Origin of the sequence: Citrobacter sp. wls706 (genome assembly GCF_005281305.1) — a bacterium.
Classification (GTDB): Bacteria; Pseudomonadota; Gammaproteobacteria; order Enterobacterales; family Enterobacteriaceae; genus Citrobacter; species Citrobacter werkmanii.
In genome coordinates, this window is sequence record NZ_SZXG01000005.1 from 1 (window position 1) to 57118 (window position 57118).

Annotated in this window: 54 protein-coding genes and 5 tRNA genes (1 of these 59 cut by a window edge); 44 read left to right on the top strand and 15 right to left on the bottom strand. The window is 53.3% G+C overall.

The window, feature by feature from the left end; genetic code table 11:
• Positions 1–74 precede the first annotated feature (74 nt).
• Positions 75–150: transfer RNA gene (locus FDW92_RS01375), tRNA-Trp, on the top strand.
• Between the two features lie 97 nt (positions 151–247).
• Here the strand turns inward: FDW92_RS01375 and hdfR are convergent.
• Entirely contained in the window at positions 248–1093 is an 846-nt protein-coding gene (gene hdfR, locus FDW92_RS01380) for an HTH-type transcriptional regulator HdfR (RefSeq protein ID WP_094300995.1), read from the bottom strand.
• A gap of 106 nt (positions 1094–1199) precedes the next feature.
• On the opposite strand from hdfR, the gene maoP reads away from it, so the two are divergent.
• Positions 1200–1538, top strand: a complete 339-nt coding sequence (gene maoP, locus FDW92_RS01385) for a macrodomain Ori organization protein MaoP (RefSeq protein WP_003018025.1) — start codon at positions 1200–1202, stop codon at positions 1536–1538.
• Positions 1539–1562: 24 nt separating this feature from the next.
• On the opposite strand, the gene FDW92_RS01390 is transcribed toward maoP, so the two are convergent.
• A complete protein-coding gene (locus FDW92_RS01390; protein ID WP_042314091.1) occupies positions 1563–3083 on the bottom strand; it encodes a YifB family Mg chelatase-like AAA ATPase in 1521 nt (506 codons plus the stop codon).
• Between the two features lie 352 nt (positions 3084–3435).
• Here FDW92_RS01390 and ilvL point away from each other — a divergent pair, with 352 nt between their 5' ends.
• The 6 genes from ilvL to ilvA all read left to right on the top strand — a co-directional run bounded on the left by ilvL (position 3436) and on the right by ilvA (position 10086).
• Positions 3436–3534, top strand: a complete 99-nt coding sequence (gene ilvL / locus FDW92_RS01395) for an ilv operon leader peptide (RefSeq protein WP_001311244.1) — start codon at positions 3436–3438, stop codon at positions 3532–3534.
• A gap of 139 nt (positions 3535–3673) precedes the next feature.
• Entirely contained in the window at positions 3674–5320 is a 1647-nt protein-coding gene (gene ilvG / locus FDW92_RS01400) for an acetolactate synthase 2 catalytic subunit (protein WP_042314090.1), read from the top strand.
• Entirely contained in the window at positions 5317–5580 is a 264-nt protein-coding gene (gene ilvM / locus FDW92_RS01405; RefSeq protein WP_042314087.1) for an acetolactate synthase 2 small subunit, read from the top strand. Before ilvG ends, ilvM begins: the two co-directional genes overlap by 4 nt.
• Positions 5581–5597: 17 nt before the next feature.
• Positions 5598–6527, top strand: coding sequence for a branched-chain amino acid transaminase (locus tag FDW92_RS01410; protein ID WP_003829030.1), 930 nt, complete (start codon positions 5598–5600; stop codon positions 6525–6527).
• Between the two features lie 158 nt (positions 6528–6685).
• The gene (gene ilvD, locus FDW92_RS01415; RefSeq protein ID WP_042314084.1) at positions 6686–8536 is read left to right on the top strand and encodes a dihydroxy-acid dehydratase; all 1851 of its coding nucleotides are present in this window, start codon (positions 6686–6688) and stop codon (positions 8534–8536) included.
• Positions 8537–8541: 5 nt separating this feature from the next.
• The gene (gene ilvA / locus FDW92_RS01420; protein WP_042314101.1) at positions 8542–10086 is read left to right on the top strand and encodes a threonine ammonia-lyase, biosynthetic; all 1545 of its coding nucleotides are present in this window, start codon (positions 8542–8544) and stop codon (positions 10084–10086) included.
• A gap of 62 nt (positions 10087–10148) precedes the next feature.
• Here ilvA and fabV read toward each other — a convergent pair whose 3' ends face one another.
• Together fabV and ilvY are read right to left on the bottom strand one after the other, a co-directional pair.
• Positions 10149–11342 (bottom strand): enoyl-ACP reductase FabV, encoded by a 1194-nt coding sequence (gene fabV / locus FDW92_RS01425; protein WP_042314082.1) that lies wholly within the window; start codon positions 11340–11342, stop codon positions 10149–10151.
• Positions 11343–11517: 175 nt separating this feature from the next.
• On the bottom strand, positions 11518–12420 hold the full coding sequence (gene ilvY, locus FDW92_RS01430) for an HTH-type transcriptional activator IlvY (protein WP_038634600.1): 903 nt from the start codon (positions 12418–12420) through the stop codon (positions 11518–11520).
• A gap of 165 nt (positions 12421–12585) precedes the next feature.
• On the opposite strand from ilvY, the gene ilvC reads away from it, so the two are divergent.
• Complete coding sequence (gene ilvC / locus FDW92_RS01435; protein WP_006686043.1) at positions 12586–14061, top strand: ketol-acid reductoisomerase; 1476 nt, start codon at positions 12586–12588, stop codon at positions 14059–14061.
• Positions 14062–14112: 51 nt separating this feature from the next.
• Here the strand turns inward: ilvC and ppiC (FDW92_RS01440) are convergent, their stop codons facing one another.
• Both ppiC (FDW92_RS01440) and ppiC (FDW92_RS01445) read right to left on the bottom strand, forming a co-directional pair.
• Positions 14113–14394, bottom strand: a complete 282-nt coding sequence (gene ppiC, locus FDW92_RS01440; protein WP_003017999.1) for a peptidylprolyl isomerase PpiC — start codon at positions 14392–14394, stop codon at positions 14113–14115.
• Between the two features lie 49 nt (positions 14395–14443).
• The gene (gene ppiC / locus FDW92_RS01445; protein WP_042314077.1) at positions 14444–14725 is read right to left on the bottom strand and encodes a peptidylprolyl isomerase PpiC; all 282 of its coding nucleotides are present in this window, start codon (positions 14723–14725) and stop codon (positions 14444–14446) included.
• 194 nt (positions 14726–14919) lie between these two features.
• On the opposite strand from ppiC (FDW92_RS01445), the gene FDW92_RS01450 reads away from it, so the two are divergent.
• The 4 genes from FDW92_RS01450 (at position 14920) to rep (ending at position 19255) form a co-directional block, all read left to right on the top strand.
• Positions 14920–15624: a Crp/Fnr family transcriptional regulator gene (locus FDW92_RS01450; protein WP_042314072.1), complete on the top strand. Its 705-nt coding sequence runs from the start codon at positions 14920–14922 to the stop codon at positions 15622–15624.
• 25 nt (positions 15625–15649) lie between these two features.
• Positions 15650–16399, top strand: a complete 750-nt coding sequence (locus FDW92_RS01455) for a nucleoside phosphorylase (protein ID WP_042314070.1) — start codon at positions 15650–15652, stop codon at positions 16397–16399.
• On the top strand, positions 16399–17127 hold the full coding sequence (gene pnuC / locus FDW92_RS01460; protein ID WP_042314067.1) for a nicotinamide riboside transporter PnuC: 729 nt from the start codon (positions 16399–16401) through the stop codon (positions 17125–17127). The genes FDW92_RS01455 and pnuC overlap by 1 nt, the downstream gene beginning before the upstream one ends.
• Before the next feature lie 103 nt (positions 17128–17230).
• Complete coding sequence (gene rep / locus FDW92_RS01465) at positions 17231–19255, top strand: DNA helicase Rep (RefSeq protein ID WP_042314064.1); 2025 nt, start codon at positions 17231–17233, stop codon at positions 19253–19255.
• 37 nt (positions 19256–19292) lie between these two features.
• Here the strand turns inward: rep and gppA are convergent, their stop codons facing one another.
• Both gppA and rhlB read right to left on the bottom strand, forming a co-directional pair.
• Positions 19293–20774: a guanosine-5'-triphosphate,3'-diphosphate diphosphatase gene (gene gppA / locus FDW92_RS01470; protein ID WP_042314061.1), complete on the bottom strand. Its 1482-nt coding sequence runs from the start codon at positions 20772–20774 to the stop codon at positions 19293–19295.
• Between the two features lie 136 nt (positions 20775–20910).
• A complete protein-coding gene (rhlB, locus tag FDW92_RS01475; RefSeq protein WP_003829013.1) occupies positions 20911–22179 on the bottom strand; it encodes an ATP-dependent RNA helicase RhlB in 1269 nt (422 codons plus the stop codon).
• A gap of 131 nt (positions 22180–22310) precedes the next feature.
• Between rhlB and trxA the strand changes: the two genes are divergently transcribed.
• The 20 genes from trxA (at position 22311) to FDW92_RS01575 (ending at position 39472) form a co-directional block, all read left to right on the top strand.
• Positions 22311–22640 (top strand): thioredoxin TrxA, encoded by a 330-nt coding sequence (gene trxA / locus FDW92_RS01480; protein WP_001280776.1) that lies wholly within the window; start codon positions 22311–22313, stop codon positions 22638–22640.
• 158 nt (positions 22641–22798) lie between these two features.
• The gene (locus FDW92_RS01485) at positions 22799–22900 is read left to right on the top strand and encodes a rho operon leader peptide (RefSeq protein WP_110496374.1); all 102 of its coding nucleotides are present in this window, start codon (positions 22799–22801) and stop codon (positions 22898–22900) included.
• A 78-nt stretch (positions 22901–22978) separates the two neighbouring features.
• Positions 22979–24238, top strand: coding sequence for a transcription termination factor Rho (rho, locus tag FDW92_RS01490; RefSeq protein WP_002437993.1), 1260 nt, complete (start codon positions 22979–22981; stop codon positions 24236–24238).
• A 238-nt stretch (positions 24239–24476) separates the two neighbouring features.
• Positions 24477–25580, top strand: a complete 1104-nt coding sequence (gene wecA, locus FDW92_RS01495; RefSeq protein ID WP_042314058.1) for a UDP-N-acetylglucosamine--undecaprenyl-phosphate N-acetylglucosaminephosphotransferase — start codon at positions 24477–24479, stop codon at positions 25578–25580.
• A 12-nt stretch (positions 25581–25592) separates the two neighbouring features.
• Complete coding sequence (wzzE, locus tag FDW92_RS01500; protein WP_042314055.1) at positions 25593–26639, top strand: ECA polysaccharide chain length modulation protein; 1047 nt, start codon at positions 25593–25595, stop codon at positions 26637–26639.
• A 55-nt stretch (positions 26640–26694) separates the two neighbouring features.
• Positions 26695–27825, top strand: a complete 1131-nt coding sequence (wecB, locus tag FDW92_RS01505; RefSeq protein WP_042314053.1) for a UDP-N-acetylglucosamine 2-epimerase (non-hydrolyzing) — start codon at positions 26695–26697, stop codon at positions 27823–27825.
• Positions 27822–29084, top strand: coding sequence for a UDP-N-acetyl-D-mannosamine dehydrogenase (wecC, locus tag FDW92_RS01510; RefSeq protein ID WP_042314050.1), 1263 nt, complete (start codon positions 27822–27824; stop codon positions 29082–29084). Before wecB ends, wecC begins: the two co-directional genes overlap by 4 nt.
• Positions 29084–30151 (top strand): dTDP-glucose 4,6-dehydratase, encoded by a 1068-nt coding sequence (gene rffG, locus FDW92_RS01515; protein ID WP_042314047.1) that lies wholly within the window; start codon positions 29084–29086, stop codon positions 30149–30151. The genes wecC and rffG overlap by 1 nt, the downstream gene beginning before the upstream one ends.
• A gap of 33 nt (positions 30152–30184) precedes the next feature.
• Positions 30185–31066, top strand: coding sequence for a glucose-1-phosphate thymidylyltransferase RfbA (gene rfbA, locus FDW92_RS01520; protein ID WP_042314045.1), 882 nt, complete (start codon positions 30185–30187; stop codon positions 31064–31066).
• Positions 31044–31721 carry a dTDP-4-amino-4,6-dideoxy-D-galactose acyltransferase gene (gene rffC, locus FDW92_RS01525; RefSeq protein WP_042314043.1) on the top strand — a complete coding sequence of 226 codons (678 nt, stop codon included), beginning with the start codon at positions 31044–31046 and terminating at the stop codon, positions 31719–31721. The genes rfbA and rffC overlap by 23 nt, the downstream gene beginning before the upstream one ends.
• A gap of 4 nt (positions 31722–31725) precedes the next feature.
• The gene (gene rffA / locus FDW92_RS01530; protein WP_042314040.1) at positions 31726–32856 is read left to right on the top strand and encodes a dTDP-4-amino-4,6-dideoxygalactose transaminase; all 1131 of its coding nucleotides are present in this window, start codon (positions 31726–31728) and stop codon (positions 32854–32856) included.
• A 1-nt stretch (position 32857) separates the two neighbouring features.
• Positions 32858–34108 carry a lipid III flippase WzxE gene (wzxE, locus tag FDW92_RS01535; RefSeq protein ID WP_042314038.1) on the top strand — a complete coding sequence of 417 codons (1251 nt, stop codon included), beginning with the start codon at positions 32858–32860 and terminating at the stop codon, positions 34106–34108.
• Positions 34105–35184, top strand: a complete 1080-nt coding sequence (locus FDW92_RS01540; RefSeq protein ID WP_042314035.1) for a TDP-N-acetylfucosamine:lipid II N-acetylfucosaminyltransferase — start codon at positions 34105–34107, stop codon at positions 35182–35184. Before wzxE ends, FDW92_RS01540 begins: the two co-directional genes overlap by 4 nt.
• Positions 35181–36536, top strand: a complete 1356-nt coding sequence (wzyE, locus tag FDW92_RS01545) for an ECA oligosaccharide polymerase (RefSeq protein WP_042314032.1) — start codon at positions 35181–35183, stop codon at positions 36534–36536. The genes FDW92_RS01540 and wzyE overlap by 4 nt, the downstream gene beginning before the upstream one ends.
• On the top strand, positions 36536–37276 hold the full coding sequence (wecG, locus tag FDW92_RS01550) for a lipopolysaccharide N-acetylmannosaminouronosyltransferase (RefSeq protein WP_042314029.1): 741 nt from the start codon (positions 36536–36538) through the stop codon (positions 37274–37276). The genes wzyE and wecG overlap by 1 nt, the downstream gene beginning before the upstream one ends.
• Before the next feature lie 275 nt (positions 37277–37551).
• The gene (locus FDW92_RS01555) at positions 37552–38937 is read left to right on the top strand and encodes an amino acid permease (protein WP_042314025.1); all 1386 of its coding nucleotides are present in this window, start codon (positions 37552–37554) and stop codon (positions 38935–38937) included.
• Positions 38938–39039: 102 nt separating this feature from the next.
• Positions 39040–39116, top strand: a tRNA-Arg gene (locus tag FDW92_RS01560).
• Between the two features lie 56 nt (positions 39117–39172).
• Positions 39173–39248 (top strand) — tRNA-His (locus FDW92_RS01565).
• Between the two features lie 20 nt (positions 39249–39268).
• Positions 39269–39354: transfer RNA gene (locus tag FDW92_RS01570), tRNA-Leu, on the top strand.
• Positions 39355–39395: 41 nt separating this feature from the next.
• A tRNA-Pro gene (locus FDW92_RS01575) sits at positions 39396–39472 on the top strand.
• Positions 39473–39889: 417 nt separating this feature from the next.
• Here FDW92_RS01575 and hemY read toward each other — a convergent pair.
• From hemY to hemC, 4 genes are read right to left on the bottom strand one after another with little or no spacing between them, the layout of a single operon-like run.
• Positions 39890–41089, bottom strand: a complete 1200-nt coding sequence (gene hemY, locus FDW92_RS01580; protein ID WP_038634530.1) for a protoheme IX biogenesis protein HemY — start codon at positions 41087–41089, stop codon at positions 39890–39892.
• Between the two features lie 2 nt (positions 41090–41091).
• A complete protein-coding gene (gene hemX, locus FDW92_RS01585; protein WP_042314020.1) occupies positions 41092–42267 on the bottom strand; it encodes a uroporphyrinogen-III C-methyltransferase in 1176 nt (391 codons plus the stop codon).
• Between the two features lie 21 nt (positions 42268–42288).
• Positions 42289–43029 (bottom strand): uroporphyrinogen-III synthase, encoded by a 741-nt coding sequence (gene hemD, locus FDW92_RS01590; protein WP_042314019.1) that lies wholly within the window; start codon positions 43027–43029, stop codon positions 42289–42291.
• Positions 43026–43967 carry a hydroxymethylbilane synthase gene (hemC, locus tag FDW92_RS01595; RefSeq protein ID WP_042314016.1) on the bottom strand — a complete coding sequence of 314 codons (942 nt, stop codon included), beginning with the start codon at positions 43965–43967 and terminating at the stop codon, positions 43026–43028. The genes hemD and hemC overlap by 4 nt, the downstream gene beginning before the upstream one ends.
• Before the next feature lie 395 nt (positions 43968–44362).
• Between hemC and cyaA the strand changes: the two genes are divergently transcribed.
• The gene (cyaA, locus tag FDW92_RS01600) at positions 44363–46909 is read left to right on the top strand and encodes a class I adenylate cyclase (protein WP_137400531.1); all 2547 of its coding nucleotides are present in this window, start codon (positions 44363–44365) and stop codon (positions 46907–46909) included.
• Positions 46910–46986: 77 nt separating this feature from the next.
• Here cyaA and cyaY read toward each other — a convergent pair whose 3' ends face one another.
• Entirely contained in the window at positions 46987–47307 is a 321-nt protein-coding gene (cyaY, locus tag FDW92_RS01605; protein ID WP_042314014.1) for an iron donor protein CyaY, read from the bottom strand.
• A gap of 138 nt (positions 47308–47445) precedes the next feature.
• On the opposite strand from cyaY, the gene FDW92_RS01610 reads away from it, so the two are divergent.
• The 8 genes from FDW92_RS01610 (at position 47446) to corA (ending at position 54502) form a co-directional block, all read left to right on the top strand.
• Positions 47446–47649, top strand: a complete 204-nt coding sequence (locus tag FDW92_RS01610) for a lipoprotein (RefSeq protein ID WP_032940199.1) — start codon at positions 47446–47448, stop codon at positions 47647–47649.
• 48 nt (positions 47650–47697) lie between these two features.
• Positions 47698–48522: a diaminopimelate epimerase gene (dapF, locus tag FDW92_RS01615; RefSeq protein ID WP_042314013.1), complete on the top strand. Its 825-nt coding sequence runs from the start codon at positions 47698–47700 to the stop codon at positions 48520–48522.
• Positions 48519–49226, top strand: coding sequence for a DUF484 domain-containing protein (locus FDW92_RS01620; protein WP_038634510.1), 708 nt, complete (start codon positions 48519–48521; stop codon positions 49224–49226). Before dapF ends, FDW92_RS01620 begins: the two co-directional genes overlap by 4 nt.
• Positions 49223–50125 carry a tyrosine recombinase XerC gene (gene xerC / locus FDW92_RS01625; RefSeq protein ID WP_006686068.1) on the top strand — a complete coding sequence of 301 codons (903 nt, stop codon included), beginning with the start codon at positions 49223–49225 and terminating at the stop codon, positions 50123–50125. Before FDW92_RS01620 ends, xerC begins: the two co-directional genes overlap by 4 nt.
• Positions 50125–50841 (top strand): 5-amino-6-(5-phospho-D-ribitylamino)uracil phosphatase YigB, encoded by a 717-nt coding sequence (gene yigB / locus FDW92_RS01630; RefSeq protein WP_042314011.1) that lies wholly within the window; start codon positions 50125–50127, stop codon positions 50839–50841. Before xerC ends, yigB begins: the two co-directional genes overlap by 1 nt.
• 88 nt (positions 50842–50929) lie before the next feature.
• Entirely contained in the window at positions 50930–53092 is a 2163-nt protein-coding gene (uvrD, locus tag FDW92_RS01635; protein WP_038634502.1) for a DNA helicase II, read from the top strand.
• Between the two features lie 247 nt (positions 53093–53339).
• Positions 53340–53396: a YsgD/CorL family protein gene (gene ysgD, locus FDW92_RS23095; RefSeq protein ID WP_212723238.1), complete on the top strand. Its 57-nt coding sequence runs from the start codon at positions 53340–53342 to the stop codon at positions 53394–53396.
• A gap of 155 nt (positions 53397–53551) precedes the next feature.
• Positions 53552–54502 (top strand): magnesium/cobalt transporter CorA, encoded by a 951-nt coding sequence (gene corA / locus FDW92_RS01640; RefSeq protein WP_038634499.1) that lies wholly within the window; start codon positions 53552–53554, stop codon positions 54500–54502.
• A 69-nt stretch (positions 54503–54571) separates the two neighbouring features.
• Here corA and rarD read toward each other — a convergent pair whose 3' ends face one another.
• Positions 54572–55468, bottom strand: coding sequence for an EamA family transporter RarD (gene rarD, locus FDW92_RS01645; RefSeq protein ID WP_042314005.1), 897 nt, complete (start codon positions 55466–55468; stop codon positions 54572–54574).
• 51 nt (positions 55469–55519) lie between these two features.
• On the bottom strand, positions 55520–55987 hold the full coding sequence (gene yigI, locus FDW92_RS01650) for an acyl-CoA thioesterase YigI (protein WP_042314003.1): 468 nt from the start codon (positions 55985–55987) through the stop codon (positions 55520–55522).
• 165 nt (positions 55988–56152) lie between these two features.
• Between yigI and pldA the strand changes: the two genes are divergently transcribed.
• On the top strand, positions 56153–57022 hold the full coding sequence (gene pldA / locus FDW92_RS01655; RefSeq protein ID WP_042314001.1) for a phospholipase A: 870 nt from the start codon (positions 56153–56155) through the stop codon (positions 57020–57022).
• A gap of 88 nt (positions 57023–57110) precedes the next feature.
• Positions 57111–57118, top strand: partial view of an ATP-dependent DNA helicase RecQ gene (gene recQ, locus FDW92_RS01660; protein ID WP_042314000.1) — the 5' end (the start) only. The gene runs 1822 nt beyond the window's last position; only the first 8 of its 1830 coding nucleotides appear in the window; the start codon lies at positions 57111–57113; its stop codon lies off the right edge, out of view.

Below are 57118 nucleotides of genomic sequence, written 5' to 3' on the forward strand. Positions count from 1 at the left end.
TCGAGTCCCGTCCGTTCCGCCACTTATTAGAAAATTAAGCCTGCTACTAAGCAGGCTTAATGATAAAAAAATTTAGGGGCGTAGCTCAGTTGGTAGAGCACCGGTCTCCAAAACCGGGTGTCGCGAGTTCGAGTCTCTCCGCCCCTGCCAGAAACAATCCTTAGCATTCTTGCTAAGGATTTTTTTTATCTGCAATTTGAGCTATTCCTTTCTGCTGTATTACTTCTGGCATCCTTGCCAGTGCTTTCTAATCTTCCAGAATACTTGTTCTTAGCAGATCGCAAATAAGTGCATGCTTGTCGCTGTTTTGCAGCCAGACTGCATATAAAGGGCGTGACAGCGTTATGCTGTCGGTAACCGTGTGTAGATCGTTTTTTGTTTTAGCCCAGTTAACGGGCAACCAACTAAAGCCCTTAAGGACAGAAAGTTGCTGCCTGGCCAGTTCTGCTGAACTGGTGGTCAGTACCGGCACTTCATCTCCCGCGATCAGTCCCGCTTCGTGTTGTTGAAAATCGGGTCCCCATTCCAGGCGTAGGTAATTCAGTTCATCTTTGGTTTGCGAAGGTGAACTGCAATAGAGCGCCAGCGTGAAATATCCCAACAGTTGGCTGCTAAATTCGTCCATTTTGGGCGTTTCGGTGGTGATCAGTAGATCAAGCTGTCGTTCATGTAGCTGCTTTACTAACGACTGTCGTTGAGCGATTCTCGCTTCAAACTGCAGGCTGGTTTGTGGCTCCTGTGACTGATACAAACGCCTCAACCAGTCATTAAGCATACATTCCCAAAGGGATGCGCTGGCACCAATTGAAAACTCGTTATGCCGCGAGGTATTCGCAACCTCCTTGCGTGCTGCTTGCCACGTATTCATCAGCGTTTCAGCGTAAGGTAATAATTTCTCACCCGCCGCGGTTAAACGGATATTGTTTCTGTGTCGGGTGAACAGATTTACACCCAATTGATTTTCCAGTTGTCTGATCCGAAAACTAACCGCTGATTGGGTCAGATAGAGCGCTTCAGCAGCCCTGCCAAAGTGGCGTGTCCGGCTAACCTCCAGGAAAGTTTTTAACAATTCCGTATCCACAACTCGCTCCATAAAATTATTTGTCGTGATGATTTAAATCTTTTGTTTGACGCTCTGTCAAGCGTAACTAATACTCCGCGCCATAAATAGCTCGGCCAAAGAATTAGGAGCGTGCAGGATGGCGGAAAGCTTTACGACGACTAATCGATATTTCGACAATAAATATTATCCCCGTGGATTCTCCCGTCATGGTGATTTCACCATTAAAGAAGCACAACTGCTTGAGCGTCACGGTTATGCTTTCAACGAGCTGGATCTGGGCAAACGTGAGCCGGTAACGGAAGAAGAAAAACTGTTTGTTGCGGTATGCCGTGGTGAACGTGAACCGGTTACCGAAGCTGAACGCGTGTGGTCTAAGTATATGACGCGTATTAAGCGTCCAAAACGTTTCCACACGCTGTCTGGTGGGAAACCTCAGGTGGAAGGTGCAGAAGACTACACCGAATCTGATGATTAATAAAAAAGGGCGAAAGCCCTTTTTTTATGTCAGTAGTTTCTGCAAATGAATGAGTAACCTGTCGATCGCCCTATACCCAATGGCCTCCTGCAAATGCTGACGGGTAATATGGTCACATTGCTCGAGATCCGCAATGGTTCGGGCGACCTTTATCAATCGCAGCCACGCGCGGATAGATAATCCGAGATGTGCCAATGCCTCTTCAAGCCACTGCGCATCATCACTGCGAAGTTGGCAATATTCATGTATATCCTGACTGCCCAGATGCGCGTTTAACTTATTTTGTCGCCGATACTGACGCTCTTGTGCGGCGATAACGCGTTGCTTCACCGTGGCGCTATCTTCCCCTTTCACTGCGCTCTGGCTGAGTATGCCGGGCGGAGGCAAAGGGATTTCGAGGGAGAGATCGAAACGGTCAAGAAACGGTCCTGATAATCGGTTGAGGTAACGCAGCGTTTGTTCTGGGGTGCAGCGGTTATGGTTCCCCTGATAATGACCCGTTGGGCTGGGATTCATTGCAGCAATGAGTTGAAAGCGCGCAGGGTAGGTTATTTTAGCCCGAGTGCGGGATAAATGGATTTGCCCGGACTCGATAGGTTCACGCAGGGCATCCAACGTGCGCCGCTCAAACTCAGGTAATTCGTCCAGAAATAGTATGCCGTTATGCGCCAGAGAGATCTCTCCCGGCGCAGGAATAGACCCACCGCCTACCATAGCGGTTAACGAGGCACTGTGATGCGGTGAGCGAAAAGGGCGCTGCTTCCACTGTTTTTGTATCGTAGCGGAATTGACCAGGCTGAGTATCGCAGCACTTTCCAGTGCCTCATCGTTGCTAAGAGGCGGAAGCAGCCCTCTGAGGCGACTGGCCAGCATGGTCTTTCCCGTCCCCGGAGGGCCGATAAGCAGCAGGTTGTGACCGCCAGCCGCAGTGAGCTCCAGCCCGCGTTTGCCTTGTTCCTGACCGATGACATCGCTCAGATCATCGGCTAATGGCTCTGGCGTGAAGTCTGCAGATAACGGTCTGTCTAAATCATGCTTCCCTTCGAGAAATGCGCATACGGACTGTAGGTGATCGGCAATCAGACACCCTTCACCATGTATTAGTCCGACTTCAGCGGCATTCTCTTTTGCGAGAATAATTCTCCTGCCTGCGCGTATTGCTTCGGTTGCGCTTGAAATCGCTCCTGGAACGCCGCGTAGCGTGCCTGTAAGCGCTAATTCACCTACCAGCTCGTAGGTATCGAGATTATGGGCTGTAAGCTGCTCAGAAGCGGCCAGAAGCGCCACTGCGATAGGTAAATCATATCGTCCTCCTTCTTTGGGAAGATCGGCAGGAGCGAGGTTAATGGTTATCTTCTTGGCCGGGAATTCATAACCACTATTAATAATCGCACTACGAACCCGATCGCGAGCCTCTTTCACCGTAGTTTCTGGCAATCCCACCATGGTTAAACCAGGCAGACCATTGCTGATATGTACCTCAATGGTAATGGCTGGCGCATTCACGCCAAGCGCAGCGCGGGTGTGAACAATCGATAGTGACATAACCCCTCCTGATGAAGGCATTATGCGGCAATGTATCGCGGCAAGATTTAACTTGATTGCGGCTTTTAGATGCTGATTCACGTATTTTTTTGCAAATTAAATCTTTTGCATGAAACCAGGAATAACGCTCGCAAACGTATTTGTAAGGTGTCGCTGGGGGGGAGTGTGTGCTCAAGAGTGACCTGAAACGTGAAATATTTTCATTTTTTAATTTTTTATATAGAAAACAAGGCGATTTATCAAAACCGTTACCGGAGTCAGAAAAACGAATAAAAAAAATTCTTGTGTTATTTGCAAATTCTATGGTAACTCTTTAGGTATTCCTTCGAACAAGATGCAAGAAAATATAAAAATGACAGCCCTTCTACGAGTGATTAGCCTGGTCGTGATTAGCGTGGTGGTGATTATTATCCCACCGTGCGGGGCTGCACTTGGACGAGGAAAGGCTTAGAAAACAAGCCTTAACGAACTAAGACCCCCGCACCGAAAGGTCCGGGGGTTTTTTTTGACCTTAAAAACATACACGAGGAGCAGAAAGTGAATATCAGCATAAAATTCTGTTTCTCAAGATTTACGGCGGGGATGTAACTATGAATGGGGCACAGTGGGTGGTACATGCGTTGCGTGCACAAGGGGTTCAAACCGTCTTTGGTTATCCCGGTGGCGCAATCATGCCGGTTTATGATGCGTTATATGACGGCGGCGTAGAACACCTTTTGTGTCGACACGAGCAGGGCGCAGCGATGGCGGCGATTGGCTATGCCCGTGCGACCGGTAAAACCGGCGTGTGTATCGCCACTTCAGGCCCTGGTGCTACCAACCTGATCACCGGCCTTGCCGATGCCCTGTTAGATTCTGTTCCCGTTGTGGCGATCACCGGCCAGGTTGCATCACCTTTCATCGGAACGGATGCGTTCCAGGAAGTGGACGTTCTCGGTATGTCTCTGTCTTGCACCAAACACAGTTTCCTGGTGCAGTCACTGGAGGAACTGCCGCGCATCATGGCAGAAGCTTTCGACGTGGCGAACTCTGGTCGTCCGGGCCCCGTTCTGGTCGATATCCCGAAAGACATCCAGTTAGCCAGCGGTACGCTGGAACCGTATTTCACGACCGTCGGAAACGTAGAGACTATCCCGCATGCTGACGTTGAGCAGGCGCGTAAAATGCTGGCTCAGGCGCAAAAACCCATCCTGTACGTAGGTGGTGGCGTGGGTATGGCGCAGGCGGTCTCTGCCCTGCGTGAGTTTATTGCGCTTACCCAAATGCCAGTTGCCTGCACGCTGAAAGGCCTGGGCGCAGTAAACGCTGACTACCCGTACTATTTGGGCATGCTGGGAATGCACGGTACTAAAGCGGCGAATTTCGCGGTGCAAGAAAGTGATTTACTGATCGCAGTGGGCGCACGTTTTGATGACCGGGTAACCGGTAAGCTGAATACTTTCGCTCCTAACGCCAGCGTTATCCATATGGATATCGACCCGGCGGAAATGAACAAACTACGTCAGGCACACGTCGCGTTGCAGGGCGATTTAAATTCGCTGTTGCCGGCATTACAACAACCGCTGAAGATTGACGCATGGCGTCAGTCCTGTGCAGAGCTGCGCGCAGAACATGCCTGGCGTTATGATCATCCGGGTGACGCTATCTACGCGCCGCTGTTGTTAAAACAGCTGTCAGAACGCAAACCTGCAGATAGCGTGGTGACGACTGATGTTGGTCAGCATCAGATGTGGTCAGCACAGCATATGACCTATACCCGCCCGGAAAATTTCATCACCTCCAGCGGTTTGGGTACGATGGGCTTTGGCCTGCCTGCCGCCGTGGGTGCCCAGGTCGCGCGCCCGAACGATACGGTTATCTGTATCTCCGGTGACGGCTCTTTCATGATGAATGTGCAAGAGCTGGGCACCGTGAAGCGTAAGCAGTTACCGCTGAAGATAGTCTTACTCGACAACCAGCGCTTAGGCATGGTGCGACAATGGCAGCAACTGTTTTTCCAGGAACGTTATAGCGAAACCACCCTTACCGATAACCCCGATTTCCTCATGTTGGCCAGCGCCTTCGGCATACCTGGCCAGCACATCACCCGTAAAGACCAGGTTGAAGCGGCACTCGACACCATGCTGAACAGCGAGGGGCCATACCTGCTTCATGTCTCAATCGACGAACTTGAGAATGTCTGGCCTCTGGTGCCGCCTGGCGCCAGCAACTCAGAAATGCTGGAGAAATTATCATGATGCATCATCAGGTCGCCGTTGAGGCTCGTTTCAATCCGGAAACCTTAGAACGTGTTTTACGCGTGGTACGCCATCGTGGTTTTCAGGTGTGCTCCATGAACATGGCAGCCGCCAGCGATGCGCAGAATATAAATATCGAATTGACCGTTGCCAGCCCCCGGTCGGTCGACTTACTGTTTAGTCAGTTAATTAAGCTGGTAGACGTTGCACATGTTGCTATCTGCCAGAGCACAACCACATCACAACAAATCCGCGCCTGAGCGCAAAAGGAAGAAAAATGACGACGAAAAAAGCTGATTACATTTGGTCTAATGGCGAGATGATTCGTTGGGAAGACGCGAAGGTCCACGTGATGTCCCACGCTCTGCACTACGGTACTTCTGTATTTGAAGGTATCCGTTGCTACGATTCTCACAAAGGGCCGGTGGTGTTCCGTCATCGTGAACATATGCAGCGTCTGCGTGATTCAGCCAAGATCTACCGTTTTCCGGTCTCTCAGAGCGTTGATGAACTGATGGAAGCCTGCCGCGAAGTGATCCGCAAAAACAACCTGACCAGCGCCTATATTCGTCCGCTGGTATTTGTGGGCGATGTCGGGATGGGTGTTAACCCGCCAGCGGGCTACACCACTGATGTGATCATCGCCGCGTTCCCGTGGGGGGCATACCTCGGCGCAGAAGCGCTGGAACAAGGGATCGATGCGATGGTTTCTTCCTGGAACCGCGTGGCGCCGAACACCATCCCTACTGCTGCTAAAGCGGGCGGTAACTATCTGTCTTCGCTGCTGGTGGGTAGCGAAGCGCGTCGTCATGGTTATCAGGAAGGTATTGCGCTGGACGTGAATGGCTACATCTCCGAAGGTGCGGGTGAAAACCTGTTTGAAGTCAAAGATGGCATTCTGTTTACCCCGCCATTTACCTCTTCCGCGCTGCCGGGTATCACCCGTGATGCCATCATTAAACTGGCGAAAGATCTTGATATCGAAGTACGTGAGCAGGTGCTGTCCCGTGAATCGCTGTACCTGGCCGACGAAGTGTTTATGTCCGGTACCGCGGCGGAAATCACGCCAGTACGCAGCGTCGATGGTATTCAGGTGGGCGAAGGCCGCTGCGGCCCGGTCACCAAACGCATCCAGCAGGCCTTCTTTGGCCTCTTCACCGGTGAAACGGAAGACAAATACGGCTGGTTGGATTCAGTAAACCAATAACAATATTAATATTTCCCTAAAATAATTCACGTTGCAGGAAGACGGCAACGCAGCAAGTCCCAGGAGCTTACTGTAGTAAGTGGCTGGGGTGAGCGAGGCAGCCAACGCACCTGCGGCGTGAAGTATGCAGGGGAAAGACAGACGGGAGTTAATCAAGCATGCCTAAGTATCGTTCAGCCACCACCACTCACGGCCGCAATATGGCGGGCGCCCGCGCACTGTGGCGCGCCACCGGGATGACCGACGCCGATTTCGGCAAGCCGATTATCGCTGTCGTGAACTCCTTTACCCAGTTCGTGCCGGGTCACGTCCACCTGCGCGATCTTGGTAAGCTGGTTGCCGAACAAATCGAAGCCTCAGGCGGCGTGGCGAAAGAGTTCAACACCATCGCGGTGGATGACGGTATCGCTATGGGCCACGGGGGCATGCTTTATTCACTGCCGTCCCGCGAGCTGATCGCTGACTCCGTTGAGTACATGGTCAACGCCCACTGTGCCGACGCGATGGTCTGCATCTCCAACTGTGACAAAATCACCCCCGGGATGTTAATGGCCTCGCTGCGCCTGAATATTCCGGTGATCTTCGTTTCCGGTGGCCCGATGGAAGCCGGGAAAACCAAACTTTCCGACAAGATCATCAAGCTCGACCTGGTTGACGCGATGATTCAGGGCGCGGACCCGAAAGTCTCCGACTCGCAGAGTGAGCAGGTTGAACGTTCCGCCTGCCCAACCTGCGGCTCCTGCTCCGGGATGTTCACCGCCAACTCGATGAACTGTCTGACCGAAGCGCTGGGCCTGTCGCAGCCGGGCAACGGCTCGCTGCTGGCGACCCACGCTGACCGTAAAGAGCTGTTCCTCACCGCTGGTCAACGCATCGTTGAGCTGACCAAACGTTATTACGAGCAGGATGATGCTTCCGCGCTGCCGCGTAACATTGCCAGTAAAGCGGCGTTTGAGAACGCCATGACGCTGGATATCGCCATGGGCGGTTCCACTAACACCGTTCTGCATCTGCTGGCGGCGGCGCAGGAAGCAGAAATCGACTTCACAATGAGTGATATCGACAAGTTGTCCCGCAAGGTGCCGCAGCTGTGTAAAGTGGCGCCAAGCACGCAGAAATACCATATGGAAGACGTTCACCGCGCCGGCGGCGTCTTGGGTATTTTAGGCGAGCTGGATCGTGCTGGGCTGCTGAACCGCAACGTGAAAAACGTCCTTGGTCTCTCTCTGCCGCAGACGCTGGAACAGTACGACATCGCTGTCACTCAGGATGAAGCGGTCAAAAAAATGTTCCGTGCTGGTCCGGCGGGCATCCGCACCACCCAGGCGTTCTCGCAGGATTGTCGTTGGGATACGCTGGATGACGATCGCGCCGAAGGCTGTATTCGCTCGCTGGAGCACGCTTACAGCAAGGATGGCGGTCTGGCGGTACTGTACGGCAACTTCGCGGAAAACGGCTGCATCGTGAAAACCGCCGGCGTTGACGACAGCATTCTCAAATTTACCGGCCCGGCGAAAGTCTACGAAAGCCAGGACGAAGCGGTTGAAGCGATCCTCGGCGGTAAAGTGGTCGAAGGCGACGTGGTGGTGATTCGCTACGAAGGGCCGAAAGGCGGGCCGGGCATGCAGGAAATGCTCTACCCAACCACCTTCCTGAAATCGATGGGGCTGGGTAAAGCCTGTGCGCTGATCACCGATGGTCGCTTCTCCGGCGGTACCTCCGGCCTGTCTATCGGCCACGTTTCCCCGGAAGCGGCGAGCGGCGGCAACATCGCGATCATCGAAGACGGTGACATGATCGCTATCGATATCCCGAATCGCGGTATTCAGCTTCAGCTGAGCGAGGCGGAAATCGCCGCCCGTCGTGAAGCCCAGGAAGCCCGCGGCGACCAGGCGTGGACGCCGAAAAACCGCGAGCGTCAGGTCTCCTTTGCCCTTCGTGCCTATGCCAGTCTGGCAACCAGCGCCGACAAAGGCGCGGTGCGCGATAAATCGAAACTGGGGGGTTAATGACCATGGCGGATTCACAACCCTTGTCCGGCGCCCCTGAGGGAGCCGAGTATCTCAGAGCGGTGCTGCGTGCGCCGGTTTACGAAGCGGCGCAGGTAACGCCGCTACAAAAAATGGAAAAACTCTCTTCGCGCCTCGACAACGTGATTCTGGTGAAGCGCGAAGACAGGCAACCTGTTCACAGCTTTAAGCTGCGCGGGGCCTACGCCATGATGGCGGGCCTGACTGAAGAGCAAAAAGCGCATGGCGTCATTACCGCATCTGCAGGTAATCACGCCCAGGGCGTGGCTTTCTCCTCTGCGCGATTAGGCGTGAAGGCACTGATTGTGATGCCGGTGGCGACCGCTGATATCAAAGTCGACGCCGTTCGCGGTTTCGGCGGTGAAGTGCTGTTGCACGGCGCGAATTTTGATGAAGCCAAAGCCAAAGCGATTGAGCTTTCCCAGCAGCAGGGCTTTACTTGGGTACCGCCGTTTGATCATCCGATGGTGATTGCCGGGCAGGGCACGCTGGCGCTGGAGTTACTTCAGCAGGATGCTCACCTTGACCGCGTCTTTGTGCCGGTGGGCGGTGGCGGGTTAGCGGCGGGCGTGGCGGTGCTGATTAAACAGCTGATGCCGCAGATCAAAGTGATCGCCGTCGAAGCGGAAGATTCAGCCTGCCTGAAAGCGGCGCTGGATGCCGGTCATCCGGTGGATCTGCCACGCGTCGGTCTCTTTGCTGAAGGTGTCGCGGTAAAACGCATCGGCGATGAAACCTTCCGCCTGTGCCAGGAATATCTCGATGACATTATTACCGTCGATAGCGACGCTATCTGTGCGGCGATGAAAGACCTGTTTGAAGATGTACGCGCGGTGGCGGAGCCTTCCGGGGCGCTGGCGCTGGCGGGGATGAAAAAATATATCGCCCAGCACAACATTCGCGGCGAACGTCTGGCGCATGTGCTGTCCGGTGCTAACGTGAACTTCCACGGCCTGCGCTACGTTTCCGAACGCTGCGAGCTGGGCGAACAACGCGAAGCGTTGCTGGCGGTGACGATCCCGGAAGAGAAGGGCAGCTTCCTGAAGTTCTGCCAGCTGCTGGGCGGGCGTTCGGTGACCGAGTTCAACTATCGCTTTGCTGACGCCAAAGATGCCTGCATCTTCGTGGGCGTGCGGCTGAGCCGCGGCGTCGAGGAGCGTAAGGAAATCCTTAGCCTACTCAAAGACGGCGGTTACAGCGTGGTGGATCTGTCAGACGATGAAATGGCCAAGCTGCACGTGCGCTATATGGTCGGCGGCCGTCCGTCTAAGCCGTTGCAAGAGCGCCTCTACAGCTTTGAGTTCCCGGAATCGCCGGGTGCGCTGCTGAAGTTCCTCTACACCCTGGGTACGCACTGGAATATTTCCCTGTTCCACTACCGTAGCCACGGTACCGACTATGGCCGTGTACTGGCGGCGTTTGAGCTGGGCGATAACGAACCGGACTTCGAAACCCGGCTCAACGAATTGGGGTATGAGTGCCACGACGAGACCAATAACCCGGCGTTCAGGTTCTTCCTGGCGGGCTAACGGCGGCCATAAAAAAAGGGTTCATGGAGATATGAACCCTTTTTTACATCTGAATCAGATGGTTACAGCGTGATGACTTCGAATTCGACTTCAGTGTTCACGTCCGCGTCGTAATCCACACCGTCGAGGGCAAAACCGAACAGGTTCAGGAATTCCTGCTTGTAACCTGCATAGTCAGTTTCTTGCGCCAGGTTTTCGGTGGTGATCAGCGGCCACAGGTCACGGCACGCCTGCTGAATATCGTCACGCAGTTCCCAGTCATCCATACGGATACGCTGGTTGTCATCCAGCGCCACTTTATCGCCGTACAGGCTGGTGGTCATCAGACGGTTGATCTGCTCGATACAACCTTCGTGAATTCCCTGTTCTTTCATCAGCTTGAAGACCATGGAAATGTACAGCGGCATCACCGGAATAGCAGAAGAGGCCTGGGTGATAACGGATTTCAGGACGGCAACGTTCGCGGAGCCGTTGAGCGGTGCCAGCTGCTTACGCAGTTCACCTGCCGCGCGGTCGAGGTCTTCTTTCGCTTTGCCCAGCGCGCCGTGCCAGTAGATTGGCCAGGTCAGGTCGGTACCGATGTAGGAGTAAGCCACGGTTTTCACGCCGTCAGCCAGCACGCCCGCTTCGCTCAGCGCGCCCATCCACAGTTCCCAGTCTTCGCCGCCCATAACGGTAACGGTGTTCTGAACTTCTTCTTCGGTGGCCGGCTCAATGCTGGCGGTGATGATCTGATCTTTGTTGGTATCAATCGCTTTAGAGGTATAAACCTCGCCGATTGGCTTCAGCGCAGAACGGACGATTTCGCCGGTTTTCGGCATTTTACGCACCGGGGACGCCAGTGAGTAAACCACTAAATCAATCTGACCCAGGTCTTCTTTGATCAGTTTGATCACTTCGTCGCGGCACTCATCGGAGAACGCGTCGCCGTTGATGCTTTTGGAGTACAGGCCTTCACGCTTAGCAGCTTCATCGAAGGCGGCAGAGTTATACCAGCCCGCGGAACCAGGTTTGGTTTCCGTGCCCGGTTTTTCGAAAAATACGCCGATAGTGGCGGCACCGCTGCCAAAGGCGGCGGAAATTCTGGATGCCAGGCCGTAACCGGTGGAAGCACCGATCACCAGCACGCGGGAAGGGCCGTTCTCAATTTTCCCGTTTTGCTTAACGTACTCGATCTGTTTTTCCACATTGACTTTGCAGCCAGTCGGATGGGTCGTTGTACAGATGAATCCACGAATTTTTGGTTTGATTATCATAATGATGGCTAATTAAGTTTGTATTTTCGCTGTCAAGTGCGCAATGACACCGTCTGTTCTGGCTTGCTTAACGGCATGGTTAACAAGCCCCCCACATCTATTATGGCACGGGACATTATACAGAAAAGGAGTGCCAATACTGAATCTACCACTGATTTTAGGCCAGACGCTGGCGCTACTCGGCGATTTTGCGTTCCAGCACAATCTTCCAGAAGGCATCGATCAGCGGCTCATGCAGCCGCTTTTTCGGCGCGCAGACGCCCAGTTCAAACGGCGTTTTTTCGTCGCTACGCTCTAAAATCATCACGCGATTGCGCACCGGTTCCGGGCTGTTTTCCAGCACAACTTCCGGCAGCAGCGCCACGCCGCAGCCGAGCGCCACCATTGAGACCATCGCCTCATGACCGCCGACGGTGGCGTAAATCTGCGGGTTACTGATTTTGTGGCGACGGAACCACAGCTCAATGCGACGGCGTACCGGCCCCTGGTCGGCCATGATAAACGGCACCGTCGACCAGTCGGGCTTATCGACCGACACCTGATTGCGCACCGGGCAGGGCAGCGCCGGGGCGATCAGCACCACTGCCAGATTCTCCAGCATGGAAAACGCCACCGCACCGGGCAGCGTTTCCGGCTTACCGGCAATCGCCAGATCGGCCTCGCCGGTGACCACTTTGTCCATCGCATCGGCGGCGTCGCCGGTGGTGAGCTTAATTTCGACGGAGGGATGCTCGGCGCGGAAGCGGTCGAGGATCGGCGGCAGGTGGCTGTACGCCGCGGTCACCGAGCAGAAAATGTGCAGTTCACCAGAAAGTGATGGTCCTTGCTGATCGAGGGTGTGGCGCAGTTGCTGATACTGCAACAACGTTTGCTGGGCAAATACCCGCAGTTCTTCCCCTGCTTCGGTCAGTGTGACCGTGCGGTTATCACGCACAAACAGCGCCTGACCGAGGTCCTCTTCCAGCCGCTGAATTTGCCGGGAAAGCGTGGAGGGGCTGACGTGCATCGCCCGCGCGCTGCGGCCAAAGTGGCGGCTTTCTGCCAGATGCAGGAAGGTTTTCAGATCGCGTAAATCCACCGATTTCACCTCACGGTTTTACGTTGCAGAAATTGCAACGTGACGTTGTGAATATATCAATTTCCGCAATAAATTTCCTGTTGTAATGTGAGTCTATTCTCGCAAACAGAATGTCTGCGAACCGAACAATAAGCACGACAACACAACATCACGGAGTACACCATCATGGCTAACTACTTTAATACACTGAACCTGCGCCAGCAGCTGGCGCAGCTGGGTAAATGCCGCTTTATGGGCCGCGACGAATTCGCCGACGGCGCGAGCTACCTTCAGGGTAAAAAAGTGGTCATCGTCGGCTGTGGCGCTCAGGGTCTGAACCAGGGCCTGAACATGCGTGACTCCGGTCTGGATATCGCCTACGCCCTGCGTAAAGAAGCGATTGCTGAGAAGCGTGCTTCCTGGCGTAAAGCGACCGAAAACGGCTTCAAAGTAGGCACCTATGAAGAGCTGATCCCGCAGGCTGACCTGGTAGTTAACCTGACGCCGGACAAACAGCACTCCGACGTGGTGCGTTCCGTACAGCCGCTGATGAAAGACGGTGCGGCGCTGGGCTACTCCCACGGCTTCAACATCGTCGAAGTGGGCGAGCAGATCCGTAAAGACATCACCGTGGTGATGGTGGCGCCGAAATGCCCGGGTACCGAAGTGCGTGAAGAGTATAAACGTGGTTTCGGTGTACCGACGCTGATCGCCGTTCACCCGGAAAACGATCCGAAAGGCGAAGGCATGGCGATTGCTAAAGCCTGGGCAGCGGCCACCGGCGGTCACCGTGCGGGCGTACTGGAATCTTCTTTCGTGGCGGAAGTGAAATCTGACCTGATGGGCGAGCAGACTATTCTGTGCGGTATGCTGCAGGCCGGTTCTCTGCTGTGCTTCGACAAGCTGGTGGCAGAAGGCACCGACCCGGCATACGCGGAAAAACTGATTCAGTTCGGCTGGGAAACCATTACCGAAGCGCTGAAGCAGGGCGGCATCACCCTGATGATGGACCGTCTGTCTAACCCGGCGAAACTGCGTGCTTACGCGCTGTCCGAACAGCTGAAAGAGATTATGGCGCCGCTGTTCCAGAAACACATGGATGACATCATCTCCGGCGAATTCTCTTCCGGCATGATGGCAGACTGGGCCAACGACGATAAGAAACTGCTGACCTGGCGTGAAGAGACCGGTAAAACCGCGTTCGAAACCGCGCCGCAGTTTGAAGGTAAAATCGGCGAGCAGGAGTACTTCGATAAAGGCGTGCTGATGATTGCGATGGTGAAAGCGGGTGTTGAGCTGGCGTTCGAAACCATGGTCGATTCCGGCATCATCGAAGAGTCCGCTTACTATGAATCACTGCACGAACTGCCGCTGATCGCGAACACCATCGCCCGTAAGCGTCTGTACGAAATGAACGTGGTTATCTCCGATACCGCAGAATACGGTAACTACCTGTTCTCTTACGCTTGCGTACCGCTGCTGAAAGAGTTCATGACTACCCTGCAGACTGGCGACTTGGGCAAAGCGATTGCCGAAGGCGCGGTAGATAACGCGCAACTGCGCGACGTTAACGACGCCATTCGCGGTCATGCTATCGAGAAAGTGGGCCAGAAACTGCGTGGCTATATGACTGATATGAAACGTATTGCAGTCGCCGGATAAGCGTAGCGCCATCCGATAAAAAAGCCCGGTGTTTAAACACCGGGCTTTTTATTAGTTGCGGTACAGCACTTTAATTATGTGGTAACCGAACTGGGTGTGCAGCGGGCCGGTTGGCTCCAGCACCGGGCAAGAGAAGACCACTTTGTCGAACGCCGGCACCATCTGGCCCTGACGGAATTCACCTAAATCGCCGCCGCGTTTGCCCGATGGGCAGATGGAATGCTTCTTAGCCAGTTTGCCGAAGTCGGCACCGTTTTTAATCTGCTCCAGAAGATCCAGTGCCAGTTTCTCTTCTTTTACAAGGATATGCACTGCTGCTGCTGTTTTTGCCATGATCGTGCCTTCAAAAGGGAATATATAAGGCTGGCGATTTTAGCATGGCTTATCGGCGATACAGCACCTTGATGATGTGATAGCCGAATTTGGTTTTGACCGGCCCGTAAGGTTTAAGCAATGGACAGCTAAACACGGCGGCATCAAATGTCCCCACCATCATCCCCTGTTTGAATTCACCCAAATCGCCGCCGTTGCGCCCGGATGGACAGCGAGAGTAGCGTTTTGCCAGGTGATCGAAGCTAATACCGCGCTCCAGCTTGCTGAGGATCTCCAGCGCCAGTTTTTCTTCTTTTACCAGGATGTGCAGGGCTGCCGCGCTCTTAGCCATTATTTTGTTCTCATGTCTCAAAGATATCTCGTTACTTTATCACCCACCTTCGCCGTGAACATATACTCTTCGCCATCACGGGACAGATGTCTCGCCTGATGTATGGAAGCGAGAGATGAGCGACATTTTTATCTGCCCTATTCCTTCTTGTCGGGGACAGCCGTCCTGTCCCTACCGCTGTGGAGCGAGATAACATGGATACAATGAAAAAACCTGAATTTTCAGTCGGCTGGCTTTCCGGGCTTAGTGATATTGTTCGCGATCCACAGCTTTACGAATTACTGAAATATTGCCCTCTGGAAATCATGCAGCAATGGTGTTTTGAAGAGATCCCGCGCGGAGACTTTATTTGCCGGCAGGGGGAAATATGTCAGCGCTTTTCACTAATTATTGCCGGTGAAGTGGATGTGTTCTATGAGGCTGAAGATGGACGTCGTTATCGTCAGGCCCGCTACCGGAAAAGCGACATGCTGGGTGAACTCGAGATCTTTGAGTCGCGTCATTACATCTGTTCGGTGGTGGCAGTAGGGCATGTGCAGCTCCTGAGTTTGTCGCAGGAATATTTTTGCCGCTGGCTGGCCTTAGATAACCATTTTAACCAGCGGATGCTGCGCTTCTTTAGTCAGCAATATTATCAGCTGTCAAAAAAGGCCAGCAGCGACAATCTTTACTCGCTGCATCAGCGAGTGTGTCAGGCGTTATGGCTGCGTTATCAACAAGATGGCACCAACGCAATTTTGCTGGATAAGCTAAACCTCAGCGAGGAGCTGGCGGCGACGACCCGTAGTATTAATCGTATTTTACATGATCTGAAAACGTTACAGATTATTGATACCGATGGTGAAAGCATTGTGTTGTTAGTCCCTGAAAAGTTAAAGCAGGAGGCTGATATCGGATAACCGTAAGAGTGAAGGAGGCGCGAGAATGTCGCTGCAACCCCATATCCAGTTAAGCAAGGAGATGACCGGCGCACGCTATGCGCTGCTGCCGGGAGACCCGTTGCGAGTCGACCGCATTGTCAATTTTCTTGATAACCCAGAACAGCTTGGTCAAAACCGGGAGTTTCGCGCCGCGCGAGGTTGGTATCAGGGCATCGAGATTTTGGTGCTCTCTACCGGGATCGGTGGGCCGTCTACGGCGATTGCCATTGAAGAACTGCGCCAGATCGGCATAACAACCCTGATTCGTATCGGTAGCTGTGGGGCGTTGCAGGATAATCTTGCGCTCGGTGACGTGATTATCGCTCATGCCGCAGTAACGGATGACGGGACCAGCCGTACCTATGCGCCAACGGGCTATCCGGCCTGCGCCGACCCGCAGTTAACCTGGGAACTGATGGCGCAGGCGCGCCAGATGAATATCCCCGCCGCGTGTGGCCTGGTGCGTAGCCACGACAGTTTTTATACCGATCGGGAAGCAGAACTGGACGCGCGGTGGTCGGCGCTCGGCGTTCTGGGCGCGGATATGGAGAGCGCCGCTCTGATGACTATCGGCGCGCTGCGAGGGTTACGTACGGCGTCATTACTCAACGTGGTGGTTGCCCACAACGGTTGTCTGGATAGCAGCATCAATGATTATGTCCAGCAGGACGCGTTGTGCCAGCAGGGTGAAGAACGGCAAATTGCCCTGGCGCTCCGCGCCATTTATTCCGTCAGCCAGTCAGGAGGTCAGTAATGGACTTTTTTAGCATTAACAATGTGATGGTCAACATTCCTCTCGGCGAAGGCGGATATGCGCTATCGTGGATTGAAGCCATTGGTACCGTATTTGGTCTGTTATGTATCTGGTGTGCCAGCCGGGAAAAAATCATCAATTACCTGTTTGGCTTGATTAACGTCACGCTGTTTGCAGCAATCTTTTTCCAGATTCAGCTTTATGCCAGTCTGTTGCTGCAGGTGTTTTTCTTCGCCGCTAACATTTACGGTTGGTATGCGTGGAGCCGGCAAAATGAGGCGCAGGAAGCAGCGCTCAAAGTACGTTGGCTTTCACGCCAGCAAACCCTGGCATTAGGCGGCGTTTGTGCGGTGGCGATAGTTCTGATGACGCTATTTATCGACCCGGTGTTTGCGGCGCTCACCCGCATCATGATTGCCCTGCTGCAAACATTTGGTATGCAGGTCGCTATGCCTGACCTCCAGCCCGATGCCTTCCCGTTCTGGGATTCCACCATGCTGGTATTGTCGATTGCGGCCATGGTACTGATGACGCGCAAGTTCGTCGAAAACTGGCTGCTGTGGGTACTTATCGACGTGATTAGTGTGGTTATTTACGCGGTGCAGGGCGTTTACGCCATGTCGCTTGAGTATGTCCTGCTGACGGCAATCGCGGTGATGGGATCCTACAGCTGGATCAAGAGCGCGCAGCGCAACGGCTATACGCCACTAGCCGCGACGGCTTCCTGATTGACCCGATTTTCTGGCTACCCGCAGAGGTAGCCAGTTACTCTTTCTCCCCCTCTTTCTGCTACAATCCACCTCCCCGTGTTTACAGATTGAGCAATCCTCTATGCGTTTGAACCCCGGACAACAACAAGCCGTCGAATTCGTCACCGGACCTTGCCTGGTGCTGGCGGGCGCAGGTTCCGGTAAGACGCGTGTTATCACCAATAAAATCGCGCATCTGATTCGTGAATGCGGCTACCAGGCTCGACATATTGCGGCCGTGACCTTTACCAACAAGGCTGCGCGCGAGATGAAAGAGCGCGTGGCGCAAACGCTGGGGCGTAAAGAAGCACGCGGGTTGATGATCTCCACTTTCCACACTCTGGGACTGGATGTCATTAAGCGTGAATATGCGGCGCTGGGGATGAAGTCGAACTTCTCGCTGTTTGACGATACCGACCAGGTGGCCCTGCTTAAGGAGCTGACCGAAGGGCTAATTGAAGACGATAAGCTTATTCTCCAACAGCTGATCTCGACGATCTCCAACTGGAAAAACGATCTGATGACCCCGGCGCAGGCGGCAGCCAGCGCAAAGGGCGAGCGCGATCGTATTTTTGCTCACTGCTACGGTTTGTATGACGCCCATATGAAGGCGTGTAACGTTCTCGATTTTGACGATCTGATCCTGCTCCCCACGCTGCTGCTTCAGCGCAATGAAGAAGTGCGCGAGCGCTGGCAGAACAAAATTCGTTACCTGCTGGTGGATGAATATCAGGATACCAACACCAGCCAGTACGAGCTGGTGAAGTTGCTGGTGGGGAAACGGGCGCGTTTCACCGTCGTGGGCGATGACGATCAGTCGATCTACTCCTGGCGCGGCGCGCGTCCGCAGAACCTGGTGCTGTTGAGCAAAGATTTCCCAGCCTTGCAGGTGATTAAACTGGAGCAGAACTACCGCTCCTCCGGGCGCATCCTGAAGGCGGCGAATATTCTCATCGCTAATAACCCACATGTGTTTGAAAAGCGGCTTTTTTCCGAGCTGGGCTATGGTGCGGAGCTTAAAGTATTGAGCGCCAATAACGAAGAGCATGAAGCGGAGCGCGTCATCGGTGAACTGATCGCCCATCACTTCGTCAATAAGACGCAGTATAAGGACTACGCGATTCTGTATCGCGGCAACCACCAGTCGCGGGTGTTCGAAAAATTCCTGATGCAGAACCGTATCCCGTACAAGATTTCTGGTGGGACATCGTTCTTCTCCCGTCCGGAGATTAAAGACTTGCTGGCCTATCTACGCGTACTCAGCAACCCGGATGACGACAGCGCGTTCCTGCGCATCGTTAATACACCGAAGCGCGAGATTGGCCCAGCGACGCTGCAGAAATTGGGTGAATGGGCGATGACGCGTAATAAAAGCCTGTTTACCGCCAGCTTTGACATGGGGCTGAGCCAGACGTTGACCGGACGCGGATATGATTCACTGACCCGCTTTACGCACTGGTTGGGTGAAATTCAGCGCCTGGCAGAGCGTGAGCCCGTTGCGGCCGTGCGCGATCTCATCCACGGCATTGATTACGAGTCCTGGCTGTATGAAACCTCGCCGAGCCCGAAAGCAGCAGAAATGCGCATGAAGAACGTCAACACGCTGTTTAGCTGGATGACAGAGATGCTGGAAGGCAGCGAGCTGGAAGAGCCAATGACCCTGACCCAGGTGGTTACTCGTTTTACCCTGCGTGACATGATGGAACGTGGAGAGAGCGAAGAAGAACTGGATCAGGTACAGTTGATGACATTGCACGCTTCAAAAGGGCTGGAGTTTCCTTACGTATTTATGGTGGGAATGGAAGAAGGATTTTTGCCGCACCAGAGCAGCATTGATGAAGACAATATCGATGAAGAGCGTCGTCTGGCTTATGTAGGGATTACCCGCGCACAGAAAGAACTCATCTTTACCCTGTGCAAAGAACGCCGTCAGTACGGTGAGCTGATACGCCCGGAACCGAGCCGTTTCCTGTTAGAACTGCCGCAGGATGACGTTATCTGGGAACAGGAGCGTAAAGTGGTAAGTGCTGAGGAACGGATGCAAAAAGGGCAGGCCAGCATCGCTAATATTCGGGCAATGATGGCAAAGGCAAAAGCGAAGCCGTAGGCCGGATAAGCGCGAGCGCCTTCCGGCAAATCAACGGTTAACGTACTTCCAGCGGCCAGTGGACATAGCTTTGCCACTCACTTTCCTGATCGATGAGCTCTTTACCTAGCGGGTGATGTTCCAGCCAGCCTTCAGGTAGTATGACCGTCAGGTGCTCATCTCTTGCATCCAGCTGAATTTCCGGCACCAAATCATCGCGACGACGGCTGGCGAAAATGATCGCCAGTCGTAGCAAACGGCAAAGGTGCTCCGCGATGCGGGGTGGCACGGCGTTTTGCTGATGGAGCGAAGAGAGATCGACCGGATTGGTCTGGTTGAGTAACAGCGTGGCTAACAGTTTTTTCTGCGCCGGCGTAAAACCCGGAAGATCGAGATTGCGCACCAGATAAGCCGCATGCTGTGGCGCCTGTTTAAAATCAACGCTCAGCCCAATTTCATGCAGCTGGCAGGCGCTAATCAGCAGTTCGCGACTAATTGCTTCCAGATGCCACTTATTTTCCACTTGATCGAGGAATTTAGTGGCTAACATGGCAACGCGATGCGCTTGCTCTGTATCGACCATAAATCGACGCTGAATATTACGTAACGTGCGGCTGCGAATATCCTGATCCACTGCCAGATGTAGCATGCCATAGACCAGCCCTTCGCGTAATGCGCCGCCAGCAAGGGTCATGCACTGAATATTCAGTTCGGTGAAAATGGCAATCAGGATCGCCAGCCCGCTGGGGAAAACCAGCGCACGTTCCAGCGTTAAGCCTTCAATTTCCAGCTCTTCCAGACGACCACAATGAATGGCTCGCTGCTTTAGCTGCTGAAGTTTCGCCAGCGTGATACGTTCATCCATGCCTTGCGCCATCATGATTTCCTGCAACGCCTGGACGGTACCAGAAGCACCAACGCAGACTTTCCAGCCATGAAAACGCAGTTTGTCAGCGACCGGACGCAGTACTTCGCGCGCAGCCTTCTCGGCCTGGTCGAAGTTTTCCTGCGCCAGATTACGATCGGTAAAATACCGTTCGAGCCAGGTGACGCAGCCCATTGACAGGCTAAACAAGGAAGTCGTTTGTGCGCCGGAGCCGGTAACCAGTTCAGTGCTGGCGCCGCCAATATCAACGACCAGACGCTGATCGGCCCCGCCGGTAGTGTGGGCAACACCCTGATAAATCAGTCGTGCTTCTTCTTCGCCGCTAATGACCTGGACAGGACAGCCAAGGATTTCTTGCGCTTTGGCGATAAACACATCGGCATTTACGGCGATGCGTAATGTTGCCGTGGCGACCACGCGGATTTGTGGTTGAGGAATATCCTGCAGGCGTTCAGCAAACAGGCGCAGACATTGCCAACCGCGCTCCATCGCCTCTGTGGAGAGAACGTAATCGCTGTTGAGTCCAGCGGCCAGACGCACTTTGCGTTTTATACGCGTGAGCGTCTGGATGCTTCCCGCCACCTCGCGTACGACCAGCATATGAAAACTATTGGAGCCGAGATCGATTGCTGCATACAACGAGGTAGAGTTCATACACTTCATCCTTCAACCTGTATCTGTGTTGGCTGCGTTCTCTCACCCGAATCACTTACTTTTGTAAGCTCATCGGGATTCGTTTTCTTGCCGCCTTGATAAAGGCTGAATGATTTTGTGTATGGCATAGCTTTTCTTAACCTGAACGACGACGATTACGCGGAGCGCCACCGGTACGACGCGGGCCATTACCTGTGCGCGGGCGCGTCAGGCGCAGCGGCTTCGGCAGATCGGTCATTAGCGCATCCGGGTTGTACTTGCTGACCGGAATTGAGTGGCCGATATAGGTCTCGATTGCAGGTAAATTCAGCGCGTATTCTTCGCAGGCCAGGCTGATAGAGTGACCGCTTGCGCCAGCACGACCCGTACGACCGATACGGTGAACGTAATCTTCACAGTCATCCGGCAGGTCATAGTTAAAGACGTGCGTTACGGCTGGGATATGCAGGCCACGCGCGGCAACGTCAGTCGCAACAAGAATGTCGAGATCGCCACGGGTGAACTCATCCAGGATACGCAGGCGTTTTTTCTGCGCCACGTCACCGGTCAACAGGCCGACGCGATGACCGTCCGCAGCGAGGCTGCCCCAAATATCTTCACAACGGTGCTTGGTGTTAGCAAAGACGATGGCGCGATCTGGCCACTCTTCTTCAATCAGCGTTTGCAATAAACGCATTTTTTCTTCGTTGGAAGGATAGAAGAGTTCCTCTTTAATGCGGTGACCTGTTTTCTGCTCCGGTTCGACTTCAACGTACTCAGCGTTATTCATCTGTTCGAACGCCAGTTCGCGGACGCGATAAGAGAGGGTTGCAGAAAACAGCATGTTCAGACGTTGGGTGGTTGGCGGCATACGACGGAACAGCCAACGGATATCTTTAATAAAGCCCAGATCGTACATACGATCGGCTTCATCCAGCACCACGACCTGAATCGCGCCCAGGTTAATGTGGTTCTGCTTTGCATAGTCAATGAGACGACCGGTCGTGCCGATAAGAATATCGACGCCGCTTTCCAGCACTTTCAGCTGTTTGTCGTAACCGTCGCCGCCATAAGCCAGGCCTAATTTCAGACCGGTGGTCTGTGCCAGCGGCTCGGCATCGGCGTGGATCTGCACGGCTAACTCACGCGTTGGCGCCATAATTAACGCACGCGGTTGGTTCACCTTGCGATCGGCAATCGCGGGATGAGAGAGAAGATAATGAAACGTTGACGTCAGGAACGCCATCGTTTTTCCGGTACCGGTTTGCGCCTGCCCTGCAACATCACGACCTGCCAGCGTTAGCGGCAGCGCGAGGGCCTGAATGGGCGTGCAGTTATGAAACCCTTTATTTTCAAGGGCTTCTATCACCTTTGGGTGCAGGGCGAAGTCGGAAAACTTCTGTTCTGTTAAATGTGTTTTGCTCATAGTGTGGTAGAATATCAGCTTACTATTGCTTTACGAAAGCGTATCCGGTGAAATAAAGTCAACCTTTAGTTGGTTAATGCTACACCAACAGCCTACACCAACACGCCAGGCTTATTCCTGTGGAGTTATATATGAGCGATAAAATTATTCACCTGACTGACGACAGTTTTGACACGGATGTACTCAAAGCGGACGGAGCGATCCTTGTTGATTTCTGGGCAGAGTGGTGCGGTCCGTGCAAAATGATCGCTCCGATTCTGGATGAAATCGCTGACGAATATCAGGGCAAACTGACGGTTGCTAAACTGAACATTGACCAAAACCCAGGCACCGCGCCGAAGTATGGTATTCGTGGTATCCCGACCCTGCTGCTGTTTAAAAACGGCGAAGTAGCGGCGACTAAAGTCGGCGCACTGTCCAAAGGTCAGTTGAAAGAATTCCTCGACGCGAATTTGGCGTAAGGAAGTCTCATGATCGGGCGACCATACTTCGAATTGATTCGGATGACTGGACGCCCGACTTGAGTCGTGCTAAGTTAGTGTTGACTTCGTATTAAACATACCTTATTAAGTTTGAATCTGGTTACATCCCATACTTCCCGTTGTTTCTCGCGCGAGAAGTGGACAGATTCAGGGCCTTATCACTCAATCCGTCTTGTCGTTTCAGTTCTGCGTACTTTCCTGTGACCAGACAGCGAACAGACATGAGTCGATGGCCGTAAACAGGCATGGATGACCCTGCCATACCATTCACAACATTAAGTTCGAGATTTACCCCAAGTTTAAGAACTCACACCATTATGAATCTTACCGAATTAAAGAATACGCCGGTTTCTGAGCTGATCACTCTCGGCGAAAATATGGGCCTTGAAAACCTGGCTCGTATGCGCAAGCAGGACATTATTTTTGCCATCCTGAAGCAGCACGCAAAGAGTGGCGAGGATATCTTTGGTGACGGTGTGCTGGAGATATTGCAGGACGGATTTGGTTTCCTCCGCTCTGCAGACAGCTCCTACCTCGCCGGTCCTGATGACATCTACGTTTCTCCCAGCCAAATCCGCCGTTTCAACCTCCGCACTGGTGATACCATTTCTGGTAAGATTCGCCCGCCGAAAGAAGGTGAACGCTACTTTGCGCTGTTGAAAGTTAATGAAGTCAACTACGACAAACCGGAAAACGCCCGTAACAAAATCCTCTTTGAGAACTTAACCCCGCTGCACGCAAACTCTCGTCTGCGTATGGAACGTGGTAACGGTTCTACTGAAGACTTAACGGCGCGCGTACTGGATCTGGCATCGCCGATCGGTCGTGGCCAGCGTGGTCTGATTGTTGCTCCGCCGAAAGCGGGTAAAACCATGCTGCTGCAGAATATCGCGCAGAGCATTGCATACAACCATCCAGACTGTGTGCTGATGGTGCTGCTGATTGACGAACGTCCGGAAGAAGTAACCGAGATGCAGCGTCTGGTGAAAGGTGAAGTGGTTGCGTCTACTTTTGACGAACCAGCATCCCGTCACGTTCAGGTTGCGGAAATGGTCATCGAGAAGGCAAAACGCCTGGTTGAACACAAGAAAGACGTTATCATTCTGCTCGACTCCATCACCCGTCTGGCGCGTGCTTATAACACCGTGGTTCCGGCTTCCGGTAAAGTGCTGACCGGTGGTGTGGACGCTAACGCCCTGCACCGTCCGAAGCGTTTCTTTGGTGCTGCGCGTAACGTGGAAGAGGGCGGCAGCCTGACCATCATCGCGACTGCGCTGATCGATACCGGCTCTAAAATGGATGAAGTTATCTACGAAGAGTTTAAAGGTACCGGCAACATGGAACTGCACCTCTCTCGTAAGATTGCGGAAAAACGCGTCTTCCCGGCTATCGACTACAACCGTTCCGGTACCCGTAAAGAAGAGCTGCTCACCACCCAGGAAGAGCTGCAGAAAATGTGGATCCTGCGCAAAATCATCCATCCGATGGGTGAAATCGACGCCATGGAATTCCTCATTAATAAGCTGGCGATGACCAAGACCAACGACGACTTCTTCGACATGATGAAGCGTTCCTGATCCTGGCATCATCTGAAAACGCCACGTTTTTACGTGGCGTTTTGCTTTTGTAGATGTAATCTTAACGACACAATAACAATAATCCGGTATGACATACCGCCAGGCGAAGAAGTGTTATAATTCGTATTTTGTGGTTAATAATCATACAGAACCACCTGATATGGAATCGGGTTTCTCTTCTGAATATGCGCCTCGATGGTTATACTTCATATATTGATATTCTTTGAGAGCATGTATAGTGAATTTACTGACAGCAAGTACTGATCTCATCAGTATTTTTTTATTCACAACGCTGTTTCTTTTCTTTGCCCGCAAGGTTGCGAAAAAGATAGGATTGGTGGATAAACCCAACTTCCGCAAACGTCATCAGGGACTGATTCCGCTGGTTGGAGGGATCTCGGTTTACGCAGGCATTTGCTTTACATTCCTCATCGCCGATTATTACATCCCGCATGCTACTCTCTACCTGGCCTGTGCCGGGGTACTGGTATTTATCGGTGCCCTGGATGACCGTTTTGATATCAGTGTAAAAATTCGCGCGACCGTCCAGGCCATTATCGGCATCATTATGATGGCGGTTGGTAAGCTCTATCTTTTAAGCTTGGGGTATATTTTTGGTCCCTGGGAGATGGTGCTCGGTCCTTTTGGTTATTTCCTTACCCTTTTTGCCGTCTGGGCGGCGATTAACGCCTTTAATATGGTGGATGGCATTGATGGCCTGTTAGGCGGGTTATCCAGTGTTTCATTTGCCGCGATGGGACTTATCCTGTGGTTTGATGGCCAGACGAGCCTGGCTATCTGGTGTTTTGCCATGATCGCCGCCATTTTGCCTTATATCATGCTGAACCTGGGGATACTCGGACGTCGCTATAAAGTCTTTATGGGCGATGCAGGCAGTACACTGATTGGCTTCACGGTAATTTGGATCCTGCTGGAGACCACACAAGGGAAAACGCATCCTATTAGCCCTGTCACCGCACTGTGGATTATCGCCATTCCGCTAATGGATATGGTGGCGATTATGTATCGTCGCTTACGTAAAGGTATGAGTCCTTTCTCCCCGGATCGCCAACATATTCATCACTTAATCATGCGCGCTGGGTTTACCTCCCGACAGGCTTTTGTCCTGATTACGTTGGCTGCAGCGATTCTGGCTGCTATCGGCGTACTGGCCGAATATTCCCGGGTTGTTCCGGAATGGGTGATGCTGGTGCTCTTTTTACTGGCATTTGTTTTATACGACTTTTGTATTAAACGTGCCTGGAAGGTAGCGAGATTTATCAAACGCTTGAAGCGCAAGCTGCGTAGAAACCGTGAAAGTAAACCAAACTTAACCAAATAAATTGAGGGTACGATGACACAACCATTACCGGGAGAACACGCCGTGAGCGCTGAAAATGAACTGGATATCCGTGGGTTGTTTCGTACCTTGTGGGCAGGGAAGGCGTGGATCGTCGGTATAGCGCTCGCCTTTGCGCTAGCCGCTCTTGCCTATACTTTTTTTGCTCGTCAGGAGTGGAGTGCTACGGCGATTTCAGATAGGCCAACGGTCAATATGTTGGGGGGTTACTATTCTCAACAGCAGTTTTTGCGTAACCTGGATATTAAGGCCAGTCTCGCATCTGCGGACCAGCCGTCGGTGATGGACGAAGCCTACAAAGAATTCATCATGCAGCTTGCCTCCTGGGATACGCGCCGTGAATTCTGGCAGCAGACTGATTACTATAAGCAGCGTATGGTGGGTAACAGTAAAGCCGATGCGGCGATGCTGGACGAACTGATCAATAACATTCAGTTTATGCCTGGCGATGCGATGCGTAATACCAATGACAGTGTGAAACTGATTGCGGAGACGGCTCCTGATGCCAACAATCTGCTGCGTCAGTACGTCGCCTTTGCCAGCCAGCGTGCGGCGCGTCATCTGAACGAAGAGTTAAAAGGGGCCTGGGCTGCACGCACCGTGCAGATGAAGGCGCAGGTTAAGCGCCAGGAAGAAGTGGCGAAATCGATATTCTCCCGCCGTGTTCACAATATTGAGCAGGCACTCAAAATTGCCGAACAGCATAACATTTCTCGTACTTCCACCGATGTTCCTGCTGATGAGTTGCCGGATTCTGAACTGTTCTTGCTTGGACGCCCTATGCTGCAGGCGCGACTCGAAAACCTACAGTCCGTTGGTCCGGATTTTGATCTGGACTACTTCCAAAACCGAGCCATGCTTAACACACTGAACGTTGGGCCAACTCTGGATCCTCGCTTTCAGACATATCGTTATTTGCGTACGCCGGAAGAGCCAGTAAAACGTGACAGCCCTCGCCGTGCCTTCCTGATGATTATGTGGGGCATCGTTGGGGCTCTGATTGGTGCTGGTGTCGCATTAACCCGTCGCCGCACGATTTAGCAATACCGTTGCAGTGAGGGGCTGGGCCCTCACTGCCAATCCGAAGAGAATCGATGTGAAAGTACTGACTGTATTTGGCACGCGACCGGAGGCTATAAAAATGGCTCCTCTGGTTCATGCGTTGGCAAAAGATCCTGATTTTGAGGCGAAAGTTTGCGTCACGGCGCAGCATCGGGAGATGCTCGATCAGGTGTTGAACCTCTTTTCCATAGTACCTGATTACGATCTCAATATTATGCAGCCAGGTCAGGGGCTAACAGAAATTACCTGCCGAATCCTTGAAGGATTAAAGCCAATTCTGGCTGATTTCAAACCTGATGTGGTGCTGGTTCACGGTGATACCACGACTACGATTGCCACCAGTTTGGCTGCGTTTTATCAGCGCATCCCGGTGGGGCATGTTGAGGCGGGTTTACGTACCGGCGATCTTTACTCTCCCTGGCCGGAAGAGGCGAACCGTACGCTGACCGGGCGTCTGGCTATGTATCATTTTGCGCCAACAGAAAACTCGCGCCAAAATTTGTTACGGGAAGCTATTCCTGATAATCGTATTTTCGTCACTGGCAATACGGTTATTGATGCGTTGATCTGGGTACGCGACCGCGTACTGGCGAGTGATGCATTGCGGGCGGAACTGGCAGAAAATTACCCTTTCCTGAGCGCTGACAAAAAGATGATCCTGGTGACCGGTCATCGTCGGGAAAGCTTCGGTCGCGGCTTTGAGCAAATTTGCCACGCGCTGGCGGAAATTGCCGCGGCTAATCAGAATGTGCAGATTGTCTACCCGGTACACCTGAATCCTAACGTCAGCGAGCCGGTCAACCGCATCCTGGGTCACGTTGAAAACGTGATTCTGATTGAACCGCAGGACTACATGCCATTTGTCTGGCTGATGAATCACGCCTGGCTGATCCTGACCGATTCCGGCGGAATTCAGGAAGAAGCTCCGTCTCTGGGGAAACCTGTGCTGGTGATGCGCGAAACAACGGAACGGCCTGAAGCCATTACCGCAGGCACTGTACGTCTGGTGGGAACTGACCCACAGCGTATCGTAGAAGAAGTCACGCGTTTGCTGCATGACGACAATGAATATCAGACCATGAGCCGTGCCCATAACCCATATGGTGACGGGCAGGCGTGTGGCCGTATTTTACACGCGTTAAAAAATAATCGGGTATCGCTATGAGTTTTACGACCATTTCTGTCATTGGGCTGGGTTATATCGGACTGCCAACGGCGGCTGCCTTTGCTTCCCGTCAAAAACATGTAATTGGCGTAGATGTAAATCAACATGCGGTGGATACCATTAATCGCGGCGAAATTCACATTGTTGAGCCCGATCTGGGCGCCGTGGTGAAAACGGCGGTCGAAAACGGATTTCTTCGTGCAACCATCACTCCCGTAGAAGCTGATGCATATCTGATTGCTGTGCCTACCCCATTCAAGGGAGAGCATGAACCCGATATGGTCTACGTTGAAGCTGCGGCTAAGTCTGTCGCGCCGGTGCTGAAAAAAGGCGCATTAGTGATACTTGAATCGACGTCACCTGTCGGGGCAACTGAACAGATGGCCGCATGGCTTGCAGAAATGCGGCCTGACCTGACGTTCCCGCAGCAGGTCGGTGAACAGGCCGATGTGAATATTGCTTATTGCCCGGAGCGCGTGTTGCCAGGCCAGGTCATGGTTGAACTGATTAAAAACGACCGCGTGATCGGCGGGATGACTTCCGTCTGTTCCGCGCGCGCCAGTGAGCTGTATAACATCTTCCTTGAGGGCGAATGTGTCGTAACCAACGCCCGCACCGCGGAAATGTGCAAGCTGACTGAGAATAGCTTCCGCGACGTCAATATCGCCTTCGCTAATGAATTATCGTTAATTTGCGCCGATCAGGGGATTAATGTCTGGGAACTGATTCGCCTGGCAAACCGTCATCCGCGTGTAAATATTCTGCAACCAGGACCGGGCGTTGGTGGGCACTGTATCGCGGTCGATCCGTGGTTTATTGTGGCGCAGAACCCGCAGCAGGCGAAACTGATCCGTACCGCACGCGAGGTTAATGATGGTAAGCCTCATTGGGTCGTCGATCGGGTAAAAGCAGCTGTAGCCGACTGTCTGGCAGATACCAACAAACGGGCCAGCGAAGTGAAAATCGCCTGCTTTGGTTTGGCTTTTAAACCGAATATTGATGATTTGCGTGAAAGTCCGGCGATGGGAATTGCGCAAAGCATCGCGCATTGGCACAAAGGCGAAACATTGGTGGTGGAACCGAATATCCATCAATTGCCGAAAAAACTGGACGGCATTTGCCAACTGGCGACGCTGGACGATGCGCTGGAAAGCGCCGATGTGCTGGTCATGCTGGTCGACCATAATGAATTTAAAGCCATTAAAGGCGATGCGGTTCTTCAGCAATACATCGTTGATACCAAAGGGGTCTGGCGCTAATGAAACGAATTCTGGTTACCGGTGGCGCGGGGTTTATCGGCTCGGCGGTTGTACGGCATATTATTCATGAGACCCAGGATGCGGTGGTTGTGGTCGATAAGCTGACCTATGCCGGGAATCTGATGTCGCTGGCGCCGGTTGCACAGAATGACCGTTTTGCCTTTGAGAAAGTTGATATCTGCGATCGGGCATCGCTCGACAAGGTGTTTCAACAATACCAGCCAGACTGCGTGATGCATCTGGCGGCAGAAAGCCATGTCGATCGCTCCATTGATGGTCCGGCTGCCTTTATCGAAACCAACATTGTGGGAACCTACACGCTGTTGGAAGCGGCGCGCGCTTACTGGAGTGCATTGGCCAGCGAGAAAAAATCGGCGTTTCGCTTCCACCATATCTCAACTGATGAGGTGTATGGCGATCTCCATTCGACGGATGATTTCTTTACTGAAAGCACACCGTATGCGCCGAGTAGTCCTTATTCCGCGTCGAAAGCCAGCAGCGATCATCTGGTACGCGCGTGGTTGCGAACCTATGGCCTGCCAACGCTCATTACTAACTGCTCTAACAACTATGGCCCCTATCATTTCCCGGAAAAACTCATCCCGCTGATGATCCTCAATGCATTGGCTGGGAAACCGCTGCCGGTATACGGCAATGGGCAACAGATCCGCGACTGGTTGTACGTAGAAGATCATGCCAGGGCGCTCTATTGCGTGGCGACAACGGGCGCGATTGGGGAAACCTATAATATTGGTGGCCACAATGAGCGTAAAAACCTGGACGTTGTCGAAACGGTTTGTAGCCTTTTGGAAGAGCTGGCACCGCAAAAACCGCAGGGTATTGCACAGTACCGAGACTTGATCACTTTTGTTGACGATCGCCCGGGTCATGATGTGCGGTATGCCATTGACGCGTCGAAAATTGCACGTGAATTAGGCTGGATACCGCAGGAAACGTTTGAAAGCGGAATGCGCAAAACCGTGCAGTGGTATCTGGATAATCAGGCATGGTGGAAACCCGTGCAGGATGGCAGCTATCAGGGCGAACGTTTAGGTCTGAAGGGCTAACAGCCTGGTTTTGGCTCCCGGAGGAGACAACGCATGAAAGGTATCATTCTGGCGGGTGGCTCAGGTACTCGCCTGTATCCCATTACGCGTGGCGTATCGAAGCAGCTATTGCCCATTTACGATAAGCCGATGATTTACTACCCGCTTTCAGTGCTAATGCTGGCGGGAATTCGCGAAATTCTGATTATTACCACGCCGGAAGATAAAGGTTATTTCCAGCGTTTGTTAGGCGATGGCTCTGAGTTCGGCATTGAACTGCACTATGCTGAGCAACCCAGCCCGGATGGATTAGCGCAGGCTTTTATCATTGGTGAAACGTTCCTTAACGGTGAACCGTCATGTCTGGTATTAGGGGATAATATCTTCTTTGGTCAGGGCTTCAGTCCAAAACTACGTCATGTAGCCGCCCGCACAGAAGGTGCGACGGTGTTTGGTTACCAGGTGATGGATCCTGAACGTTTTGGTGTTGTGGAGTTTGACGACAGTTTTCGCGCTATCTCTCTGGAAGAGAAGCCGAAAGCACCGAAATCTAACTGGGCGGTAACCGGCCTTTATTTCTATGACAGTAAAGTGGTGGAATACGCAAAACGCGTGAAACCTTCTGAGCGTGGAGAACTGGAGATTACGTCAATCAATCAGATGTATCTTGATGACGGGCATCTGACGGTAGAATTGCTTGGACGTGGCTTTGCCTGGCTGGATACCGGGACGCATGACAGTTTGATCGAAGCGAGCACGTTTGTGCAGACGGTAGAAAAACGTCAGGGCTTTAAAATAGCCTGTCTGGAAGAGATCGCCTGGCGTAACGGTTGGCTGGATGATGAAGGCGTGAAACGTGCCGCCAGTTCGCTGGCTAAAACGGGGTACGGCCAATATTTGCTGGAGCTGCTTCGTGCTCGTCCGCGCCAGTATTGAGCCGCTTAGCTGGGAAAATACGTTTTTTGGCGTGAATAGCGCCATTATACGTTTTGACCAACACGCGCCGGTTCTGACGGAGGATGCGTTACGTCCCTGGTCGCGGGTACAGGCAAAAATTCCTGCCGCAAATACCCATGAATTAGATGCTTTGCAGCAGTTAGGTTTCTCACTGGTCGAAGGCGAAGTGGATTTTGTGCTGCCAGTGGCGTGTACCAGTGGCAACACTGACGCGCAGATTGCTCAAATTACGGATATTCCGGCGTTACGCCGCCTGGCGAAACAAGCGTTCGCGCAAAGCCGTTTTCGCGCCCCGTGGTATGCCGCAGATGCCAGTTCGCGTTTTTATGCACAGTGGATTGAAAATGCGGTGCTGGGGACGTTCGATCATCAATGCCTCGTTTTACGCACGCCGACAGGTGAAATTCGTGGTTATGTCTCGCTGCGCGAACTGAATGCGACCGAGGCGCGAATTGGCCTACTGGCTGGGCGTGGCGCGGGCGAAGAACTAATGCTGGCTGCGCTTTGCTGGGCGCAGGCCCGCGGTAAAACAACATTGCGCGTGGCAACCCAAATGGGTAACACCGCCGCGCTTAAACGTTACATACACAGTGGTGCGAATGTGGAAAGCACCGCGTATTGGTTATACAGGTGACACGATGATTCCATTTAATGCACCGCCGGTGGTGGGAACTGAACTCGATTACATGCAGTCTGCGATGAACAGCGGCAAACTGTGTGGCGACGGCGGCTTTACCCGCCGCTGTCAGCAGTGGCTGGAGCAGCATTTTGGCAGCGAGAAAGTTCTGTTGACGCCATCTTGTACCGCATCGCTTGAGATGGCGGCATTGCTGTTGGACATTCAGCCTGGCGATGAAGTCATCATGCCGAGCTACACATTTGTTTCCACGGCTAACGCATTCGTTTTGCGCGGGGCGAAAATCGTCTTTGTTGATATCCGTCCGGATACCATGAACATTGACGAAACGCTGATTGAAGCGGCTATTACCGACAAAACCCGCGCTATTGTGCCAGTACATTACGCGGGCGTGGCCTGTGAAATGGATACCATTATGGCGCTGGCCGCTAAATATAACCTGTATGTGGTCGAAGATGCGGCTCAGGGCGTGATGTCGACTTATAAAGGTCGGGCGCTGGGGACGATTGGTCACATCGGCTGCTTTAGCTTCCATGAGACTAAAAACTACACCGCAGGCGGTGAAGGTGGCGCGACGCTGATCAATGATAAAAAATTAGTCGAACGTGCCGAGATTATTCGGGAAAAAGGGACGAACCGTAGTCAATTTTTCCGTGGTCAGGTTGATAAGTATACCTGGCGCGATATCGGCTCCAGCTATCTGATGTCCGATCTGCAGGCTGCCTATCTGTGGGCGCAACTGGAAGCGGCCGACCGTATTAACCAGCAACGTCTGGCGCTGTGGCATCATTACTATGATGCCCTCGAACCGCTGGCGCGTGCCGGACGTATTGACCTGCCCTCTATACCGGAGGGTTGTGTGCAGAACGCGCATATGTTTTATATCAAGCTGCGCGATATCGACGATCGCACTGCATTAATTAACTTCCTCAAAGAAGCCGAAATTATGGCAGTGTTCCACTATATTCCGCTGCATGATTGCCCGGCTGGCGATAAATTTGGCGTGTATGCCGGTGTGGATCGTTACACCACCAAAGAGAGCGAGCGTCTGCTACGTTTACCGCTGTTCTATAACCTGTCGCCGGTTAACCAGCGAACGGTAATTTCGACATTACTCAATTACTTCGCCTGATATGTCGCTTGCTAAAGCGTCCTTATGGACGGCGGCCAGTACGCTGGTAAAAATTGGTGCGGGTTTGCTGGTGGTGAAGTTATTGGCCGTCTCCTTTGGCCCGGCAGGTGTGGGTCAGGCGGGTAATTTTCGCCAAATGGTCACTGTGCTGGGCGTATTGGCGGGGGCCGGCATTTTCAACGGCGTCACGAAATACGTTGCGCAGCACCATGACGATCCGGCCCGGCTCCGTAAGGTGGTCGGTACATCTTCCGCAATGGTAATGGGATTTTCTACGCTGATGGCGGCGGTTTTTCTGCTGGCGGCCGCGCCGATCAGTCAGGGGTTGTTTGGCCATACGCATTATCAGGGGCTGGTTCGACTGGTTGCGCTGGTGCAGATGGGCATCGCCTGGGCTAACCTGCTGCTGGCGCTGATGAAAGGCTTCCGCGATGCGGCAGGCAACGCGCTGTCGCTGATTGTGGGTAGCCTGGTGGGCGTAGTGGCTTACTATGGCTGCTATCGCCTGGGGGGCTATGAAGGCGCCTTGCTGGGGCTGGCTCTGGTGCCAGCGCTGGTCGTTATCCCTGCCATCATTATGCTGCTTAAGCGTGGAACTATTCCGCTGCATTACCTGAAGCCCTCGTGGGACCATGGTCTGGCCGGGCAGCTAAGCAAGTTTACGCTGATGGCGCTGATTACCTCTGTGACGCTGCCTGTGGCATACGTGATGATGCGAAACCTGCTGGCGGCGCAGTACAGTTGGGATGATGTGGGGATCTGGCAGGGAGTCAGCAGTATCTCCGATGCCTATCTGCAATTTATTACCGCCTCATTCAGCGTTTACTTGCTGCCGACGTTGTCGCGGCTGACCGAAAAGCGTGACATTACCCGCGAGATTATTAAGTCGTTGAAGTTTGTACTGCCGGCGGTTGCCGCCGCGAGCTTTACCGTCTGGCTATTGCGTGATTTTGCGATCTGGCTGCTCTTTTCCGCAAAATTTACCGCCATGCGCGACCTGTTTGCCTGGCAACTGGTCGGTGATGTACTGAAAGTTGGCGCCTACGTTTTTGGTTATCTGGTGATCGCGAAAGCGTCGCTGCGGTTTTATATTTTGGCTGAAATTAGCCAGTTCATGTTATTGACGGCGTTTGCCCACTGGCTGATCCCGGCACACGGTGCTCTGGGAGCTGCGCAGGCGTATATGGCAACATACATCGTCTATTTTTCTCTTTGTTGTGGCGTGTTTTTACTCTGGCGTAGGCGGGCATGACTGTACTGATTCACGTTCTGGGATCGGATATCCCTCACCATAACCAAACCGTGCTGCGGTTTTTTAACGATTCGCTGGCTGCGACGAGCGAGCACGCGCGCACGTTTATGGTTGCAGGCCAGGATGCTGGATTCAGTGAGAGCTGCCCGGCGTTATCGCTGAGTTTCTACGACGGGAAAAAGGCGCTGGCCCAGGCGGTTATTGCGAAGGCGAAAGCGAATCGCCAGCAGCGCTTCTTCTTTCATGGTCAGTTCAACACCAGCCTGTGGCTGGCGCTGCTGAGCGGGGGAATTAAACCGGAGCAGTTTTACTGGCACATCTGGGGCGCGGATTTATATGAAGTTTCCAGTGGGCTGAAATTCCGCCTGTTTTACCCGATTCGTCGCATGGCGCAGAATCGCGTGGGCTGCGTGTTTGCTACGCGCGGCGATTTACGTTATTTCGCTGGGCAGCATCCGCACGTTCGTAGCGAGCTGCTCTATTTCCCAACGCGGATGGATCCCTCGCTCAATAATCTGAGCAGTGAAAGTCAGCGCAGCGGTAAGATGACGGTGTTGGTTGGCAACTCTGGCGATCGCAGCAATGAGCATATTGCCGCGCTACATGCTGTTCACCAGCAGTTTGGTGATACGGTGAATGTGATAGTGCCGATGGGGTATCCTGCGAATAATACGACCTATATCGATGAGGTTCGTCAGGCGGGTCTGGCACTATTTAGCGCTGATAATTTGCAAATATTGAGTGAAAAACTGGAGTTTGATGCCTATCTGGCACTACTGCGTCAGTGCGATCTGGGCTACTTTATTTTTGCCCGTCAGCAAGGGATCGGCACCCTGTGTTTGTTAATCCAGGCCGGTATCCCGTGCGTGCTCAACCGTGAAAATCCTTTCTGGCAGGATATGGCAGAGCAAAATATCCCAGTTCTGTTTACGACAGATCAACTCAATGAAGGTCTCGTACGCGAAGCGCAGCGCCAACTGGCGTTGGTAGATAAAAATACGATCACCTTCTTTAGCCCGAATTATCTGCAGCCGTGGCATCACGCGCTGCGCATTGCTTCAGGAGAAACCAAATGAGCCTGATGCAATTCAGCGGTCTGCTGGTGGTCTGGCTGCTCTCCACTTTGTTTATCGCCACGCTGACCTGGTTTGAATTCCGCCGCGTGCGTTTTAACTTCAACGTCTTTTTCTCGTTGCTGTTTTTGCTGACGTTCTTCTTCGGATTCCCGCTGACCAGCATCCTGGTGTTCCGTTTTGATGTGGCGGTAGCACCACCGGAGATCCTGCTGCAGGCTTTGCTGTCAGCCGCCTGTTTCTATGCCGTTTACTACGTGACGTATAAAACGCGCTTACGTAAGCGCGTAGAGAATAAGCCGCGCAGGCCGCTATTTACTATCAATCGCGTGGAGGCCCATTTGACCTGGGTTATCCTGATGGCGATTGCGTTGGTGAGCGTGGGCGTCTTCTTTATGCACAATGGGTTCCTGCTGTTCAGACTGCAATCCTACAGCCAGATTTTTTCCAGTGAAGTCTCTGGAGTGGCGTTGAAGCGCTTCTTCTACTTCTTCATTCCGGCAATGTTGGTGGTCTACTTCCTGCGCCAGGACAGCAAAGCGTGGCTGTTCTTCCTGGTAAGCACCGTCGCGTTTGGCTTGTTGACCTATATGATTGTGGGGGGAACGCGCGCCAATATTATTATCGCGTTTGCCATCTTCCTGTTTATCGGCATTATTCGCGGTTGGATTTCGCTGTGGATGCTCGCCGCCGCAGGCGTGTTGGGCATCGTCGGTATGTTCTGGCTGGCGCTGAAACGCTACGGGATGAACGTGAGCGGTGACGAGGCGTTCTATACGTTCCTGTACCTGACTCGTGATACCTTCTCGCCATGGGAAAATCTGGCGCTGTTGCTGCAGAACTACCACAATATTGAGTTCCAGGGGTTGGCGCCGATCGTCCGTGATTTCTATGTCTTTATCCCCTCCTGGCTGTGGCCTGGGCGCCCGAGTATCGTACTCAACTCCGCGAACTACTTTACCTGGGAGGTGTTGAACAACCACTCGGGGCTGGCGATTTCGCCAACGTTAATTGGTTCGCTGGTGGTGATGGGCGGGGCGCTGTTTATACCGTTAGGTGCGATTGTCGTCGGGTTAATCATTAAATGGTTCGACTGGCTATATGAATTAGGTAACCGCGAAACCAATCGCTACAAGGCGGCCATTTTGCACAGTTTCTGTTTTGGCGCCATTTTCAATATGATCGTTTTGGCACGTGAAGGACTGGATTCGTTTGTCTCGCGAGTGGTCTTTTTCCTCGTGATTTTCGGCGTTTGTCTGCTGGCGGCAAAATTGCTGTTCTGGCTATTCGATAGCGCGGGACTTATCCATAAACGAATTAAATCGCTGCCCCGGACACAGATTGAAGGATCGTAATGACAGATAACACAACTGCGCCACTCTATTCGCTGCGCGGGTTACAACTGATTGGCTGGCGCGATATGCAACACGCGCTAAATTACCTGTTTGCCGAAGGACGCCTCAGGCCTGGGACGCTGGTGGCTATCAATGCCGAGAAAATGCTGACGGCAGAAGATAACCCTGAAGTGCGGGATCTGATTAACGCCGCTGAGTTCAAATATGCGGATGGCATTAGCGTGGTGCGTTCGGTGCGTAAAAAATTCCCGCAGGCGCAGGTTTCACGCGTAGCGGGGGCCGATCTCTGGGAAGCGCTAATGGCGAGAGCCGGGCAGGAGGGAACGCCGGTTTTCCTGATTGGCGGCAAGCCTGAGGTTCTGGCGCAAACCGAAGCCAAATTGCGTGCGCAGTGGCATGTGAACATTGTGGGTAGCCAGGACGGTTATTTTACGCCGGAGCAGCGTCAGGAATTGTTTGAGCGTATCCACGCCAGCGGTGCGCAAATTGTGACGGTGGCGATGGGGTCGCCGAAACAAGAAATTTTTATGCGTGATTGCCGGAAGATCCACCCTGAAGCGCTGTATATGGGGGTGGGTGGTACCTACGATGTCTTTACCGGTCACGTTAAGCGGGCGCCTAAACTCTGGCAAAATCTGGGGCTGGAGTGGCTGTATCGCTTACTGTCACAGCCGAGCCGTATCACCCGTCAACTTCGTTTGTTGCGCTATCTCCGCTGGCACTATACCGGCAACCTCTGACGCTCTCTCCTCTGATAAGTAGCGTGATCTGCTAATCACGCTACTTATTCACAACATAATCGCTGCTTTCTCGCACAATCTATTCATTTTTTGAATGCTTTAATTGCCATTTAAGCGATTTTAGGAAACCATTCGCAACAATCATTACAGTGCCGTGGTGTTTTGGCGCCAACCGTTAAGCGGTCGGTGCCGTATGGCCTGTTATGGAATAACAAGATGTACCCATAACGAGAACCGGTAATACCGGACAGCATGCAAACACATCAAGAGGATTTATGGCCGAGAACAAACCTGAGCTACAGCGTGGGCTGGAGGCTCGTCACATCGAATTAATTGCCCTTGGAGGCACTATTGGCGTCGGACTGTTTATGGGCGCCGCCAGTACCCTGAAATGGGCGGGGCCTTCGGTCCTGCTGGCGTATATCGTCGCAGGGCTGTTTGTTTTTTTCATTATGCGTTCCATGGGGGAGATGTTATTCCTCGAGCCGGTTGCCGGTTCATTCGCTGTTTACGCGCACCGTTACATGAGTCCTTTCTTTGGCTATCTCACCGCCTGGTCATACTGGTTTATGTGGATGGCGGTAGGGATATCAGAGATTACCGCTATCGGGGTGTACGTACAGTTCTGGTTCCCGGAAATGGCGCAATGGATACCCGCCCTGATTGCTGTCGGGCTGGTTGCGCTGGCAAACCTCGCCGCGGTTCGCCTGTATGGTGAAATTGAATTCTGGTTTGCCATGATCAAAGTGACCACCATCATTGTGATGATCGTCATTGGGTTAGGAGTGATTTTCTTCGGCTTTGGCAATGGCGGCCAGGCGATTGGCTTTGGCAACCTGACCGAGCATGGCGGCTTCTTTGCCGGCGGCTGGAAGGGCTTCCTGACGGCATTGTGTATTGTTGTGGCGTCCTACCAGGGCGTGGAGCTGATCGGCATTACTGCGGGTGAGGCGAAGAACCCCCAGGTCACGCTGCGTAGCGCGGTGGGGAAGGTGCTGTGGCGTATCCTGATTTTCTACGTCGGCGCGATCTTTGTTATCGTCACTATTTTCCCGTGGAACGAGATTGGCAGCAACGGCAGCCCATTTGTGCTCACTTTTGCCAAGATTGGTATTACCGCCGCGGCAGGGATTATTAACTTTGTGGTCCTGACGGCGGCGCTGTCAGGCTGTAACAGCGGCATGTACAGCTGTGGGCGTATGCTCTACGCGTTGGCAAAGAATCGCCAGCTACCTGCTGTTGTTGGAAAAGTATCTCGCCATGGCGTGCCAGTTGCTGGTGTGGCGATTTCTATCGCGATCTTGCTGATTGGTTCGTGCCTGAACTACATCATTCCCAACCCGCAGCGTGTGTTCGTGTATGTTTATAGCGCCAGCGTGCTGCCGGGGATGGTGCCGTGGTTTGTGATCCTGATAAGCCAGCTGCGTTTCCGTCAGGCGCATAAAGCGGCGATCGCCAGTCATCCTTTCCGCTCGATTTTGTTCCCGTGGGCAAATTATTTGACGATGGCGTTCCTGATTTGCGTATTAATCGGCATGTACTTCAATGAAGATACCCGAATGTCGCTATTTGTTGGCATTATCTTCTTACTGGGCGTGACGCTCATTTATAAGGCTTTTGGCCTGAATCGTCATGGCACAGCCCATAAATTGCGGGAATAAGCGACAAAACGCACAAACCATGACCAAACGATAATTTATTTTAAAAAAGCACTAGACAGAAGACCGAGACCTCCGTAATATCCAGCCCCGCAACGGCGCTAAGCGCCCGTAGCTCAGCTGGATAGAGCGCTGCCCTCCGGAGGCAGAGGTCTCAGGTTCGAATCCTGTCGGGCGCACCATTTAGTTAGGTGCCGGAGCTGCGGTGGTTTTAATACCGCGTAAAAGATTTGCAGTGGTGGCTATAGCTCAGTTGGTAGAGCCCTGGATTGTGATTCCAGTTGTCGTGGGTTCGAATCCCATTAGCCACCCCATTAATTTAAAGTTGTGAAATGCGAAGGTGGCGGAATTGGTAGACGCGCTAGCTTCAGGTGTTAGTGTCCTTAGGATGTGGGGGTTCGAGTCCCCCCCCTCGCACCACGACTTAAAGAATTGAACTAAAAATTCAAAAAGCAGTAAAACGGCGAGTAGCGCAGCTTGGTAGCGCAACTGGTTTGGGACCAGTGGGTCGGAGGTTCGAATCCTCTCTCGCCGACCAATTTTGAACCCCGCTTCGGCGGGGTTTTTTGTTTTCTGATTTCCCTTCACAGCCCTTATTCCCGCGAATTACCTGATGTCTTAAAAAGTTCGAATACCTGGTTTTTGCAGTGCAATCGTGGCATGCGTTGTGCGATAATATACGGGTAGATGCTCATTCCATCTCTTATGTTCGCCATCAGGCCTCATAAACTCAGGAATGATGCAGAGCCGTTTACGGTGCTTATCGTCCACAGACAGATGTCGCTCAGGCCTCATCAAACACCATGGACATAACGTTGAGTGAAGCACCCATTATGTTGTCATACAGACCTGTTTAACGCCTGCTCCTTACCGAGCGGGCGTTTTTTTATGCATCTTGAATGATTTTGTGTAGACGGTAGGCCCGGTAAGCGAAGCGCCACCGGGCAAGAGGGAATTACTGCGGGGGATTGTTGTTCTGCAGCGTCAACATCAGGCCATCACGGCGCATGGTGGCGGCTTCTTCCGGCTGATGCAGTCTGTCCAGCGCGTCAGCAAGCCAGGCGTAGTCGTATGCGTCCGGGCGCTGTTTGAGCGCTGCACGGAAGGCGAGCGTGGCTTCCTGCCATTCGCCATGCTTCATTAACGATTGCCCCAGCGTGCTCCACAGCAATGGGCGATCGCCAACGGCCTTAATCTGCTGGCGCAACACTTTTTCTATCTGTTCCGGGTTGTTGGTTTTCAGGCGCGGGATCGGCAGCACCAGACGGTCGTCATACTGACGTTTCAGACCGTCAATGATGACCTGCTGCGCCGTATCGTGATCGTCGCACTCAATCAGATGTTCAGCCATCGCGACCTGCAGGGCAACCTGATGACGGGTTTTACGGTTCTGGTTTTTCCACCACGTACGTAGCCCCTCACTGCCCTGATCGGCGCGGACCTGATCCATCAGACCCACCCATGCCTGTTGTTCCAGCATTGCGCGGTGCTCTTCATCACCTACATGCGCTTTAGCCATAGATGGAATGATATCCAGTAACGAACTCCATGCGCCGGTGCGAATGTAGGCTTGCTCAGCCAGACGCAGCACTTCCGGATGACGCGGCGTCACCTCCAGCAGCTTATCTACGCTGTGGCGCGCGGCGTGATTTTCATTACGCGCCAGTTGCAGACGAACGCGAGCGATTTCTACCGGGATCGTATCATTCCCGGCCAGTTCAGCGGCACGCTCAAGGTGTTGATTCGCGCGCGCTTCATCGCCACGTTGCTGGGCCGCTTCTGCCGCCAGCAGGTAATTCACTACCGGTTGTTCAGCATGATCGGCGTTTTTCGACATCAGCTTTTCAACCTGCTGATAATCGCCTTCTGCCAGCTTGAGCAGCGCTTGTTCGGTCTGTTTGCGGGCGCGGCGACGCTTACGGCCGACAAACCATCCGCGGGTATGCGCACCTGTGCGGAAAATTCGGCGCAGCAACCATTCAATCGCAAACAGAACGACCATCGCGACGATCAGGATGATCACCAGGCCCGTCACGCTGGTTTCAATGTTGTAATTATCGGTTTGGATCAGCACGTAGCCCTGATGACCGGCAATCATTGGACCAACGACGATCCCGGCGATCAACAGAACAAAGAGCAATAATACTTTTAGCATCATTATTCTCCTTGCGGCGCGGTTGCCGGATTGTCTGCCGAAGGAGCAGGAGCGGCGGCAACCGGCGCTGTGACAGGCTGCGCCAGTAAATTACGAACACGGGTCTGCATTAATTTGTCGAGAATAGCCTGGCTCTGCAGCGTTTCTGGCACATCCATACTGATGCTTTGTTGGCTCAGCTGGTCTACCTCTTCCAGGAAGGCTTTGGTGGTTGCATCGTCGGTGTCGTAGTAGGCGCGTACCCAGGTGGAGACATTTTCCAGCGCCTGGCGGTATGTCTCTTCCTGATGACGCGGTACGGCCTGGGCGGCTACTAACAGGCGAGAACGAATGTTCTCACGTAAGTAAACGTCCTGGTTCGGCGCCAGCAGCGGGACGGCGGTTTCATCTCGACGGCGAACAGTGATAAAGCTGTCCATAAAATTCTGCCAGCTTTTTTGCAAGTTGACGCGCCATTCACTAATTGAGCTGGACAGCTCGCTGCTGTCGGAGTCCATCGGTGAATCGTCGGTGTCGTTGTCGGCCAGACGCAGGTTATCTATCTGGTTAGCGAGCTGATTCACTTTCAGGATAATGCCGTCATAGTCGACCTGAGTTACCGCCGAGAGGCTCGCGATATCGTCAGTAATCGCGCGACGGGCGGAAATTAAGCTCGGGTCGTTCATATCAGCCAGACTGGCGTCGGCGCTTTTCAGCAACGCCGCTGCGGTGGTAACGTCCTGATCGCTCCATAATTTACGACCGGCCAGTTTTACCAGAAAATCAGCCTGCGCCAGCAGCCATGTCCCGGCATCGCTGCCGGAAATAGTGGCGACTTTTTGCTGAACTTCATCAAGCTGTTTGACCAGTGCGGCCTGCTGGCGAGTGGCTTCATCAAGCTGCGTTGCCTGCTGTTTAATAATGCCTTCCAGCTCAGCTTTTTGGTTTTCTTGCGCTTTTTGCAGCGCCGTCAGCTGGTTCGCCAGCGCATCGCTGGTTGCCGTCTGCGTTGTTGCCTGCTGTTTCCCCCAGCCATACAGCCCCACACCTGCTGCCAGCGCAATAGCAATCGCCACCGCGCTCAGAATCAGCGCCGTGCTGTTGTTAGCCTTTTTTTCAGTATTGACTGGCTGTGCTGTGGTTTCCACGGCCTCCCTGGTCTCTTCAACCACGGCGGAGGATTTTTCTTGTTCCGTCATTATGGCATCCCATTATGAGAGTTATTGTAATGCGCGTAGTAGCGCATCGTTGTCGGCGTTATCAGCGACCTTAATATCTTGCCAGCCCAGTTCCCGGGCGAGGTGCGCCAGACGCTCACTGACGACCAGCAGCCGACAGCGTAGTAACCAGTGCTCACGATACCACTGCGGAATGAGCGACCAGAGCTGTTGTAACATCTCTCCGCTGGTGACCACCACCGTGGTCACGCCGCGAGATTGCCAGCGCATTGCTTCTTCCGCACCATCGTAATTTTTTGCACTGCGTTGATAACATTCACAAAAATCAACATCGGCTCCGCGCGCCGTCAGGGTTTCACCTATCAGTTCCCGACCGCCGTTGCCGCGTAAAATAAGCGCGCGTTTTCCCGCAATATTTTGTAATTCAGGTAATTGTAGCAAGACTTCGCTGATTTCCCGATCCAGAGGATAGTGAATATTGCAGCCGCTAACAGTATGCAGCGCCAGCGCCGTTGTGCGGCCAATGGCAAAATAATGCGGAAGGGAAGGCCAGCTTTTCCCTTGTTGCTGAAGTTCGGCATCGGCAAAGGTGACAGCGTGCTGCGAGAGGGCAAAAACCAGATCGTTATCCGTCAACGCCGACAGTCGGGAGGCGAGTGTTGCCAGTTCCCGACCCGGGGAAAACTCGATGAGCGGAAAACTCCAGGCCACCTGCCCCAGTGTGCGCAGACGGCTCACTAACTCTTCCCCTGCGGGAGACGGGCGGGTGACCAGAATACTCATGCGGGTGCTTCTCCGTTATAAACTTCAGCCAGAATGGCGCGCGCACCGTTTTCCAGTAGCTCTTCTGCCAGAGAGATGCCCATCTTTTCTGCATCCTGCGGGGCGCCGCGACGTTCTCCGCATACCATCTGCGATCCGTCAGGCGCGCCGACCAGCGCGCGTAGCCAAATCTCACCGTTGATGAGTTCGGCATAGCTGCCGATAGGTACCTGACATCCCCCTTCGAGGCGGGTGTTCATGGCGCGTTCGGCTGTTACGCGTAGTGCGGTCTCTTCATGATTGAGCGGCGCTAACAGCGCCTGAGTGCGCATATCGTCCAGTCGGCACTCTATGCCAACAGCGCCTTGCCCGACTGCGGGCAAGGATACTTCCGGCGGCAGTGCGGTACGGACTCGCGACTCAAGCCCTAAACGTTTTAACCCGGCCACCGCCAGGATAATGGCGTCATAATCGCCGTTATCGAGTTTGCCGAGGCGCGTACCAACGTTACCGCGCAGCGAACGGATGACGAGATCCGGGCGACGCTTTGCCAACTGGCACTGGCGACGCAAACTGGATGTCCCGACAATACTACCCGCGGGAAGGTCATCCAACGTGTTGTACTTATTTGAGACGAAAGCATCACGCGGATCCTCTCGCTCGCAAATGGTGACCAGTCCAAGACCGTCAGGGAATTCAACCGGCACATCCTTCATGGAATGCACGGCGATATCGGCGCGTTTTTCCAGCAGCGCGACTTCCAGCTCTTTAACAAACAACCCTTTCCCTCCGACCTTCGCCAGCGGGGTATCAAGGATCACATCGCCACGGGTTACCATAGGAACCAGTTCCACGATCAGACCGGGGTGATTTGCCATTAAAGCGTCTTTGACATAATGTGCCTGCCAGAGCGCAAGGGGGCTTTGGCGTGTGGCAATTCTCAAAACATTGTCTAACATGCTTGTTACCGTCATTATCAATCATTGACCATCCTAACATCCTTATCAAAGGGATGTCAGCGTTACGCTCAAACGTAAGTGAGAGGAAAAGCTGCTGCATCATCAGTGGCAGTGAATAATGACGAGAAACCTTCCGACCGTATGAAGGAATTTACACGTAACGAACGGTGCTACACTTGTATGTAGCGCATCTTTCTTTACGGTCAATGAGCAAGGTGTTAAATTGATCACGTTTTAGACCATTTTTTCGGCTGTACCGCACAAAAAAATACGGGCGAAAAACAGGTAACGGTTATTTTTGACATACGGTTTATCCGAATTGATGACGATTAATTGTGAGCGCTTGCGCCGCAGTAATCGACAACATGACGGATAGCAACATCAGGCGATACGTCTTGTACCTCTATATTGAGACTCTGAAACAGAGACTGGATGCCATAAATCAACTGCGTGTGGATCGCGCGCTTGCTGCCATGGGGCCTGCTTTCCAGCAGGTATACAGTCTGCTGCCGACATTATTGCACTACCACCACCCTCTGATGCCGGGTTACCTCGATGGTAACGTTCCCAAAGGCATATGCTTTTACACGCCTGATGAAACCCAACGCCACTACCTCAACGAACTGGAACTGTACCGCGGCATGTCACCGCAGGAACCTCCCAAGGGCGAACTGCCGATCACTGGTGTTTACTCAATGGGCAGTACCTCTTCGGTAGGGCAAAGCTGTTCTTCCGACCTTGATATCTGGGTCTGCCACCAATCCTGGCTGGATAGCGAAGAGCGCCAGCTGTTGCAGCGTAAATGTAGCCTGCTCGAAAGCTGGGCCGCTTCGCTGGGCGTGGAAGTCAGTTTCTTCCTGATTGATGAAAACCGTTTCCGTCACAATGAAAGCGGAAGTCTCGGTGGTGAAGACTGTGGCTCGACGCAGCATATCCTGTTGCTTGATGAATTCTATCGCACCGCTGTGCGCCTCGCGGGCAAACGTATTCTGTGGAATATGGTGCCGGGCGACGAAGAAGAGCATTACGACGATTACGTCATGAAGCTCTACGCACAGGGGGTGTTAACGCCAAACGAATGGCTGGATCTCGGCGGACTCAGTTCGCTCTCCGCCGAAGAGTACTTTGGCGCCAGCCTCTGGCAGCTGTACAAAAGTATCGATTCCCCGTACAAAGCAGTGCTAAAGACGCTGCTGCTGGAAGCCTATTCCTGGGAATATCCCAATCCTCGCCTGTTGGCGAAAGACATTAAACAGCGCCTGCACGATGGCGAGATCGTCTCTTTTGGTCTCGATCCCTACTGCATGATGCTGGAGCGTGTTACCGAATATCTCACGGCGATCGAAGACCCGACGCGTCTGGATTTAGTGCGTCGATGTTTCTACTTAAAAGTGTGTGAGAAACTGAGCCGCGAGCGCGCCTGCGTGGGCTGGCGTCGTGAAGTATTAAGTCAGTTAGTGCAGGAATGGGGCTGGGACGAAGCTCGTCTGACAATGCTGGATAACCGCGCTAACTGGAAGATTGATCAGGTACGTGAAGCGCATAACGAACTGCTTGATGCGATGATGCAGAGCTATCGTAATCTGATCCGCTTTGCGCGGCGCAATAACCTCAGCGTTAGCGCCAGTCCGCAGGATATCGGTGTGCTGACCCGTAAGCTGTATGCCGCGTTTGAAGCGTTGCCGGGCAAGGTAACGCTGGTGAACCCGCAGATATCTCCAGACCTCTCAGAACCGAACCTGACCTTTATCCATGTGCCGCCGGGCCGCGCCAACCGTTCGGGTTGGTATCTCTACAACCGCGCACCAAATATGGATTCTATCATCAGCCATCAGCCGCTGGAATATAACCGCTATCTCAATAAGCTGGTGGCGTGGGCCTGGTTCAACGGTCTGCTGACATCGCGTACGCATTTGTTTATTAAGGGCAACGGCATTGTCGATTTGCCGAAGTTGCAGGAGATGGTCGCCGATGTATCGCACCACTTCCCGCTGCGCCTGCCGGCACCCACGCCGAAAGCGCTCTACAGCCCGTGTGAAATTCGCCATCTGGCGATTATCGTTAACCTTGAATATGACCCAACGGCCGCATTCCGTAATCAGGTGGTGCATATTGATTTCCGCAAGCTGGACGTCTTCAGCTTTGGCGAAGAGCAAAATTGCCTGGTAGGAAGCGTCGACCTGCTGTATCGCAACTCGTGGAATGAAGTCCGTACGCTGCACTTCAACGGCGAGCAGGCGATGATTGAAGCGTTAAAAACAATTCTGGGCAAAATGCACCAGGATGCCGCGCCGCCGGATAGCGTCGAAGTGTTCTGCTATAGCCAGCATCTGCGTGGATTAATCCGTACCCGCGTGCAGCAACTGGTCTCTGAGTGTATCGAGCTGCGCCTTTCCAGCACCCGCCAGGAAACCGGGCGCTTCAAAGCGCTGCGCGTGTCTGGTCAGACGTGGGGACTGTTCTTCGAGCGTCTGAACGTATCGGTACAGAAACTGGAAAACGCCATCGAATTCTACGGTGCGATTTCACACAACAAACTGCACGGCCTTTCCGTCCAGGTTGAAACGAACCATGTGAAACTCCCTTCTGTGGTGGACGGCTTTGCCAGTGAAGGGATCATTCAGTTCTTTTTCGAAGAAACGGGCGATGAGCAGGGCTTTAATATTTATATACTGGATGAGAGTAACCGTGTGGAGGTGTATCACCACTGCGAGGGAAGCAAAGAAGAGCTGGTACGTGATGTCAGCCGCTTCTATTCATCGTCGCACGATCGCTTCACCTACGGCTCCAGCTTCATCAACTTTAACCTGCCGCAGTTCTATCAGATTGTGAAAACCGACGGACGTGCGCAGGTGATTCCGTTCCGTACCCAGCCGCTCAACCCAGTCCCGCCAGCTAATCAGGATAACGACACGCCGATGTTGCAGCAGTATTTCTCCTGAGGCTTTTCGCCCGGTGGCGGCTACGCCTTACCGGGCCTACAGTAGGCCGGATAAGCACATCTCATCCGGCAAATAAATCAACGGAAGCCCACCTTTTCTCCCGACTGCTGCGTTGCTGCCTGCTCCAGCAAATCCCAGAACGTTTCGCCGCTACGGTCGCAGATCCACTCGTCGCCTTTCAGGTCAAAGTGGTAGCCGCCCTGTTTGGTCGCCAGCCACACCTGGTGCAGCGGCTCCTGACGGTTAATAATGATTTTGCTGCCGTTTTCGAAGCTGATAGTCAGCACGCCGCCATTGATCTCACAATCGATATCGCTGTCGCCATCCCAGTCGTCCAGACGCTCCTCAATGGTCATCCACAGGGTGTCAGCAAGGCGATGAAATTCACTGTCGTTCATTTTCTTATCCTGTTTTTCGTGATGAGGGCAGTATAACCTGAAACAAAACGCGTTGCAGATTACAGGCTAACTCTTGCTTTTACGCCTTCTCCTGCGATGATAGAAAACAGAAAGCATGAACTTTACAGGCAATCCATAATGAAAAACGTGTTAAAGCCACTCGCTGTCATTTTAACTCTGTTCAGCCTGACGGGCTGTGGGCTAAAAGGCCCGCTCTATTTCCCGCCAGCAGATAAAACCGCGCCGCCTCCGACCAAGAGCGTTCAGCCGCAATCGCAATCCACCACGCCCGAGAAAAACGATCGTGGGATTAGCGACGGCCCTTCTCAGGTGAATTACTGACGGCAGGAATAGATTTACATTTCTGTACCCGCGTGAACGGAGTGAATGATGCAATTCTCTAAAATGCATGGCCTTGGCAACGATTTTATGGTCGTCGACGCGGTAACGCAGAATGTCTTTTTCTCACCAGAGCTGATCCGCCGCCTGTCCGACAGGCATCTCGGCGTTGGGTTTGATCAGTTGCTGGTGGTTGAACCTCCGTATGATCCGGAGCTGGATTTCCACTACCGTATTTTTAATGCCGACGGCAGTGAAGTGTCACAGTGTGGCAATGGCGCCCGTTGTTTTGCCCGTTTTGTTCGCCTGAAAGGGCTGACCAATAAGCGTGATATTCGCGTCAGTACCGCGAATGGTCGTATGGTATTAACCGTAACCGACGACGAGCTGGTGCGGGTGAATATGGGGGAACCCAACTTTGAGCCTTCGCAGGTTCCGTTTCGCGCCAACAAAGCAGAGAAGACCTATATTATGCGCGCGGCCGAACAGACAGTATTGTGCGGCGTGGTTTCAATGGGGAATCCGCACTGCGTGATTCAGGTTGATGATGTTGATACGGCCACTGTGGAAACGCTGGGACCGGTGCTGGAAAACCACGAACGCTTTCCAGAACGCGCCAACATCGGCTTTATGCAGGTGGTAAAGCGCGAGCATATCCGGCTGCGCGTCTACGAGCGCGGGGCGGGCGAAACTCAGGCCTGCGGCAGCGGTGCGTGCGCCGCTGTTGCGGTAGGTATTCAGCAGGGCCTGCTGGCAGAAGAGGTGAGGGTGGAGTTACCTGGCGGTCGACTTGATATCGCCTGGAAAGGTCCGGGTCATCCGCTGTATATGACTGGCCCGGCGGCACATGTCTACGACGGATTTATTCACTTATGAAGCAACCAGGGGAAGAACTACAGGAAACGCTCATGGAGCTCGACGATCGAGCGGTCGTCGATTACCTGCAACGTAATCCTGAGTTTTTTATCCGTAATGCCCGGGCAGTTGAAGCGATGCGCGTCCCACACCCGGTGCGGGGCACGATCTCTTTAGTTGAATGGCATATGGCGCGGGCACGTAATCATATTAATGTGCTTGAAGAGAACATGGCGTTATTGATGGAACAAGCCAACGCCAATGAAAGCCTGTTCTATCGTCTGCTAAATCTGCAAAGCCGCCTGGTGTCGGCCAGCAGTCTTGACGATATGCTGATGCGATTTCATCGCTGGGCGCGTGAGCTGGGGCTGGCCGGCGCGACGGTTCGTCTGTTTCCGGACCGGTGGCGACTCGGTGCGCCATCAAAATTTACGCATCTGGCATTAAGCCGCCAGGCCTTTGAACCGTTGCGTATTCAGCGTCTGGGCCAGTCGCAGCACTATCTTGGCCCACTCAATGGACCGGAACTGTTGGTCATGATGCCGGAGGCGAAAGCGATAGGTTCGGTGGCGATGTCGATGCTGGGGCAAGATGGTTCCTTGGGCGTGATGTTATTCAGCAGTCGTGACGTTAATCATTATCAGCAGGGACAGGGTACGCAGCTATTGCAGGAAATCTCGCTGATGTTGCCGGAGCTGCTGGAGCGCTGGATTGAACGCGTATGACCGATTCACCCCTTTCTCAGGATGTGGCGCGCTTTTTGCGCTATCTGGGCGTTGAGCGCCAGCTTAGCCCGATCACATTGCTTAATTATCAGCGTCAGCTTGATGCCATCATTGCGTTAGCCGGAGAAACCGGTCTGCAAAGCTGGCAACAATGTGATGCTGCAATGGTACGCAGTTTTGCCGTGCGCAGCCGTCGTAAAGGGTTGGGACCGGCGAGCTTGGCATTGCGTCTCTCCGCACTACGCAGTTTCTTCGACTGGCTGGTCAATCAGGGCGAGCTGAAAGCCAATCCGGCAAAAAGCGTTTCCGCGCCGAAAGCGCCACGTCACTTACCTAAAAATATCGACGTCGATGACGTTAATCGTCTGCTGGATATCGATCTCAACGATCCCCTTGCCGTGCGCGACCGGGCTATGCTGGAAGTGATGTACGGCGCGGGGCTGCGTTTATCTGAACTGGTTGGGCTGGATATTAAACATCTCGATCTCGACACCGGCGAAGTGTGGGTGATGGGCAAGGGTAGTAAAGAACGTCGTCTGCCGATTGGCCGCAATGCGGTGGCGTGGATTGAGCACTGGCTGGATCTGCGCGGCTTATTTGGCGGGGATGACGATGCGTTGTTCCTGTCAAAACTGGGCAAGCGCATCTCTGCGCGTAACGTGCAGAAACGCTTTGCGGAATGGGGTATCAAACAGGGGCTGAACAGCCACGTCCATCCCCACAAATTGCGCCACTCTTTTGCGACGCATATGCTGGAGTCTAGCGGCGATCTGCGCGGGGTGCAGGAGTTATTGGGGCATGCCAATCTTTCGACCACCCAAATCTATACCCATCTTGATTTTCAACACCTGGCTTCAGTGTACGATGCGGCGCATCCGCGCGCCAAACGGGGGAAATAATGCGTTTTTACCGGCCTTTGGGGCGTATTTCTGCGCTCACCTTTGACCTTGATGACACCCTTTACGATAACCGTCCCGTTATCAAACGCACCGAGCAGGAAGCGCTCGCGTTTGTACAGAATTACCACCCGGCGTTGAATTCGCTGCAAAATAGCGACCTACAGCGCTTACGTCAGGCTGTTCGCGACGCCGAGCCGGAAATCTATCACGACGTTACCCAATGGCGTCACCGCGCCGTAGAGCGCGCTATGCTGGAGGCTGGTCTGTCAGCGGCAGAAGCCTTGATGGGGGCGAATGCGGCGATGATGAATTTTGCCAAATGGCGTAGCCGCATTGATGTTCCGCAATCGACGCATGACACACTGAAGGCGCTGGCCCGCAAATGGCCGCTGGTGGCGATCACCAACGGTAACGCGCAGCCGGAGCTGTTTGGTCTGGGCGATTACTTTGAATTTGTGCTGCGCGCCGGTCCCGATGGGCGATCGAAACCGTTCAGCGACATGTACGCGCTGGCGGCGGATAAACTGAAAATGCCAGTGGGTGAGATTCTGCATGTGGGCGATGACCTGACGACAGACGTTGCAGGCGCTATTCGTTGTGGTATGCAAGCTTGCTGGATCAAACCGGAAAATGCCGACCTGATGCAAACTGCAGACAGCCGTTTGCTGCCGCATATCGAAATTTCACAGTTGGCATCTCTGACCTCGCTGATATAATCACCAGCAGAACTCTGTATATATACCCAGCTTTTTGGCGGATGGCGCTACGCTTCTCCGCCTTACCTACTTTTACGCGGCGGTGCCAATGGACGTTTCTTACCTGCTCGACAGCCTTAATGATAAACAGCGTGAAGCGGTGGCCGCGCCACGCAGCAACATGCTGGTTCTGGCAGGAGCGGGGAGTGGTAAAACTCGCGTACTGGTGCACCGTATCGCCTGGTTACTGACGGTAGAGAACAACTCGCCGTACTCTATTATGGCGGTGACCTTTACCAACAAAGCGGCAGCGGAAATGCGCCACCGTATTGGTCAGATCATGGGAACCAGCCAGGGCGGAATGTGGGTGGGGACCTTCCACGGTCTGGCGCACCGTCTGTTACGCGCGCACCATATGGATGCCAACCTGCCGCAGGACTTCCAGATCCTCGACAGCGAGGACCAACTGCGTCTGCTCAAGCGCCTGATCAAGGCGATGAACCTGGACGAAAAGCAGTGGCCGCCGCGTCAGGCTATGTGGTTTATCAACAGCCAGAAAGACGAAGGGCTGCGCCCGCACCATCTGCAAAGCTACGGCAACCCGGTCGAACAGACCTGGCAGAAGGTCTATCAGGCTTATCAGGAAGCGTGCGATCGCGCGGGGCTGGTGGATTTCGCCGAACTGCTACTGCGCGCCCATGAACTGTGGCTCAACAAGCCGCACATTCTGCAGCACTACCGCGAACGCTTTACCAATATCCTGGTGGACGAATTCCAGGATACCAACAACATTCAGTACGCCTGGATCCGCCTGCTGGCGGGCGACACCGGCAAGGTGATGATCGTGGGCGATGATGATCAGTCGATCTACGGCTGGCGTGGGGCGCAGGTGGAGAACATTCAGCGCTTCCTCAACGATTTCCCAGGCGCAGAAACCATTCGTCTGGAGCAGAACTATCGCTCGACTAATAATATTCTGAGCGCAGCTAACGCCCTGATTGAAAATAACAACGGGCGCCTGGGTAAAAAACTGTGGACCGACGGCGTCGACGGCGAGCCGATCTCGCTGTATTGCGCGTTCAATGAGCTTGATGAAGCGCGCTTTGTGGTCAATCGCATCAAAACCTGGCAGGACAACGGCGGTGCGCTGGAACAATGCGCCATTCTGTATCGCAGCAACGCCCAGTCGCGCGTGCTGGAAGAAGCCTTACTACAGGCTAGCATGCCGTATCGTATCTATGGCGGGATGCGCTTCTTCGAACGCCAGGAAATCAAAGACGCGCTCTCCTACCTGCGCCTGATCGCTAACCGCAATGACGACGCCGCGTTTGAGCGTGTGGTGAATACGCCAACCCGCGGGATTGGCGATCGTACTTTAGATGTGGTGCGCCAGACCTCGCGTGACCGCCAGCTAACGCTGTGGCAGGCCTGTCGTGAACTGCTGCAGGAAAAAGCCCTGGCCGGTCGCGCCGCCAGCGCCTTACAGCGCTTTATGGAATTGATTGACGCGCTGGCACAAGAGACTGCCGATATGCCGCTGCACGTGCAGACTGACCGGGTGATTAAAGATTCCGGCCTGCGCATGATGTACGAACAGGAAAAAGGCGAGAAGGGTCAGACGCGTATCGAAAACTTAGATGAACTGGTGACGGCAACGCGCCAGTTCAGCTACAACGAAGAAGACGAAGACTTAATGCCGCTGCAGGCGTTCCTGTCTCATGCGGCGCTGGAAGCGGGCGAAGGACAGGCGGATACCTGGCAGGACGCGGTACAGCTGATGACCCTGCACTCGGCGAAAGGGCTGGAGTTTCCGCAGGTGTTTATCGTGGGGATGGAAGAAGGCATGTTCCCGAGCCAGATGTCGCTGGATGAAGGCGGACGTCTCGAAGAAGAACGTCGCCTGGCCTATGTCGGCGTGACCCGCGCGATGCAAAAGCTGACGCTTACCTACGCCGAAACGCGCCGTCTGTACGGCAAAGAGGTTTACCATCGTCCGTCGCGCTTTATTGGCGAACTGCCGGAAGCGTGCGTTGAAGAGGTGCGTCTGCGCGCCACGGTTAGCCGTCCGGTGAGCCATCAGCGGATGGGCACGCCAATGGCGGAAAACGATACCGGCTACAAACTTGGCCAGCGGGTACGCCACGCGAAGTTCGGCGAGGGCACCATCGTCAACCTCGAAGGAAGCGGCGAGCACAGTCGTTTGCAGGTCGCGTTCCAGGGGCAGGGGATCAAATGGCTGGTGGCGGCTTACGCAAGACTGGAAACGGTGTGATCGCCTGATGTCGCTGCGCTTATCGGGCCTGGTGACCAGGTAACATTTTGATTTGTAGGCCGGATAAGGCGAAGCCGCCATTCGGCTATCTGCCGGTTAATATTCTGAAATCATAGATAAATAATTCCCCTCTGCTAACCTTTCTGTATAAGGGGAAATTATTACTTTTTCGCCATCCGTTGCGTGTTGACGTCAAAATTTTGCTGGCGTAACATGCGCGCACGATTACGCTAAGAGGACATTCGCCTTGGACACACCCAGTAGATACTGGCTCATTATCCTGTCATCCAGGATCAACTCCTAAGGCTATCCCTTTTTGCTGATAGCCTTCGCGGTTGTCAGCGACCTTCTGTTTTTTTCCCGTCGCGCTGAGTCAGGCTGTTTAATGGTCTGAAACCCAATTTGTTTCTGTGTGCCCTCCGAACTGTCCGATAATTTTTTGCATTGGGAGTCCCGGTCATGCTGAGCGCATTTCAACTGGAAAACAATCGGTTAACTCGCCTTGAGGCAGACGAGATCGAGCACCTGGCCAGTTCGGTTTGGGTCGATTTAGTCGAGCCGGATGACGAAGAACGAAACCGTGTGCAAAAGGACTTGGGCCAGAACCTGGCCACGCGCCCTGAACTGGAAGATATCGAAGCATCCGCACGTTTTTTTGAAGACGAAGATGGCCTGCACATTCACTCCTTCTTCTTCTATGAAGACGCCGACGATCACGCGGGTAACTCAACCGTTGCATTTACCATTCGTGAAGGTCGCTTGTTTACCCTGCGCGAACGCGAACTGCCGGCGTTTCGTCTGTATCGCATGCGCGCACGTAACCAGGCGATGGTGGATGGCAACGCTTACGAGCTGCTGCTCGACCTGTTCGAAACCAAAATTGAACAGCTGGCGGATGAGATTGAAAATATCTATAGCGACCTGGAAAAACTCAGCCGTGTGATCATGGAAGGGCGCCAGGGCGACGAATATGACGAAGCGCTTTCCACGCTGGCGGAACAGGAAGATATCGGCTGGAAGGTACGCCTGTGTCTGATGGATACCCAGCGCGCACTGAATTTCCTGGTGCGTAAAGCGCGTCTGCCGGGTGGTCAACTGGAGCAGGCGCGTGAGATCCTGCGCGATATCGAGTCTCTGCTGCCGCATAACGAATCGCTGTTCCAGAAGGTTAACTTCCTGATGCAGGCGGCGATGGGCTTTATCAATATTGAGCAGAACCGCATTATCAAGATCTTCTCGGTGGTCTCGGTGGTGTTTCTGCCGCCGACGCTGGTGGCTTCCAGCTACGGGATGAACTTTGAATTTATGCCGGAACTGCACTGGAGCTTCGGTTATCCTGGCGCGATTGTCTTCATGATGCTCGCAGGTCTGGCGCCGTATCTGTACTTCAAACGTAAGAACTGGCTTTAATGGCGGTGTCTTACCAGGCCTACAGAACCCGTAGGCCTGATAAGCGTAGCGCCATCAGGCAAAAAGCATTCACATCCCCATACGCGTTCTGCGTTGGGTATAAATCGCATCCATCACGAAAATCGCCAGCGCCACCCAGATAAACGCAAACGTGATCATTTTATCCGCTCCCGGCACTTCACCGTAAAAGGTGATCGCCAGCAGGAACATCAACGTGGGTCCGATATACTGGAAGAAGCCCAGCGTGGAAAGACGCAGGCGGGTCGCTGCGCCGGTAAAGCACAGCAGCGGAATAGTGGTCACGACACCCGCGGCAATCAGCAGCAGATTGAGCGACATCGGGTTTTGCCCGATATGGCTGGTTGGGCTATCCGCAATGCCAAACAGATAGATTGCAGCCACGGGTAAGAGCCACAGGGTTTCAATCAACATACCTGTTTGTGCTTCAACGGCAATCTTCTTACGCACCAGACCATAAAAAGCAAAGCTGAACGCCAGTCCCAGCGCGATTATCGGCAACGAGCCGAAGGTCCACAGCTGTACCAGTACGCCGCAGGCGGCTAACAGTACCGCCAGCCACTGCATGCGACGAAAGCGCTCGCCGAGGAAAAGCATCCCCAGCACGATATTCACCAGCGGGTTAATAAAATAGCCGAGACTGGCTTCCAGCATATGGTGATTATTGACCGCCCAAATGAACAGCAGCCAGTTTCCGCCAATGAGCACCGCAGAGAGCGCCAGCAGGAAGATCTTCTTTGGCGTTTGTAGCAGCGTTTTAACACCCGACCACTGGCGGCTGATGCTCATCAGCACCACCATAAAGAAAAATGACCAGATGACGCGGTGCGTCAGGATCTCATCTGCCGGGACATAGTAAATCAGCTTGAAGTAGGCGGGAGCGATACCCCAAATAAAATAGGCAGCCAGAGCGAGTAACACGCCCTGCCGCGTTTGTTTAGCATCCATCGGGAAAACTCATTGCAGAAATGTAACAGCAGTTTACCTTTTTTTAAGCGCTTACCCCACCATATAAGTGGCGGTTGCGCTGGCGATATAGCGCTGTTCTTCGTTATGCAGTTCCACGCGCGCAACGGCTACTTTATTACCCGCCCGCAGCAGGCTGCTGGTAGCGGTAAAGCGATTTCCTCTCCCCGGGCGCAGATAATCAACGCGTAAATCGATGGTGCCCATACGTGACATGCGCTGACGCAGTTCGTCCTCACTGATCGTTTCGTGACGGGTCAACGTGCTGCCTACACACACCAGTCCGGCGGCGACGTCGAGTGCTGAGGCGATCACCCCGCCATGCAGAATGCTTTGCGCCCAGTTCCCGACCATCATCGGTTGATTATTAAACGCTAATTGCGCAAATTCTTTTTCATAGCGTTCCAGTTCCAGCCCCAGCGCACGGTTAAACGGCATATGATAAACAAACATTTCACCCACTAACTTCAGGGCTTCTTCAGCGGTCAGTACAGCAGACATACGATCTTAATACCTTATTGGTTAATGAAATGTTGATATTATGCTTATTATTTGTTGTTTTCTACTTTAGGACGGGATAACTAACGAGGAACGAGCTAAGTATGTAGAATGCTTGTCAGAAAATTATACAATTCATCAATATTTTGGTTCAGGAGAACATTACCGATGCGGGCGATTCTGGGATGGTTACTACCAGCAGTCATGCTGCCGTTGACCGCGTATGCGCAGGAAGCGACAGTAAAAGAGATTCATGACGCACCAGCAGTTCGGGGCAGTATTATCGCTAATATGCTGCAAGAGCATGACAACCCTTTCACGCTTTACCCTTATGACACCAACTACCTTATCTACACTAATACCAGCGACATGAACAAAGAGGCGATCAGCAGCTATAGCTGGTCGGACAATGCGCGCAAAGATGAGGTGAAGTTTCAGCTAAGCCTGGCATTTCCACTTTGGCGCGGAATATTTGGTCCGAACTCGGTGCTCGGCGGCTCCTATACGCAGAAATCCTGGTGGCAGCTTTCTAACAGTGAAGAATCTTCACCGTTTCGCGAAACCAACTACGAGCCGCAGTTGTTCCTTGGTTTCGCCACCGACTATCGCTTTGCCGGGTGGACGCTACGTGATGTCGAAATGGGTTACAACCATGATTCCAACGGGCGCTCCGACCCCACTTCACGTAGCTGGAACCGCCTGTATACCCGCCTGATGGCAGAAAACGGCAACTGGCTGGTGGAAGTAAAGCCGTGGTACGTCATTGGCAGTACCGATGATAACCCCGACATCACCAAATACATGGGCTATTATCAGCTGAAAATGGGGTATCACCTGGGCGACGCCGTTATCAGCGTGAAAGGGCAGTACAACTGGAACACCGGCTACGGCGGCGCAGAGTTAGGGGCAAGCTATCCTATTACGAAGCATGTTCGTCTCTACACCCAGGTCTACAGTGGTTACGGCGAATCGCTGATTGACTACAACTTCAATCAAACCCGTGTTGGCGTCGGCGTAATGCTTAACGATATCTTCTGACAGATATTGAGAGTATTTTAATCATTGCAGTTTCTCTCTCAGGCGCTGAAAATAGCGCCTGTTTTTATTTCAGGTTAATGGGGTTAATGTGGCGCA

What these genes read in the sequence shown, in the direction of transcription:
- hdfR (WP_094300995.1), bottom strand. Translation starts at nt 1,093, where the DNA reads ATGGAGCGAGTTGTGGATACGGAATTGTTAAAAACTTTCCTGGAGGTT.
- maoP (WP_003018025.1), top strand. Translation starts at nt 1,200, where the DNA reads ATGGCGGAAAGCTTTACGACGACTAATCGATATTTCGACAATAAATAT.
- FDW92_RS01390 (WP_042314091.1), bottom strand. Translation starts at nt 3,083, where the DNA reads ATGTCACTATCGATTGTTCACACCCGCGCTGCGCTTGGCGTGAATGCG.
- ilvL (WP_001311244.1), top strand. Translation starts at nt 3,436, where the DNA reads ATGACAGCCCTTCTACGAGTGATTAGCCTGGTCGTGATTAGCGTGGTG.
- ilvG (WP_042314090.1), top strand. Translation starts at nt 3,674, where the DNA reads ATGAATGGGGCACAGTGGGTGGTACATGCGTTGCGTGCACAAGGGGTT.
- ilvM (WP_042314087.1), top strand. Translation starts at nt 5,317, where the DNA reads ATGATGCATCATCAGGTCGCCGTTGAGGCTCGTTTCAATCCGGAAACC.
- FDW92_RS01410 (WP_003829030.1), top strand. Translation starts at nt 5,598, where the DNA reads ATGACGACGAAAAAAGCTGATTACATTTGGTCTAATGGCGAGATGATT.
- ilvD (WP_042314084.1), top strand. Translation starts at nt 6,686, where the DNA reads ATGCCTAAGTATCGTTCAGCCACCACCACTCACGGCCGCAATATGGCG.
- ilvA (WP_042314101.1), top strand. Translation starts at nt 8,542, where the DNA reads ATGGCGGATTCACAACCCTTGTCCGGCGCCCCTGAGGGAGCCGAGTAT.
- fabV (WP_042314082.1), bottom strand. Translation starts at nt 11,342, where the DNA reads ATGATAATCAAACCAAAAATTCGTGGATTCATCTGTACAACGACCCAT.
- ilvC (WP_006686043.1), top strand. Translation starts at nt 12,586, where the DNA reads ATGGCTAACTACTTTAATACACTGAACCTGCGCCAGCAGCTGGCGCAG.
- ppiC (WP_003017999.1), bottom strand. Translation starts at nt 14,394, where the DNA reads ATGGCAAAAACAGCAGCAGCAGTGCATATCCTTGTAAAAGAAGAGAAA.
- ppiC (WP_042314077.1), bottom strand. Translation starts at nt 14,725, where the DNA reads ATGGCTAAGAGCGCGGCAGCCCTGCACATCCTGGTAAAAGAAGAAAAA.
- FDW92_RS01450 (WP_042314072.1), top strand. Translation starts at nt 14,920, where the DNA reads ATGGATACAATGAAAAAACCTGAATTTTCAGTCGGCTGGCTTTCCGGG.
- FDW92_RS01455 (WP_042314070.1), top strand. Translation starts at nt 15,650, where the DNA reads ATGTCGCTGCAACCCCATATCCAGTTAAGCAAGGAGATGACCGGCGCA.
- pnuC (WP_042314067.1), top strand. Translation starts at nt 16,399, where the DNA reads ATGGACTTTTTTAGCATTAACAATGTGATGGTCAACATTCCTCTCGGC.
- rep (WP_042314064.1), top strand. Translation starts at nt 17,231, where the DNA reads ATGCGTTTGAACCCCGGACAACAACAAGCCGTCGAATTCGTCACCGGA.
- gppA (WP_042314061.1), bottom strand. Translation starts at nt 20,774, where the DNA reads ATGAACTCTACCTCGTTGTATGCAGCAATCGATCTCGGCTCCAATAGT.
- rhlB (WP_003829013.1), bottom strand. Translation starts at nt 22,179, where the DNA reads ATGAGCAAAACACATTTAACAGAACAGAAGTTTTCCGACTTCGCCCTG.
- trxA (WP_001280776.1), top strand. Translation starts at nt 22,311, where the DNA reads ATGAGCGATAAAATTATTCACCTGACTGACGACAGTTTTGACACGGAT.
- rho (WP_002437993.1), top strand. Translation starts at nt 22,979, where the DNA reads ATGAATCTTACCGAATTAAAGAATACGCCGGTTTCTGAGCTGATCACT.
- wzzE (WP_042314055.1), top strand. Translation starts at nt 25,593, where the DNA reads ATGACACAACCATTACCGGGAGAACACGCCGTGAGCGCTGAAAATGAA.
- wecC (WP_042314050.1), top strand. Translation starts at nt 27,822, where the DNA reads ATGAGTTTTACGACCATTTCTGTCATTGGGCTGGGTTATATCGGACTG.
- rffG (WP_042314047.1), top strand. Translation starts at nt 29,084, where the DNA reads ATGAAACGAATTCTGGTTACCGGTGGCGCGGGGTTTATCGGCTCGGCG.
- rfbA (WP_042314045.1), top strand. Translation starts at nt 30,185, where the DNA reads ATGAAAGGTATCATTCTGGCGGGTGGCTCAGGTACTCGCCTGTATCCC.
- rffA (WP_042314040.1), top strand. Translation starts at nt 31,726, where the DNA reads ATGATTCCATTTAATGCACCGCCGGTGGTGGGAACTGAACTCGATTAC.
- wzxE (WP_042314038.1), top strand. Translation starts at nt 32,858, where the DNA reads ATGTCGCTTGCTAAAGCGTCCTTATGGACGGCGGCCAGTACGCTGGTA.
- FDW92_RS01540 (WP_042314035.1), top strand. Translation starts at nt 34,105, where the DNA reads ATGACTGTACTGATTCACGTTCTGGGATCGGATATCCCTCACCATAAC.
- wzyE (WP_042314032.1), top strand. Translation starts at nt 35,181, where the DNA reads ATGAGCCTGATGCAATTCAGCGGTCTGCTGGTGGTCTGGCTGCTCTCC.
- wecG (WP_042314029.1), top strand. Translation starts at nt 36,536, where the DNA reads ATGACAGATAACACAACTGCGCCACTCTATTCGCTGCGCGGGTTACAA.
- FDW92_RS01555 (WP_042314025.1), top strand. Translation starts at nt 37,552, where the DNA reads ATGGCCGAGAACAAACCTGAGCTACAGCGTGGGCTGGAGGCTCGTCAC.
- hemY (WP_038634530.1), bottom strand. Translation starts at nt 41,089, where the DNA reads ATGCTAAAAGTATTATTGCTCTTTGTTCTGTTGATCGCCGGGATCGTC.
- hemX (WP_042314020.1), bottom strand. Translation starts at nt 42,267, where the DNA reads ATGACGGAACAAGAAAAATCCTCCGCCGTGGTTGAAGAGACCAGGGAG.
- hemD (WP_042314019.1), bottom strand. Translation starts at nt 43,029, where the DNA reads ATGAGTATTCTGGTCACCCGCCCGTCTCCCGCAGGGGAAGAGTTAGTG.
- hemC (WP_042314016.1), bottom strand. Translation starts at nt 43,967, where the DNA reads ATGTTAGACAATGTTTTGAGAATTGCCACACGCCAAAGCCCCCTTGCG.
- cyaY (WP_042314014.1), bottom strand. Translation starts at nt 47,307, where the DNA reads ATGAACGACAGTGAATTTCATCGCCTTGCTGACACCCTGTGGATGACC.
- FDW92_RS01610 (WP_032940199.1), top strand. Translation starts at nt 47,446, where the DNA reads ATGAAAAACGTGTTAAAGCCACTCGCTGTCATTTTAACTCTGTTCAGC.
- dapF (WP_042314013.1), top strand. Translation starts at nt 47,698, where the DNA reads ATGCAATTCTCTAAAATGCATGGCCTTGGCAACGATTTTATGGTCGTC.
- FDW92_RS01620 (WP_038634510.1), top strand. Translation starts at nt 48,519, where the DNA reads ATGAAGCAACCAGGGGAAGAACTACAGGAAACGCTCATGGAGCTCGAC.
- xerC (WP_006686068.1), top strand. Translation starts at nt 49,223, where the DNA reads ATGACCGATTCACCCCTTTCTCAGGATGTGGCGCGCTTTTTGCGCTAT.
- yigB (WP_042314011.1), top strand. Translation starts at nt 50,125, where the DNA reads ATGCGTTTTTACCGGCCTTTGGGGCGTATTTCTGCGCTCACCTTTGAC.
- uvrD (WP_038634502.1), top strand. Translation starts at nt 50,930, where the DNA reads ATGGACGTTTCTTACCTGCTCGACAGCCTTAATGATAAACAGCGTGAA.
- corA (WP_038634499.1), top strand. Translation starts at nt 53,552, where the DNA reads ATGCTGAGCGCATTTCAACTGGAAAACAATCGGTTAACTCGCCTTGAG.
- rarD (WP_042314005.1), bottom strand. Translation starts at nt 55,468, where the DNA reads ATGGATGCTAAACAAACGCGGCAGGGCGTGTTACTCGCTCTGGCTGCC.
- yigI (WP_042314003.1), bottom strand. Translation starts at nt 55,987, where the DNA reads ATGTCTGCTGTACTGACCGCTGAAGAAGCCCTGAAGTTAGTGGGTGAA.
- pldA (WP_042314001.1), top strand. Translation starts at nt 56,153, where the DNA reads ATGCGGGCGATTCTGGGATGGTTACTACCAGCAGTCATGCTGCCGTTG.